The 55,098-nt window shown below is 52.0% G+C and carries 54 protein-coding genes and 1 tRNA gene; 15 read left to right on the forward strand and 40 right to left on the reverse strand.

Going from position 1 to position 55,098, the window contains the following annotated elements; translation table 11 throughout:
- Both NT140_06655 and NT140_06660 read left to right on the forward strand, forming a co-directional pair.
- Nucleotides 1–1,003 (forward strand): hypothetical protein (locus tag NT140_06655; GenBank protein ID MCX5831551.1); only part of this gene is annotated, 1,003 nt, incomplete at its 5' end.
- A gap of 140 nt (nt 1,004–1,143) precedes the next feature.
- A complete protein-coding gene (locus NT140_06660; GenBank protein ID MCX5831552.1) occupies nt 1,144–1,266 on the forward strand; it encodes a hypothetical protein in 123 nt (40 codons plus the stop codon).
- A 32-nt stretch (nt 1,267–1,298) separates the two neighbouring features.
- Here NT140_06660 and NT140_06665 read toward each other — a convergent pair whose 3' ends face one another.
- Nucleotides 1,299–1,901: a flavin reductase family protein gene (locus tag NT140_06665; GenBank protein MCX5831553.1), complete on the reverse strand. Its 603-nt coding sequence runs from the start codon at nt 1,899–1,901 to the stop codon at nt 1,299–1,301.
- A gap of 196 nt (nt 1,902–2,097) precedes the next feature.
- Complete coding sequence (locus NT140_06670) at nt 2,098–2,376, reverse strand: integration host factor subunit beta (protein ID MCX5831554.1); 279 nt, start codon at nt 2,374–2,376, stop codon at nt 2,098–2,100.
- A 425-nt stretch (nt 2,377–2,801) separates the two neighbouring features.
- Between NT140_06670 and NT140_06675 the strand changes: the two genes are divergently transcribed.
- From NT140_06675 to NT140_06685, 3 genes are all read left to right on the forward strand, one after another.
- Complete coding sequence (locus NT140_06675) at nt 2,802–3,119, forward strand: EthD family reductase (protein ID MCX5831555.1); 318 nt, start codon at nt 2,802–2,804, stop codon at nt 3,117–3,119.
- A 206-nt stretch (nt 3,120–3,325) separates the two neighbouring features.
- Nucleotides 3,326–3,883, forward strand: coding sequence for an isoprenylcysteine carboxylmethyltransferase family protein (locus NT140_06680; protein MCX5831556.1), 558 nt, complete (start codon nt 3,326–3,328; stop codon nt 3,881–3,883).
- A gap of 160 nt (nt 3,884–4,043) precedes the next feature.
- Nucleotides 4,044–4,811 (forward strand): hypothetical protein, encoded by a 768-nt coding sequence (locus NT140_06685; GenBank protein ID MCX5831557.1) that lies wholly within the window; start codon nt 4,044–4,046, stop codon nt 4,809–4,811.
- A 378-nt stretch (nt 4,812–5,189) separates the two neighbouring features.
- Here the strand turns inward: NT140_06685 and NT140_06690 are convergent, their stop codons facing one another.
- Entirely contained in the window at nt 5,190–5,501 is a 312-nt protein-coding gene (locus tag NT140_06690) for a hypothetical protein (GenBank protein MCX5831558.1), read from the reverse strand.
- Between the two features lie 316 nt (nt 5,502–5,817).
- Between NT140_06690 and NT140_06695 the strand changes: the two genes are divergently transcribed.
- Entirely contained in the window at nt 5,818–6,231 is a 414-nt protein-coding gene (locus tag NT140_06695; protein ID MCX5831559.1) for a bacteriohemerythrin, read from the forward strand.
- A gap of 388 nt (nt 6,232–6,619) precedes the next feature.
- Here NT140_06695 and NT140_06700 read toward each other — a convergent pair.
- The 28 genes from NT140_06700 to typA all read right to left on the reverse strand — a co-directional run bounded on the left by NT140_06700 (nt 6,620) and on the right by typA (nt 34,600).
- A tRNA-Met gene (locus NT140_06700) sits at nt 6,620–6,696 on the reverse strand.
- A 75-nt stretch (nt 6,697–6,771) separates the two neighbouring features.
- Nucleotides 6,772–7,767, reverse strand: coding sequence for a response regulator (locus tag NT140_06705; protein MCX5831560.1), 996 nt, complete (start codon nt 7,765–7,767; stop codon nt 6,772–6,774).
- Nucleotides 7,764–9,971, reverse strand: coding sequence for an ATP-binding protein (locus NT140_06710; protein ID MCX5831561.1), 2,208 nt, complete (start codon nt 9,969–9,971; stop codon nt 7,764–7,766). Before NT140_06710 ends, NT140_06705 begins: the two co-directional genes overlap by 4 nt.
- Before the next feature lie 102 nt (nt 9,972–10,073).
- Nucleotides 10,074–10,601, reverse strand: a complete 528-nt coding sequence (locus tag NT140_06715) for an arginine decarboxylase, pyruvoyl-dependent (GenBank protein ID MCX5831562.1) — start codon at nt 10,599–10,601, stop codon at nt 10,074–10,076.
- Between the two features lie 35 nt (nt 10,602–10,636).
- Nucleotides 10,637–11,497: an agmatinase gene (speB, locus tag NT140_06720; GenBank protein MCX5831563.1), complete on the reverse strand. Its 861-nt coding sequence runs from the start codon at nt 11,495–11,497 to the stop codon at nt 10,637–10,639.
- A 45-nt stretch (nt 11,498–11,542) separates the two neighbouring features.
- Nucleotides 11,543–12,349 (reverse strand): UDP-2,3-diacylglucosamine diphosphatase, encoded by an 807-nt coding sequence (locus NT140_06725; GenBank protein ID MCX5831564.1) that lies wholly within the window; start codon nt 12,347–12,349, stop codon nt 11,543–11,545.
- Nucleotides 12,350–12,492: 143 nt separating this feature from the next.
- Nucleotides 12,493–14,190 (reverse strand): hypothetical protein, encoded by a 1,698-nt coding sequence (locus NT140_06730; GenBank protein MCX5831565.1) that lies wholly within the window; start codon nt 14,188–14,190, stop codon nt 12,493–12,495.
- Nucleotides 14,187–14,921 carry an ABC transporter ATP-binding protein gene (locus NT140_06735; GenBank protein ID MCX5831566.1) on the reverse strand — a complete coding sequence of 245 codons (735 nt, stop codon included), beginning with the start codon at nt 14,919–14,921 and terminating at the stop codon, nt 14,187–14,189. Before NT140_06735 ends, NT140_06730 begins: the two co-directional genes overlap by 4 nt.
- On the reverse strand, nt 14,918–16,447 hold the full coding sequence (locus tag NT140_06740) for a transglutaminase-like domain-containing protein (protein ID MCX5831567.1): 1,530 nt from the start codon (nt 16,445–16,447) through the stop codon (nt 14,918–14,920). Before NT140_06740 ends, NT140_06735 begins: the two co-directional genes overlap by 4 nt.
- 80 nt (nt 16,448–16,527) lie before the next feature.
- A complete protein-coding gene (alaS, locus tag NT140_06745; GenBank protein ID MCX5831568.1) occupies nt 16,528–19,164 on the reverse strand; it encodes an alanine--tRNA ligase in 2,637 nt (878 codons plus the stop codon).
- Complete coding sequence (locus tag NT140_06750; protein ID MCX5831569.1) at nt 19,151–19,642, reverse strand: regulatory protein RecX; 492 nt, start codon at nt 19,640–19,642, stop codon at nt 19,151–19,153. The genes alaS and NT140_06750 overlap by 14 nt, the downstream gene beginning before the upstream one ends.
- Before the next feature lie 51 nt (nt 19,643–19,693).
- On the reverse strand, nt 19,694–20,713 hold the full coding sequence (gene recA, locus NT140_06755; GenBank protein ID MCX5831570.1) for a recombinase RecA: 1,020 nt from the start codon (nt 20,711–20,713) through the stop codon (nt 19,694–19,696).
- A gap of 27 nt (nt 20,714–20,740) precedes the next feature.
- On the reverse strand, nt 20,741–21,340 hold the full coding sequence (gene thpR, locus NT140_06760) for an RNA 2',3'-cyclic phosphodiesterase (protein MCX5831571.1): 600 nt from the start codon (nt 21,338–21,340) through the stop codon (nt 20,741–20,743).
- Complete coding sequence (locus tag NT140_06765; protein MCX5831572.1) at nt 21,330–22,586, reverse strand: competence/damage-inducible protein A; 1,257 nt, start codon at nt 22,584–22,586, stop codon at nt 21,330–21,332. The genes thpR and NT140_06765 overlap by 11 nt, the downstream gene beginning before the upstream one ends.
- Before the next feature lie 9 nt (nt 22,587–22,595).
- Nucleotides 22,596–23,054, reverse strand: coding sequence for a phosphatidylglycerophosphatase A (locus NT140_06770; GenBank protein MCX5831573.1), 459 nt, complete (start codon nt 23,052–23,054; stop codon nt 22,596–22,598).
- Between the two features lie 118 nt (nt 23,055–23,172).
- Nucleotides 23,173–23,958 (reverse strand): ADP-ribosylglycohydrolase family protein, encoded by a 786-nt coding sequence (locus tag NT140_06775; protein MCX5831574.1) that lies wholly within the window; start codon nt 23,956–23,958, stop codon nt 23,173–23,175.
- A gap of 128 nt (nt 23,959–24,086) precedes the next feature.
- Nucleotides 24,087–24,362, reverse strand: a complete 276-nt coding sequence (locus tag NT140_06780) for a hypothetical protein (protein MCX5831575.1) — start codon at nt 24,360–24,362, stop codon at nt 24,087–24,089.
- Between the two features lie 77 nt (nt 24,363–24,439).
- Nucleotides 24,440–25,348, reverse strand: coding sequence for a site-specific DNA-methyltransferase (locus NT140_06785; protein ID MCX5831576.1), 909 nt, complete (start codon nt 25,346–25,348; stop codon nt 24,440–24,442).
- Nucleotides 25,349–25,352: 4 nt separating this feature from the next.
- The gene (locus NT140_06790) at nt 25,353–26,066 is read right to left on the reverse strand and encodes a PaeR7I family type II restriction endonuclease (protein ID MCX5831577.1); all 714 of its coding nucleotides are present in this window, start codon (nt 26,064–26,066) and stop codon (nt 25,353–25,355) included.
- Between the two features lie 132 nt (nt 26,067–26,198).
- Nucleotides 26,199–26,570, reverse strand: coding sequence for a hypothetical protein (locus tag NT140_06795; protein ID MCX5831578.1), 372 nt, complete (start codon nt 26,568–26,570; stop codon nt 26,199–26,201).
- Between the two features lie 109 nt (nt 26,571–26,679).
- Nucleotides 26,680–27,228: a hypothetical protein gene (locus NT140_06800; protein MCX5831579.1), complete on the reverse strand. Its 549-nt coding sequence runs from the start codon at nt 27,226–27,228 to the stop codon at nt 26,680–26,682.
- 231 nt (nt 27,229–27,459) lie between these two features.
- The gene (locus NT140_06805) at nt 27,460–28,368 is read right to left on the reverse strand and encodes a hypothetical protein (protein ID MCX5831580.1); all 909 of its coding nucleotides are present in this window, start codon (nt 28,366–28,368) and stop codon (nt 27,460–27,462) included.
- Between the two features lie 82 nt (nt 28,369–28,450).
- Nucleotides 28,451–29,113 (reverse strand): hypothetical protein, encoded by a 663-nt coding sequence (locus NT140_06810; GenBank protein ID MCX5831581.1) that lies wholly within the window; start codon nt 29,111–29,113, stop codon nt 28,451–28,453.
- Nucleotides 29,114–29,341: 228 nt separating this feature from the next.
- Nucleotides 29,342–29,752: a hypothetical protein gene (locus NT140_06815; GenBank protein MCX5831582.1), complete on the reverse strand. Its 411-nt coding sequence runs from the start codon at nt 29,750–29,752 to the stop codon at nt 29,342–29,344.
- A gap of 254 nt (nt 29,753–30,006) precedes the next feature.
- On the reverse strand, nt 30,007–31,122 hold the full coding sequence (locus NT140_06820) for a hypothetical protein (protein ID MCX5831583.1): 1,116 nt from the start codon (nt 31,120–31,122) through the stop codon (nt 30,007–30,009).
- A gap of 276 nt (nt 31,123–31,398) precedes the next feature.
- Nucleotides 31,399–31,947, reverse strand: a complete 549-nt coding sequence (locus tag NT140_06825) for a ferritin (GenBank protein ID MCX5831584.1) — start codon at nt 31,945–31,947, stop codon at nt 31,399–31,401.
- Nucleotides 31,948–32,016: 69 nt separating this feature from the next.
- Nucleotides 32,017–32,589, reverse strand: coding sequence for a rubrerythrin family protein (locus NT140_06830; GenBank protein MCX5831585.1), 573 nt, complete (start codon nt 32,587–32,589; stop codon nt 32,017–32,019).
- A 187-nt stretch (nt 32,590–32,776) separates the two neighbouring features.
- Nucleotides 32,777–34,600, reverse strand: a complete 1,824-nt coding sequence (gene typA / locus NT140_06835; GenBank protein MCX5831586.1) for a translational GTPase TypA — start codon at nt 34,598–34,600, stop codon at nt 32,777–32,779.
- A gap of 684 nt (nt 34,601–35,284) precedes the next feature.
- Between typA and mscL the strand changes: the two genes are divergently transcribed.
- Nucleotides 35,285–35,722 carry a large conductance mechanosensitive channel protein MscL gene (mscL, locus tag NT140_06840; protein ID MCX5831587.1) on the forward strand — a complete coding sequence of 146 codons (438 nt, stop codon included), beginning with the start codon at nt 35,285–35,287 and terminating at the stop codon, nt 35,720–35,722.
- 87 nt (nt 35,723–35,809) lie between these two features.
- On the opposite strand, the gene NT140_06845 is transcribed toward mscL, so the two are convergent.
- The 6 genes from NT140_06845 to NT140_06870 all read right to left on the reverse strand — a co-directional run bounded on the left by NT140_06845 (nt 35,810) and on the right by NT140_06870 (nt 41,502).
- Nucleotides 35,810–37,078 (reverse strand): CoA transferase, encoded by a 1,269-nt coding sequence (locus NT140_06845; GenBank protein ID MCX5831588.1) that lies wholly within the window; start codon nt 37,076–37,078, stop codon nt 35,810–35,812.
- Nucleotides 37,079–37,101: 23 nt separating this feature from the next.
- Complete coding sequence (locus NT140_06850) at nt 37,102–37,311, reverse strand: hypothetical protein (GenBank protein ID MCX5831589.1); 210 nt, start codon at nt 37,309–37,311, stop codon at nt 37,102–37,104.
- 34 nt (nt 37,312–37,345) lie between these two features.
- Entirely contained in the window at nt 37,346–37,516 is a 171-nt protein-coding gene (locus NT140_06855; protein MCX5831590.1) for a hypothetical protein, read from the reverse strand.
- A gap of 97 nt (nt 37,517–37,613) precedes the next feature.
- Nucleotides 37,614–39,611, reverse strand: coding sequence for a TRAP transporter large permease subunit (locus tag NT140_06860; GenBank protein MCX5831591.1), 1,998 nt, complete (start codon nt 39,609–39,611; stop codon nt 37,614–37,616).
- The gene (locus NT140_06865; protein ID MCX5831592.1) at nt 39,608–40,234 is read right to left on the reverse strand and encodes a TRAP transporter small permease subunit; all 627 of its coding nucleotides are present in this window, start codon (nt 40,232–40,234) and stop codon (nt 39,608–39,610) included. Before NT140_06865 ends, NT140_06860 begins: the two co-directional genes overlap by 4 nt.
- Before the next feature lie 80 nt (nt 40,235–40,314).
- Nucleotides 40,315–41,502, reverse strand: coding sequence for a twin-arginine translocation signal domain-containing protein (locus NT140_06870; protein MCX5831593.1), 1,188 nt, complete (start codon nt 41,500–41,502; stop codon nt 40,315–40,317).
- A gap of 231 nt (nt 41,503–41,733) precedes the next feature.
- Between NT140_06870 and NT140_06875 the strand changes: the two genes are divergently transcribed.
- The 6 genes from NT140_06875 to NT140_06900 all read left to right on the forward strand — a co-directional run bounded on the left by NT140_06875 (nt 41,734) and on the right by NT140_06900 (nt 50,276).
- Nucleotides 41,734–43,059, forward strand: a complete 1,326-nt coding sequence (locus tag NT140_06875) for an amidase (protein ID MCX5831594.1) — start codon at nt 41,734–41,736, stop codon at nt 43,057–43,059.
- Complete coding sequence (locus NT140_06880; GenBank protein MCX5831595.1) at nt 43,056–43,352, forward strand: hypothetical protein; 297 nt, start codon at nt 43,056–43,058, stop codon at nt 43,350–43,352. The genes NT140_06875 and NT140_06880 overlap by 4 nt, the downstream gene beginning before the upstream one ends.
- Before the next feature lie 34 nt (nt 43,353–43,386).
- Nucleotides 43,387–44,604, forward strand: a complete 1,218-nt coding sequence (locus tag NT140_06885) for an MFS transporter (protein ID MCX5831596.1) — start codon at nt 43,387–43,389, stop codon at nt 44,602–44,604.
- Nucleotides 44,605–44,693: 89 nt separating this feature from the next.
- A complete protein-coding gene (locus NT140_06890) occupies nt 44,694–46,874 on the forward strand; it encodes a hypothetical protein (protein ID MCX5831597.1) in 2,181 nt (726 codons plus the stop codon).
- A gap of 84 nt (nt 46,875–46,958) precedes the next feature.
- The gene (locus tag NT140_06895; protein MCX5831598.1) at nt 46,959–48,713 is read left to right on the forward strand and encodes a DUF362 domain-containing protein; all 1,755 of its coding nucleotides are present in this window, start codon (nt 46,959–46,961) and stop codon (nt 48,711–48,713) included.
- 126 nt (nt 48,714–48,839) lie between these two features.
- A complete protein-coding gene (locus NT140_06900) occupies nt 48,840–50,276 on the forward strand; it encodes a hypothetical protein (GenBank protein ID MCX5831599.1) in 1,437 nt (478 codons plus the stop codon).
- A gap of 144 nt (nt 50,277–50,420) precedes the next feature.
- Here the strand turns inward: NT140_06900 and NT140_06905 are convergent, their stop codons facing one another.
- The 3 genes from NT140_06905 to NT140_06915 form a co-directional block, all read right to left on the reverse strand.
- The gene (locus NT140_06905) at nt 50,421–50,774 is read right to left on the reverse strand and encodes a hypothetical protein (GenBank protein ID MCX5831600.1); all 354 of its coding nucleotides are present in this window, start codon (nt 50,772–50,774) and stop codon (nt 50,421–50,423) included.
- Between the two features lie 197 nt (nt 50,775–50,971).
- The gene (locus NT140_06910) at nt 50,972–51,916 is read right to left on the reverse strand and encodes a diacylglycerol kinase family lipid kinase (protein MCX5831601.1); all 945 of its coding nucleotides are present in this window, start codon (nt 51,914–51,916) and stop codon (nt 50,972–50,974) included.
- A 22-nt stretch (nt 51,917–51,938) separates the two neighbouring features.
- Nucleotides 51,939–53,000 carry a tetraprenyl-beta-curcumene synthase family protein gene (locus tag NT140_06915; GenBank protein ID MCX5831602.1) on the reverse strand — a complete coding sequence of 354 codons (1,062 nt, stop codon included), beginning with the start codon at nt 52,998–53,000 and terminating at the stop codon, nt 51,939–51,941.
- 274 nt (nt 53,001–53,274) lie between these two features.
- On the opposite strand from NT140_06915, the gene NT140_06920 reads away from it, so the two are divergent.
- On the forward strand, nt 53,275–54,636 hold the full coding sequence (locus tag NT140_06920) for an NAD(P)/FAD-dependent oxidoreductase (protein ID MCX5831603.1): 1,362 nt from the start codon (nt 53,275–53,277) through the stop codon (nt 54,634–54,636).
- A 47-nt stretch (nt 54,637–54,683) separates the two neighbouring features.
- A complete protein-coding gene (locus NT140_06925; GenBank protein ID MCX5831604.1) occupies nt 54,684–55,031 on the forward strand; it encodes a hypothetical protein in 348 nt (115 codons plus the stop codon).
- Nucleotides 55,032–55,098: the final 67 nt, after the last annotated feature.

Here is a 55,098-nt window from a genome sequence, read left to right on the forward strand (position 1 = left end):
AGCTTACAAGGCTCACCTGCACTCACGCTTGGCGAATCGAATTTGTCGGGTTTTAAAAGAAATCCCCGCGCAATCCCCGACCATCATCTTCGACAAGGCGAAGAAAATTCGATTTCATGAGCTCTTTTCTGACAGACAGGCAATCAGCATCAACGTGGCCGCATCCAACGACGGGGGCAAGATTCCTAATCATTTGATTGGCAGTAAACTGCGCGAGGCAATCAACGATAGTTTTCAACATCACCTGAAAATCACACCTAACCAAAGTTCCTGGGGCGCCGCCATCGGGATCACCGGCTACTTCCACAACAAACGCCTGCTGGTCAGTGTCGATACTACCTTTGAGAGCCTTCACAAGCGAGGATATCACGTTGATGGCCATCCGGCTCCTTTGAGTGAAACGCTCGCCGCCGCACTACTTGCGGTCTGCGAATACGACGGGACCACGAGTTTCCTGGATCCCATGTGTGGCAGTGGCACGATCGTGGTCGAAGCCGCCCAGATTGCGACCAACCGGGCCTCTCTGATACACAGAAAGAAAGGCGGGTTTGGGTTTGAGTATCTGCATGATTTTGATGCAAGGCTTTGGCAGAACATTCGGGACCAGGCGCGTGCGGCTGAGCGACCCGCGAAAGTACAAATATTTGCTTCTGACATCGAGCCTCAATTTGTGGAGATCGCTCAAAAAACCATCACGAAAGCTCAGTTGGAAACCGCTGTTCAGCTTGAGACAAAAGACTTCTTCAGGACAGATAAACCGGCTGAGCGCGGGCTCCTGATTGCCAATATCCCTTATGGCCTTAGAATGACGGGGCAAGACGTCAGCGCGGAATTTTTGCGATCCATCGGTGACCACCTCAAAAATCACTTTAAAGGGTGGCGCTGTGGGATTCTCGCTCCCGCTTCATCGCCGCTAAAGGAAATCGGACTTAAGCCTAAAAAGCAGGCGCCGTTTACGAATGGCGCCTTCCCCGTCAAACTTGTCATCTTTGATATCTATTGATCTTGATTGGCGCCCTGGGGACTTAAGGATCAGCCACTGAAGAGGTACAAGCAAAGTTCTGCTTGAAAGGCGCAGGGGCTATTGGCTCATCTTCAGGCATTAGAAAGCGATAAATAAATAATCTGACGAAAACTGAAATTATGGAAAAGCTGCTGAAGCTATTGCAGTCGGACAGGGAAGTGAATTTCTTGCTGTCACTGGAAGAGAAAGACCTGACGACGCTGCTGATAGCCATCAGAGAAAGAATCGAGCCGATAAAGTAGGTGTCGGCGGCGAACTTGCTTCCACTTTCGGCTTACAATCTTTTCATCTTGAAAATATCCGTGGTTCGGCAGTAAATGTCATTATCGCCCATTCTTGCGATTATCTTTGCCTTCAGAGGATCAATTTTTCCTTGGGTCAGGACATTATCCTTAACGTGCACCATAAGCACTTCGCCGAGAATGATCGTGCTCCTTGTAGGTTTGTGGCCAAGTTCCAAGATCTGTACTAACCTGCACTCCAAGCTGATTGGTGCTTCAGCTATACGAGGCGATTTAACCATCTCGCTTTTCAGGGCAGTAAGTCCTACTTCCTTAATTTCATCGATCCCGGGAGCATAAGCTGCCGCAGCCTGATTCATTGCCTCTGCCAGATTCTCATCAACCATATTAACTACAAAATCGCCTACCGCTTCTATATTTAGAATGGTATCCTTTTTCTTGTTTCCACGTCGGCCAGCTCCAAAGGCAACTATCGGCGGATTTAGCGTTAAATAGTTGAAGGCACTAAAGGGAGCAGCATTATATCGCCCTTCAGCATCAACTGTCGAAATGAATGCTATTGGTCTGGGGGCGACAATGCTAGAAAAAAAATTGTGCAGCTCTTTTCCATGAAGCGCCAAAGTTTCTATCTTCATATTTTCCCCCTGCAAAAAATACCATCATGAAACGACCATTGTCTAAATGGTCGTCACCGGCAAGATTCTATAGCGATACTTTTTCAAACAATCGGAAGGTCAGTCTTTGGTATAAAACATTCGTCAAATATGACACTAGAATTGTTGACATATCAGGGACTGATCTTCCGTTGATATATTCTGTCCTTTACGCCAGCTATTTCCTATCAACCAAATCCTTCAGCTCTTTCCCCACCTTAAAGAACGGCAGCTTCTTTGGCCGCACCTTAACATCTTTCCCTGTCCTGGGATTCCTTCCTGTATATGCCTTGTATTCCCTCACCGTAAAGCTTCCAAAGCCTCTGACCTCAATACGACCTCCCTTTTTCAGAGTGTCGGCAAATCCGCTGAAGATCAGATTAATTGTGTCTATTGCATTTTTATCGGTCAGTTGTTCTTTTGCGGCCAGAGCTGCGATAAGGTCTGATTTTGTCATTACGGTAGTCTCCCTGAAATATTTAATTATCTTGATTTATTGTGAATGATATGACTATGTTGACCTATAAGTCAATAGAAATTGAGCTTAAATGTTCCATACCGTGTAGCATAGATTATTCATGGGTATCCATAAAAGTTCTGTTTGTCAGGGGGGGAAAGGGGCAAGAATGCGTTACAGATTGCTTGTGCTTCTTTTAGCCGTATGTTCCTGTCTTTTCAGCCCAGGATGCACATATCGAGCATGGTATGAAGGATTTCAGGAAAGACAGCGCATGGAATGTAACGAAAATCGTAGCCAGAGTGAAATTCAGAAATGCGTGGATAGAGTGAATGGCACGACCTATGACGAATATGTGAAAAGCCGGGAGGCGGGTAAGAAACAGTCCCGGTGACGTGAAAAACAATACCCGAAGGGAGATTGGCATGTACAAAGTGAGCGTGATGTATCCGAACCAGAAAGATTGCCATTTCGATCTGGAATACTACCGCACGAAGCATATGGCTCTTGCGGAAAAGCATTTGAAGCCCTTCGGCCTCCTGCGGACAGAAGTTCTGCGGGGCATCTCAGGTGGTGGCGGTCAGCCAGCGCCGTACGTTTGCATCGGCAACCTCTATTTCGACTCGGCCGACGGCTATGAGAGAGGCGGCGCAGCCTCTGGGGGTGTTTTGCGCGCAGATATTCCCAATTTCACCGATGTGGCACCCATTCGCCAGATTAGTGAAATTCTAACCGTTGGTTGACGACGGCAGCAGATAACCGCTCTTAATTCCTTCAAATACAAAGACGCGGGGCGGCTGATCGAGCCACGCCATTGAATGCCGTTTGCAAGGTTGATTGTAAAAACATGACAGCCCATTGTAAATTTTGAGATCATGGGATCGTCTTTTTCAGTGGTAGTGACCTTCACCGAATGAAAGGATCCCTGTGTGGGGAAGAAAGTGAATTTATGGCTCGCTTGTGTGACAGAATAATCAACTTTATCTACCAAAAAGCAACCATGCGGGGAGAACATCACGGTCTCTTGACCGTTTTGGGAGGTCTCTTTTTTTCCGGTGCGATCCTTTTCATTATCTTTCTGGCATTGTTATCCGACAAACTGCTGGGCTTGCACGCATGGCCATCCTCGCCGTCAAACCTAATTCTGTCCATTCCCTTGCTTGCGGCCGGAATCTGGCTTTGGCTATGGTCCGTGCTGATATTTATCAAATCGAAAGGCACGCCGGTGCCTCTCAGCCCGCCCCCGAAGCTTGTTGACACCGGACCTTATCGCCACTCGAGAAACCCCATGTTATCCGGTGTATTCCTTATGCTTTTCGGCGTCGGCTTTCTGTTTCAATTGCTCTCGTTGGTCATCATATACACGCCGCTGTTTATAGTGCTTATCTTTCTTGAATTCAAGATGATTGAAGAGCCGGAACTCGAAAAGCGGCTAGGCGCAGCCTATGTGGAATACAGGCAAAAGGTCCCCATGTTCTTCCCGTATCCAGGCCACGGCAAACATTGATGCTCTTGAAAGGACGCTAGCAAATACAAAGCGAGAGTTTGGGAGGTTGGCCTGGATCAATGATAACGGTTTGAAAGGAGGCGTGCGGTTCCCCGTTAATTTTGGCTTCAGATTGTGATACGATAAAGGGAAATAAAAAAAGACCATAGAGAAGGGAAAAGTGTTAAAGGGTAGCTTATACATAAAGTATTTTATTTCATACTCGGCAATGATTCTTGCCGTCGTAATCGGTGGAGGATCACTTCTTCTTTTCGGAGTATTTCTCCTCATCGGACCCATTCCCGTCATTCGCTTTGACTTTTCGGAAAACCAGATTCTGCTTTGGAACGCATCCCTCTCTATCCTGTTCTTCATTCAGCACAGCGGAATGGTACGCACGTCGTTCCGGACTAGGCTCGTTCATATCATACCGCCCCATTACCATCCGGCCATCTATTCCATTGCATCCGGCATTGCACTGTCAATCGCGGTTCTGCTTTGGCAACCGTCGCAAACGGTTATAATTCATACCGAAGGCCTCCTCCGCTTGGTAGCTCAGGCTATCTCGGTCCTTGCCATTATTGGCTTTTCATGGGGGGTGCAGGCGCTCGGAAGCTTTGACACATTCGGACTGGTCCCCATCAAGGTTCATCTGCGCAGCAAGCAACTCCGACCCCCAGTCTTTGCCCTTCGCGGTCCATATCTCTGGGTCCGCCATCCTCTCTACTTTTTCATGATTGTCCTCATTTGGTCGGCCCCTGACGTAGGTTCGGACCGCTTGCTTTTCAACATCCTTTGGACTTTGTGGATCGTCGTCGGCTCATTCCTTGAGGAAAGAGACCTTATCGCCGAATTCGGGGAAAAGTATCACCAGTACCAAAAGACCGTCCCAATGCTTTTCCCGCGGCGGTTTCCTCTGCCCTGGGGAGGGGATAAATGGCTGCCATAGAATCATCTAAGTTTATCATCAATAATATTATACAAATACAAGTCGTTAGTTTCAACCATGATCTTCGTTTATTCAATACGGCTTAAAACGCGCAGGTTCTGAAAATTTATTCCATTGCACAGGTGCAAAATTTAAGGCTTTTTAAATATGATTTAAGAAAATGTATGAAATGATAATAATAGCGTATATTATCTACATGTTAGAAAGCGCATTGCATCTAATAGTAGTGTAGCCGGATTGGAATTGCGGTGAGGAATACCATTTATAAGCAGTTATTAGGAGGTTTCACATTTCCACGATAGAGAAGATACCGAAGGATAATCTTCGGGACGCTGAAGATGAAGGCCGGTGGGGGATTCCGTGAGAGGCAGCAGGCCTTTAAGAGGATCGTGGGGCTTGCTGAAGTTTTTCGATTAGATCACGAATGGCTCGAGCGTCGTTTTTGAGATGCCCATGGCTCACAATGGGGTTGCTTCCTCCCACTGAATCAATCCGGATTTCGGACCATATCAAACCTGTTTGGATATTGACCGAAGCCACTTTGGAGATCGCAATGCTCTCTTCGTTGGAACCGAAGAGTCGTGGCTTAATCCGTGAAACCCGGTTTTGATTTATTTCAATACGTACTGGGAAAAGCAGGTTGCCTGAACTCAACCGGCTGGCGGTGAATACATGGTTATCGTCAACCATCGCTTCCTCCTTTGGTTCGATAATTAAATTGATAAGGCATCGTTTTTCACGGTGAGAGTATATGGGGAAGGACATCGTGTGTCAAGATGAGTTTGACCGCAAATCTGGGATGCGGTATCGGTGATCATCTTCCGGAATAAAAAGACGGATGGTAGGATCTTACCATCCATTTTCCATTTCCCCAAAAAGCGAACTGGGGGGCACGCTTCTTATCTGGCGATGTGTTACCGTTTGAAAGTAAATTACCTTGACAGGAACCATAAATATTTATAGCTTTTCAAGCGGGAAAAGATAATTTCCCCCGCAAGGATTTATTATGAGGAAGTTTAAGCATATCCACTGGGAGTCAAAGTTTTCAGTTCATGTTGACGAGATTGATGCGCAGCATCAGAAGCTGTACGATATCACCAATCGGATGGTGGATATCTACAATAACAATCCTGAAGACTGTTTAAATATCATCCACGAACTCGTTGAATACGCCGTCATTCACTTTCGTACCGAGGAGAGAATCCTGATCAAATGTGAATATTCTGCTTATGAAGAACAGTTTCGTGCCCATGAGAAATTTTATGATAAAGTGGATGTATTACTGCGGGACTTTAAAAGACAAAAAAAAGGATTATCGCTGGATATTGTTACTTTCTTGATTGACTGGATATATACGCACACAACTTCTATGGATTTGAAAATAGGCGAATATATCCTAACATGTGGATATCAGAAATAAATCAAGCGATCTCATTCCGCAAATTTATGACTCAGGTAATTCCTCAGAGGACAACGACACAGAAATTGCTTCCCGTTCAAAGATGAATCCCGAAATTCGCATGACAACCATTCTTCCTGACACTGAATAAATTCGCCATTCACAACATCTTGAACCTTGCAAATGTTTTCAAATCGAAGGGATGATATTTTTCCGGGTGGGGGTGGCACTGGGAAATTGTCTTTAGAAAATATTCAATAATTTTAAATATTGAAGGGATTTTTTGACGTGCCTTCCCCCCATTTTTCCCCCAATTTCTCACCCAGGGGTAGATATAGGATATAAATTCCGTAAATAATCACAAAAAAAGGGTTAACCATTTCATTGGATAACCCCTTGTTTTAATAATTGGTAGCGGGGGTAGGATTCGAACCTACGACCTTTGGGTTATGAGCCCAACGAGCTACCGGACTGCTCCACCCCGCGTCATCCTTTGTTTTCTGCGCTGACCTATAGAGAGAAGACGCTCATTTGTCAAGGATTTATTTCAGGTATGGTCTGCTAAATTGCTTCCAGAACGCTGTAAACATCAAGCCGGCGTTCAATTCCCTTTATGGGAGGCAGGGCAACTATCTCCGCTCGGACGCGCTGTTGAACAAGGCGATAAGTGTCTTCACAGATCAGGATTTGATTCACTTTCGCCAGGCCCTCCAAACGGGAGGCCAGGTTTACGGGCGGACCAAAAACGGTATATTCCTTCTTTCTCGACGAGCCAAAGATCCCGGCCATCGCCACCCCCGTACTGATCCCGATACCGATTCCGATTTGGCGGCCCGACCCGCCCGCCTTCTCGTTCATAATTTCCATCGTTTCTCTCATTTGCAGGGCGCTCATAACGGCCCTGATCGCATCATCTTCATAGGCTACGGGGGCTCCAAAAACGCCCATGATGTTGTCGCCGATATGCTTGTCCAGCGTGCCGTTAAACTCGAAAATGATGTTGTCGAGGGGCGAGAAATAGCGATGGTTCAACATGTCGCCCAAGTCTTCAGGTTCCATTGTTTCCGCCATGGCAGAGAAGCCGCGGATATCAGAAAAGATGACGCTCACCATTTGCCGGCGGGGCCGGATATTATTTCCTTCCCGCTGCAACTCCGTGATGATCTGATCGGAGACAAATTGCTTGAGGCGCTTCTTGAGATTATACTCCCGCACCTTGGCCTTTAATTCGCTATTTTCAAAGGGTTTCGTAAGAAACCCGTCAATCCCGGCATTGACCGCCTCAATCGCGCTTTCCATCGTCGCGTAGCCGGTCAACATGATCCGGGTAATTTCAGGGTTCAGATGGCCGATAGCCGTGAGTGTTTCCAGCCCATTCAAGCCGGGCATCTTATAATCAGAGATTACCGTTTCAATCGCCCGTCCATTGTTACCGACGATATTGATGGCCTGTTCGCCGTTTTCGGCCAGGAGGACATTGTACCCGTCTTTTTCCAAGACCTTGCGCAGAGATCGCCTTACGCCTTCTTCGTCGTCAACAACTATCAGGTCAATCATGCCTCTCTCCTGTGGCAGGGTAGTTCGATGATCATTGCTGTTCCCCTGCCCTCTTCGCTCGTCACATCAATGCTGCCGCCATGCAGTTTAATAATCTCGTGGGAAATATAAAGGCCAAGTCCGGTGCCCTCGCCCACCCCTTTGGTCGTAAAAAAAGGTTTGAAAATATCCTTCTGCTGTGCCGTCGGGATGCCCTTGCCCGTATCCTGGCAGGTGATGACGACGCCATCCCTTTCCTGACAATAACTTGTCGTGAGGGTGATCCTGCCGTGGCCGTTCGGCAGGGACTGGATGGCATTTTTAATCACGTTGATAAACACCTGCCCGAGATTGGCAAAATTTCCTTCTATTACCGGCAGGTTTTCATCATAGTTTTTTTCGATCTCCACGCGGAGATATTTATACTGGCTGTATAGAATCCTCAAGGCGTCATCTATCGCCAGATTTACCAGCACCGGTTCGACGTACACCTGCGTCTGGCGGGAAAGGTCAAGCAAACTCCGGACTATATCCCCCATGCGTTTCAGTTCTTTCAAGGAAAATTTAAGATCATCCACTACTTCAGCATCCGATAACTCCGCCTTCGAGATGGTTTCCAGGCTGCTCTGAATAAGGCTGGAGGCACTGGACAGAGGATTATTCAGTTCGTGAGCGGCGCCGGCTACCAATTGTCCGATAGCGGCCAGACTTTCCGACTGAACTAACTGTTTTTGCGTTCTTTCCTTTTCCTCCAGAGTTTTACGCAGCGACGCTGTTCTTTGCACCACCTTCCGCTCCAGATCAACATTCAATTGCTCGATCTCTTCATAAGCATGGGCATTTTCTATGGCCGTCACGCTTTGATTGGCAATGGTAGTCAAAAGTTCCATATCTTCATGAACAAAGAGTTCCCCTGATTTTTTTTCACCCAGCGCAATCATCCCGACCAACCGCCGGCCGGAAAGCATCGGGATGACCATGGTTGCCTGAAGAAGATTGAAGAATTGAAGGTGCTGCTCCCGGAGTTTATGATCCGGCGTCATCCGCTCCACGGCAATTTTGCTTAAGGGCGCGGCCGTTTCTTCAAGAAAGTTAACTAAGGGATGGTTGCGGTCGAAAGTAATCCCTCCCAGGACATCCTCCCCTGTTTCTTCTTCGCTGTAAGGAATAAAGCGCGCCGTGCCGCTATCATAAAGAAACAGAAAAATGCTGCTTGTCTGCAGGGTTGAGGAAATGGAATGCAGCAAAAGTTCCCTGATCTGGTATAATTTTAAAAGGGTGGCCATTTCACCGCTGATTTTTTTGAGCAATTGCTGGTAATCGTAGCGTCCCCGAAAAAACATATTGTCAATGACCCGCCGCACCTGCTGTTTGATGGGATCAAAGAGGAGCACCATGAGCAAGGCCAGAAAAAAGGGAAGAAAAATGCTGTTTCCCCCGGCGAGCGGCAGGTAACTGTTGATAACATAAATAATGGCAACGTAAAATAACGTCAGCAAGACCGTCAGAATAAAATAGATCGTACCACGACGGATCGCGGCGCCGATATCGAGGAGATCATACTTCAAGACGCCCAGAGCCAGAAAAATCCCCGGAATAAAACTGAAATTGCCGGCCGGATAAATAGCAAAACCCAGGACGGGTAGAATATTTAGAATAAGAAGCACAATACTGAGTCCAATGCCTCCCAGGATGTACTTAATCCTGTTTTTCAGCTCGTTATTCCGGGCCTTCCTGATGGCAAAAAATAAAGTAATAAAACAATAACCTACGGTAAGACCGGCAGCAACCGCAAAGGCGCGATAGATTGGCCCGGCCTGCGCAATGCTGCCAAAACTGTATGTATTTAAACCACTGATAAACAGGGAGGAGGGGGTAAAAAAGAGGAAAACCAAACTGCAGAAATAGGCCAGATACTCCAGCCACTCTCGTCTTTTAATGCCGATAAAGGCATGCACAAACTGGATAAAGACGGGCAGACTGAAGACGAAAAAAAAATAGGTGCCCCTGTCCACTTTAAGGGCCACGCTCTTGTCAACGATCAGGGAAACTAAAGCCACGTCGGCATTTATAAGGGCTCCAAAAAAACATAAGCCCGCAAACAAGGTGTTGGCGGGATTTTTTCTGCCCCGCATCAGCGAGATCAGCGACAGGAAAAAGAATACTAAGCAACCAAGTATGGGAGGAATCGCGTAAGCATACGAAGTGGACAGGTAATGCGGCATGTGCCCGACCCTTCTCCTTCTAACACGCTAACCCCGATAAACGGGGTAAGAAAGCTCACGAAATTATTTCCTGCCAAAAACGCAGAAAATAATTCCTAACTTTCAAAATACAAATACGGCCAAGGCAATGACGGTCGTATATCCCTGATTCTTAACGATGCTGGACTGTGTTATATTGCGCGTGCTGACGATCTTGCCGCTTATTTTAAATATCTCCTTTTTTTCATCCCAACTCTCATCAATATTGAAATCAATACCTAGCGTGGAGGCCAGCATGGCCGCCGCCAGATCTTCCGCATAATCGCCTGCCTGTCTTTCCGTCTGACCGAAGGAATGGTGCTCGCTGATGTAACCGTAGGCATTCTTGTCGGTCGGAATGGCGCATCCCACCGAGGCGGCCAGCAGCCTGCGCGGCTCATTGCTGCAACAGCGGCTGAGCACGCAGTAGGTGATTGCGCCCGGCTGCAATGATTCCAGACCTCGCGCCTTGGATATCACCTTGCAGTGCGGCGGCTGGATGCTGGAAACCTGCACAAGGTTACACTTTTCAATGCCGGCGTCCCGCAGTGCCAGTTCAAAAGAATGGAGTTCCTCCTTGTGGGTGCCCACGCCTTTGGTAAAAAACATCATTCTGGGAACAAATACGCTCAATTTCCCCCATCTCCTTATATGTTAACTGTATCCGGCGTCAAATAGCCCATCAGACGATAGACCAGCTTGGCCGCCAGAAAATCGGGGGCCACCAGGCCGGGCACAGGCGCCAATTCGACCACATCAAAACCCCTGATCCGGCGCCGCCGTGATAACTCCCTCAACAGGCTTATAACATCCCTCCAGGCCAGCCCGTCCGGCTCCGGCGTTCCTGTAGACGGCATGATAGCCGGATCGAAAACATCCAGATCTATAGTTACATACACATCACCGGATAAATATTCAAGAACCTTTTCCTGCCAGCTCTTATCAGCGCGAATAGCATCAACAGTCAAGGTCCGCACCGTGCCGGCAGCCATAAAAACGGCCTCTTCGACACTCATACTCCTGATGCCAACCTGCACCAGCGGGCATATTTCGACAATCCGGCGGGCCACAGCAGCGTGACTGTAAGGACTGCCCTGATAGGAATCCCGGAGATCTGCATGGGCGTCTAATTGCAGGACCGATAGCGCCGGATATTTTTCCTGCATAGCCTGCACCGCACCAAGAGATATACTGTGCTCGCCTCCCAGCATGACGGGAATTTTACCATGCACAAGGACGCGGGTTATCTGCTCGCGTACCGAGGCAACCATTTCCTCGGGACCACGGGCATCCGCCGCCAGGGGGACAAGGGTATGGATGCCGGCCAGATAGGTTTCTTGTCTCAACTCCTCATCATAGAGCTCCATATTCGCCGAGGCGTCCAGTATAGCGCCCGGACCACGTCGGGAACCGGACTGATAGGTAGACGTCAGGTCATAAGGAACGGGGACGACCACGAATTTTGCGTCTGCCAGGGATGAATGGGAATCTATGCCGCCGTAATTCATATTTATCTCACTAACATACTCACGTCTATCTGTCCAGTTCTACGCTCAAAAGCGCTTCTGCGGCAGCCGGAAAGTAGAGAGGGTAAAATTGCCGTCCTCATAGCAGAGATAAGAGTAGTGCCGCACCCAATCGCCCAGAAGTACCAGTGTCCTTGGGGCGCCGTTTACCGTAGATGTTTCCAATAGATGCCGATGGCTGTGTCCCAGGATGACGGCATCAAAACCTTCCCTGAATTTCCTTTTGGAAAATCTGCGCATTTTCTTCGCCAGGGCATGGGTAGTTTCTGCCGTCAACTCTTTACTCGCCCGGGAACTCACCTGGGCAATTCTCCAGAGTAATGCGATGGGCGTGGCCCGTTGCAGTTTGTATAAAAAACTGCTCCGGAGAAATTTTCTCAGCAGCAAATACCTCCGGTTGCGTTCGTCAACCGTGTCACCGTGAGAAATTAGAACACGACGACCTTCCAGATTGATAGTAGCCCAATCCGTTATCACCTCCACCCCCAACTGGCGCGCAAAATAATCGGCCAGAAAGAAATCATGATTTCCTTCGCACAGGTGGAGCCTGATGCCGCGCTCTTTCAGCTCCGCCAGCATTTCCACGATGTCCCGGAATTCCGGGTAAATGAAGCCTCCGGCGGAAAACCAGAAATCAAAAAAGTCCCCCAGGATATAAAGGTCATCAACGTCGGCTATGTTTCCCTGCCGGCCTTTAATATCACCCTGTCCGAGACTTGCTTTACCGTTCCCGTTAGTCTTTCCACGCAGGGAGCCCAGAAATTTCACGAGGTTCTGGTAACCATTCGTCTGTCGCGTGCGGAGATGGGCATCGGATATAAACAATATCTTCATGTTACAGGCAACCTGCTGAATTAGTAGATTTTTACCGAGATGCGTAAAACATCATCCAAGGTCGGCATCACATAGCATAAAAAGGCCGGCATCAAAAGACAAAAATAAAGCGATTGACCAAATACATAGCAATAACAAGGGAATCATCGCTTACTTAAGTTATTGATGCCCAAGCGCATGGGAACCATTACCGTAAGCAGGCAGAGCAATAAAACCAGCGCAAAGGAACCGATGAGCCACAGCCATTGCATAAAACTCATGGCATGGCCCCGGACTCCGGCCATGAAGAAGGTATAGACGGGACCGGCCTCCAGGACAATGACAAGACCGATAAAACCGGCGCTGAAAAGCATAAAAAGCAGCCCCCCGAAACTTGTTACGGCCTGAGCGGGGTTTTCCGACCTGAAATCAGGATACATAGCGCCCAATCCCACCCCCAGGGCGACAATCCCCGGCACCATAAGCATGATGGTCGCCGTGGAGAGCCACATCATGAATACCGTCACATGCAGCAGGATATTGGTGGCCACGATGAGAATCTCGGCCAGCACCAGAAGAGGGACATAATATACAAAAAATTTTATCCAGAGGAAGGAGCGGATGGAAATCGGCGCGGCTCTCACAATCCAGAAGGATTCACCTTCAAGGCTTACGGCCGGAAAAACAAACCGCGCCGCCACTGCCGTCAGGACAAAGGCCGCCAGGCCCATATTCAAAAAGGCAATAACGTTCTGCAGGTAAATGGTCTTGAGTGGAGATTTATCGAGAGGCAGGACGGAAAAATTGTACACATAGATCACAATCAGCGCCGCCAGCAGTAGAAGCTGCGGCCACTGGGTCTGATCCCGAAAAAAGGTCTTTATCTCCTTGATGATGAAGGCCCGGGGCGCTTGGGGCAGCATTTTGACGAGGGTGGACAAGACTCCCGCTTTACGTCCCGAATGGACTTTAATGAGCTTCTCCGGGGCTGTCTGGGCCTTGGAAAAGCCGGTAAAGTAACATCTTTGGGCCGTCCAGTAGGCGATGAAAATCAAGGTTATGGCAAAACTCCACGCCAGAGAAAGGTGAAAAATACCGGCCTTCATATTTCCCACCAGAGCGGCGTGCAGACCGTCGTAAACCCAGGTGGTGGGCAGAAATGGCGAGGCGGGCGTGGAAAGGGAGCGGAAATACAGCAAGACGGAGGCAAAGGCCTCCGGGTCCACAAACTGCTCGGGCCTCATCAAACGAAAGGCCACAATGAGAATCAGGAATAAAATCAAGCCGAGAAAAATCAAAAGTGATCTTATCCTGCCAGCCGGCAAAAGCAGTCCGGCAATCATAACGCACCAGGAACTCAGGGCGGAGGCAATCAGGCAGAGTGGTAGCAGCGCCAAAATAACGGTGGCATAAAATGAAATACCCCCCTCATAAACGATTCCGTACGACAGGAACACCGGCAGACTGTAAACGATGACCATCCAGGAACTGTCAATAGTGCTTTCCACAAAGCGGGCCAGAAATATCTTGGCCGACGGCAAAGGCAGGGAATGCACGAGGATCAGGTCGCGACTTATGTATAATTTGGCCAAAGAGGTGATAATACCGCTGAAGATCAGGAGGGCAAAGAAGGTCATCAGGATCATGGCCAGGAGTTTATAGGCCAGAATATCGCCGAACTCTTCCACGCCTTGAAAATATTTGAGGATACGGTAAAAAACGAGAAAGGCGCCGGCCCAGAAAGCCAGACCAATGGTACCCATCAGCAACCATTGCGCATGGCGATTGCGGGATGATTTCCCGGACCGGCCTTTCTGGAAGGCCCAGTAACGTGGCTTGAGCAGGACGATCAATTCTCTCATGCCGGAATTTGTTCCTCCGTAAGCTTCAGAAAGACCGCCTCCAAATCCGCATCCTCAAAGCCGGCCGTCTTCTGGAGATCGTTTGTTGTTCCCATTGCAATTACAGCGCCGCGATTAATAATGCCGATGCGGTCGCAGATGTCTTCGGCAACCCCCAGACTGTGCGTGGACATGAAGATCGTTTTGCCTTCCCGGGCCTTGCTTAGCAGCAGGTCCTTCACCATTCTGATGCCCGTGGGGTCCAGGCCAACCATCGGCTCATCAACGATAATCACGCTGGGGTCATGCAGCAGGGCCGCGGCAATGATCAGGCGTTGCTTCATGCCGTGGGAATAGCTTTCTATCAGCCCATCCGCCCAGTCCCGCAGGGAAAACATCTGTAAAAGTTCCATCGCCTCGGCGCGGATTCTATCGTCTTGCATACCGTACAGATCAGCAGAAAACCTCATGAACTCCCAACCCGTCAATTTTTCGTAGAGAAAGGGCCGGTCGGGGATAAAGCCGATCCTTATCTTTGCTTTTTCCGGCTCCCTGGCCATATCAATCCCGTCAATCAGGACCGTTCCTGCCGTCGGCGCCAGAACCCCTCCCATGATGCGGATAGTCGTTGTTTTGCCGGCGCCGTTGGGACCGATAAAACCGAATATCTCCCCGGCAGCGACAGAGAGGTTGATGCCGTCCACGGCCCAGAAACGGCCATACTGCTTTTTGAGATTTGCCAATGTTATCATCTTGTTACTCCGCTATCGGCATTATTTTTCGAGGTGTGATAGGAAAGGTTCACAATTTTCAGATTCAACCGGCCGACCAGTCCCAGGAGGTCCATCTGTCGCTCGGCCGGGCCACGGACAAATCTGATGTGCGTAACATCGGCGGGCATCTGCCCGAATACGGCATCGGCTGTCACCCAGCCATCCCCCAGATACAAGGCGTTCCAGGCATGGTAGTAAAACCTCCCGCGCAGATAAACGAGTCCCGCCTCCACCTCGGCCGGAATGCCGGCGGCGCGCGCCAAAGCCGCCAGCAGCACGGCATGCTCGTTACAGTCGCCCACCAGATTCTTCAGGGTCGAAAGGGCATCCGGAACGGACAGTACGGGCCTTTTCTTGACATTCCGGTACACCCAGTTCACCAGCTTTTTTGCCTTTTGAGCATCGCTGTCGTCGGCAGAAACAATTTCTTTTACCTTGGCTACTATCAAGGGGTGGTCGCTCTGAATTAGCGGGCTGGTCTGAAGCGACGCATGCAGCGCCGTCTGACCCGGCCTGATTGTTCCCTTGCCGCTGACGACAGGCAGTGATTCCCGGCGTATTATCAGGATGTCTTTTTGCAGGGACTGCCGGTCGCCAGTAAGAAAAAAATCCCCTTCACCCAAATTACCCAGCCGCACCTGTAATTCCTGCACTGACGCGGGATCGGCAATTGATTTATTGGCCGGGATAGAGGCCAGCGCCGTTAAGTCGGCGCTTCCCGCGCGATCAATTCCCGCCAGGGCCTCCTGCCGGCTGGCCTTTTCCAGGGTAATGCCCAGGATGCCCTTTTCCCGGATAACGACGCCATCCTCATCCAACCAGGCAAATTGCCTGGCGCCCATGAAGTCAAGTTTGAATTTCCGGGTCCGCTTTTTCTGGCCCTGATGCAGGATGGTCTCGTCAATATCAGCTCGCGTTACCACCACCGGCCGATTGCCCATCGTTACAGGGTCAAAGACTTGAAAAACTCGCTTGGCGCCGGGTTTCAGATCAGTCATACGCGAAGTTTCATACAGACCAGCCGCCAGACGCAGCGGTTCCTGAAGAACGATTTGGAGTTTCTTTTCTTCCCCCGGTGCACCGGCCTGCAAGGTAAGAATATTGCCCTGGACAGAGCCCCGGGCGACAAAGCGAAACAGGCTGGAATCAAGACCAAAATTGAAGGATGTCAAGTCCATGCGGTGATCGAGGTCTCCCCCGGTGTAGAAATGCAAGGCCTGCGCTACACCCATCGTATTGATGTGCAGCAGGACTTTCTCGCTCAAACGATAACCTGTCGCCGTAGGCTGAAGGTTGCGATGCGCATAGCCAATTTTCCTGCCGGCCTGGGAAATGATCAACCAGGTTTCCCGGGCAGGAAGGGCATTAACTTTCTTGACAACTTGGCTTTCCACGGCGGGAGTTCCATCAAAGAAACCAAGGCGAAAAGTTAGCAGCACGCAAAATAATAAAGCAATCGCTCCTCCGACAATCGGATACCCATTTTCTTTAAGGTTAATCTTCATCTTCGTCTTTATTATGCCCAAGAATAGCAACAGAATCTCACACGAGACGGGAAGCTTATTTTCGACTTTTTACAAAGCCATCAAATAATTTCTCTGACCCTGGCTACGGCCTGGGCCAGATTTCCCGGATTGGGTCCGCCCGCTTGTGCTAGGTCGGAACGTCCGCCGCCGCTGCCACCTACCAGCGGGGCCAGTTCCTTGATGATTTTTCCGGCCTGGTAACGCCCCGTCAAATCGCTCGTGACCAAGCACAGCAGCATGGCCTTGCCGTTGCTTTGGCTGCCCAAAAGGATGATGCCCGAACCAAGCTGATCACGCAGCTTGTCGCCCAAATCGCGCAGCGCCTTGGGATCAGGCGCTTCTACCACGGCCGCCAGCACACGGACACCGTTGATATCCATTGCCTGGTCGAGCAGGTCGGTCGAGTCCTGGGCGGCCATTTTCCCCTTGAGCGCGGCTATCTCCTTCTCCAGATCACGTTGGCGCTGGAGCGTTTTTTCAAGCCGGTCGGCTACCTCAAAGGCGCCGGACTTCAACAGATTGGCGGCACTCTTTAATTCGTCCGTCAGCTTGCCGACGTACTCGATGGCCGCCCGGCCCGTCACCGCTTCAATGCGCCGCACGCCAGCGGCAATGGAGGATTCGTGAGTAATTTTGATGAACCCGATATCGCCTGTCCGGGAGGCATGGGTGCCGCCGCAGAGTTCCTTGCTGATCTCGCCCATGGCAACCACCCGGACCACGTCGCCGTATTTTTCGTCGAACACGGCCGTCGCCCCCGTCTGGACAGCCTCCGCAATCGGCAGGACGCATGTGCTGACCGGGAAGTTCCCCCGGATAAAATCGTTGGCCAGTGTTTCGATGCGCCTTAAGTCTGCTTCCTCGATGCGCGAAAAATGGGTAAAGTCGAAGCGTAGCCGTTCGGCATTGACGAGCGATCCTGATTGCTTGACATGATCGCCCAGGACGGTCTTGATGGCGGCCTGGAGGATGTGGGTAGCAGAGTGATTGGCCTCGATGGCCCGCCTGTTTTCCACATCCACCTTGAGCAGCGCTCCATTGCCTACCTGCACGGTTCCTGATTGCACGGTGCCGATATGGGTTATAACGTCCTCCAGGGGGCGCTTCGTGTCGCTGACGGCAAAGATAAAAGCGCCGCCATCTCCTGCGATGACACCCCGATCCCCCACCTGTCCGCCCTTTTCTCCGTAAAAAGGCGTCTCGCCGGTAATGATCTCGCCTGCTTCTCCGGCATTCAACGCCTGTACTGGCTGACCTTTCTTCAGGATGGCCAGCACCCGCGCTGAGGCCTCCGTGACCCCTTCATATCCCACAAAGGCGGCGCCGATCCCCTGTCCCGAGAGTAGCTGATAATTTTCCGCCACCGTCTCTTCGCCGCTGCCTTTCCAGGATTCCCTGGCCCTGACGCGCTGAGCCTCCATCGCCAGTTCGAAGCCCTCCATATCAATGGCAAAGCCATCCTTCCGGACGATGTCGGCAGTCAGATCCGTGGGGAATCCGTGGGTGTCGTAGAGCTTAAAGACGATCTCGCCCGGGATGATGTTTTTTCCCGCGCGGCGCAGGATATCAACTTCCTCGGCGAGAATTTTCAAGCCGCTGTCCAAGGTTTCAATGAACCTCTGTTCCTCGTTCAGCACTACTTTTCTGATGTAAGCTTCCTTGTCGGCCAAGTCGGGATAGGCGACCTTCATCACTGCGATAACCGCCTGACACACCTCATTCAAAAACGGTTTATTGAGCCCCAGAATCTTTCCGTGCCGCGCCGCCCGCCGCAAAATCCGTCTCAGGACGTATCCCCGGCCCTCGTTGCTGGGCAGGATGCCGTCGCCGATGAGAAAGGTGACGGCCCGGACGTGGTCGGCAATAACGCGCATGGAGATGTCCGCTTCCTCGTCCTGCTTATACGAACGGCCGCTGAGGCGACTGATGAAACCGATGATATCCTGGAAGACGTCGGAGTCGTAATTGCTTTTCCGGTCCTGCACGACGGCAGCCAGTCGTTCGAGCCCCATCCCGGTGTCAATATTCGGTTTCGGAAGCGGTATCAGTTGTCCCGCACTGTCCCGGTTAAATTGCATGAACACAATATTCCAGATTTCGAGGTAACGGTCGCAATCGCATTCGATGTTGCAGCTATCCAGTCCGCAGCCTGTTCCTTTCCCCTGGTCGTAAATGATTTCGGAGCAGGGGCCGCAGGGACCCGTGTCGCCCATCATCCAGAAATTGCTGGCCTCTCCCATCCGCACGATGCGCTCCACCGGCAGACCGATTTTATCATGCCAGATTTGAAATGCTTCCTCATCGTCCCGGTAAATCGTAATCCATAATCTTTCCTTATCCAGACCGATCACTTCCGTCAGGTATTCCCAAGCCCAGGCAATGGCCTCATCCTTGAAGTAATCGCCGAAAGAGAAGTTGCCTAACATCTCGAAAAAGGTGTGATGCCGCGCCGTTACGCCCACATTTTCCAGGTCGTTGTGCTTGCCGCCGGCCCGGACGCACTTTTGCGACGTGACCGCCCGCCGGTAACCGCGGTCTTCCAGGCCCAGAAAAGAGTTTTTGAACTGCACCATGCCGGCATTCGTGAAAAGGAGCGAGGGATCATCCTTCGGAATCAGCGCTGAACTGCTGACCCGCGTGTGGCCCTTGCCTTCAAAATATCTTAAGAAACTCTCCCTGATTTCACTCCCCGTCATCTACCGTCTCCTCCCCGCTTATGGCCAGCACCTCAAAAATCAAGCCTGGCGGGAAACCTTTACCCATCAGGCTCTGTAATAGTCTTTTCTTTTCCAGGTTGTTTTCAGGAACGTATGTACGCCCCTTGCCTTTCTTCCCGAGCAGTTGCATGACTGCTGCTCGCTCTGTCAATTCTTCCCGTGCCAGGGCAAGGGCAGACTCGATGAGTTCCCGGGAAATACCCTTGGTCTTCAAACTGATCGTTATCCGCCGGTCCCCCCAGAGCCTGCTGACGGCAAGTGATCTGGCCAACTGCCCGGCAATGACTGCGTCGTTTAAATAACCCAGCTCCTGGAACCGGTGCGTGACGGCCTCCACCACGGACCCGTCGTACCCCTTCCGCCGGAGCTTCAACCGGAACTCCTTTTCGCTCAGCGGCCGGGCCGCCAGGATGCGATAGGCATAGCGCGTGGCTTTCTCCGTGGTAAGCTCGTCCATCAATTTATATCCCCGATAGAAGCACTCGGGGATGACGACAATTCGCTAAAGTCATCCGGGTTGCTCTGCCTGTTTGGGTTTCAAGGACAATTTTTCCCGCACCGCTTCCTCGATACCCTTCAGAATATCCTTGTTTTCCTTGAGGGCGATCTTGGCATTATCCCTGCCCTGCCCAAGTCTTTCGCCTTTATAGGAATACCAGGAGCCGCTTTTTTCCACGATGCCGTTATCGGCGGCGAGATCGAGGAGGTCGCCTTCTTTTGAGATGCCCTCGCCGAAGATGATATCAAACTCCGTTTCCCGGAAGGGCGGCGCGACCTTGTTCTTGACCACCTTGACGCGGGTGCGGAAACCGATCACGTCCTGTCCCTGTTTAAGGGCGCTCACTTTTCTGATATCGAGGCGCATGGTGGAATAGAATTTCAAGGCATTGCCGCCGGTAGTCGTCTCCGGGTTCCCGAACATCACCCCGATTTTCATGCGCAACTGATTGATAAAGATCACCGTAGTCTTCGATTTGCTGATGCTGCCCGTCAGCTTGCGCAGCGCCTGGGACATGAGGCGGGCCTGCAGGCCCATCTGGGCATCGCCCATATCGCCTTCCAGTTCGGCTTTCGGCACCAGAGCGGCCACGGAATCCACCACGAGCACATCGAGCGCTCCGCTCCGGACCAGTGTCTCGGTAATTTCCAGGGCCTGCTCCCCCGTGTCGGGCTGCGAGATGAGCAGATCGTCGGTGCTGACGCCGATCTTGCGCGCATAAGTGACGTCGAGGGCGTGTTCCGCATCAATGTAAGCCGCCAGACCGTTCATTTTCTGCGCCTCCGCCACGATGTGCAAGGCGAGGGTGGTCTTGCCGCCCGACTCGGGACCGTAGATCTCGATAATCCGCCCCCGCGGCACGCCGCCCGTACCCAGGGCAATATCCAGGCTGAGGGCGCCCGTCGGTATGACCGGGATATCGGAAATCTGTTCGCCCCCGCCCAGCCGCATGATCGCCCCCTTGCCGAACTGCCGCTCGATCTGGGTAATGGCCAATTCTATCGACTTTTCTCTATCATCTATTGCCATGCCTTACCTCCCTGAAACCGTTAATTGTTACATGTTAAGATTTAAGCTCTCACCAAAAGGGAACCTTGCCAGTTCAGTATAAACAGCCCCCTGCGGTGTCAAATCACTTTGGAAAAGTACCAGGCCGTCGGCGCGGAAGCTTCCGGCCGACCAATCGCCTGCCAGCGCCATGAACTTGACCGGGTCTCCGTCCAGGCGGGATGATTTAATCCTGCCGATGGTCAAATGGGGCCGGAATGGCCTGTCTTCCTTGGCAAAACCGCAATTCGCCCACCCCTGCTCCAGGTTCTTATGGAAGGTTACCAACGGTGCCGTCTCGCCTGAAAGGCCGATCCATAAAACCCGAGGGCGTTGCAGCGAAGGGAAAACGCCCAACTTTTTAACGGCCAACTGCAAGGGGGCCAGAACTGCGCTGTGTTGCTCGGCCACCCGGGAAAGGGCGATAATATCATCTCCCGAAACATTGCCGAAGAATTTCAAGGTCAAGTGGATGCTTTCCGGCTTTAACCAGCGGATATCAAAGGGACAGGAGCGCTTCAACTTGTTTTGGATATCAGCTATTGTCTGCCGGATTTCCGCCGGAAGTTCTATGGCCAGAAAGGTCCTTAGGGCTTTGTCATTGCTCATGATCCAATCCGTCTGTCAAATAATTTTTTAGCATCATAAGCGCCCACTGGGAAGAAATGACCTTGTTGCGCCGCCTGTCCCAGCGGAAAGAAAAGTTACGGCAAACAGTCTTTTTTGCATCGGCCAACGCGATGAAAACCGTGCCGACGGGTTTGGCTTCCGTGCCGCCGTCCGGCCCGGCGATACCCGTGATGGCTATTCCCAGATCGGTGCGCGCCATTTTTCGGACCCCTTCCGCCATCAGCACCGCCGTCTCTTCGCTTACGGCGCCGTGCTGCTCGATAACCTCCGGCGGCACCAGGAGCAGCTCTTCTTTGGAGGCATTGCTGTAAGTGACGAGGCCCCGTTCAAAGAACGCCGAACTCCCCGGCACATTGGTCAGCCGGTCGGCCAGCAAGCCCCCGGTACAGGATTCTGCCAGAGCCAAGGTCAATCTCTGCCGACCGAGCAAGGCCGCCACCACCCCTTCCAGAGTCTCCTGATCATAGGCAAAAATGCGGTCGGAAAATCGCTGGACCACCTCGGCCTCGGCCAGTGAGATGGCTTCCGCAGCCTTGATCCGGTCCTGATGCCGTGCCGTAAGCACCACCTCAAGTTGTGGAAATCTTGGATAAAATCCCACCGTGACGCCCATTTCCGCGAAGGGCACATGTGAGAGCTCCTCATCCACGGCTGATTCCGACATACCTGATAGCTTGATGATCCGTGTCACCACCTGGACATCATCGGCAGCTTTGCGCCGGAAATGCGGGATGACGCCATCCAGCAGCATCTTTTCCGCCTCCGAGGGAACGCCCGGCATGACGGCGATGATCTTGCCGTTTTCTTCCAGCGCAAATCCCCAGGCCGTTCCCACCCGGTTTTCAATTGTTGCCGCGCCTTCCGGAAAAAGGGCCTGCTTCGCGTTATTCTCCGTCCACTTCAGGCCGCGGCCGGTCATGCGGGCCTTGACATGCTGCAAGACCGCCTCATCCATGATCAGTTGCCGCCCGAAGGCCCGGGCAATGGCGGCCGTGGTAATATCATCGGCGGTCGGTCCGAGGCCGCCCGTCACGATCAGGCCGTCGGCCGGACCCAGCAGATAATCAATACCGCTCTTGATGGCATCGTCGTCGTCGCCAACCGACAGCATCGCCGTGATCTGCCAACCCAGCCGGTAAAGGTGACGGGCAATGAAGTTCGTATTCGTATCCTGGGTCTTGCCACTGGTCAGTTCGTTGCCTATGGTCAGTATGCCGATTCTCATTCATCACCTTTATATTACAGAAAATTTTGTCAATACTTGGAGCATTAAATTACTATAGATGCCGGCCATGACATCATCCCCCACCACGCCGTACCCGCCGGGCAGTTTATCCTCCAGGAGACGCACGGGAAAGGGCTTCAATATATCGAAAAATCGGAATAAAATAAAACCAATAATAACGGCGGGGATTGTGGCCGGCACATAAAGCATGGTCCACAGCAAGCCCGCCACTTCATCAATCACGATGCACGGGGCGTCCTTCTGACCGAAGATAAATTCCGCCTCCCCGGCCACATAAACAGCGACTGCCGTGAAAACCAGCAGGAAAACAGGGTATGCCGGCCCAGGAAGGAAAGCCAGCAGAAAATACAGCAGGATGCCCGCCATGGTCCCCGCTGTTCCAGGCGCCACAGGCGCGTAACCGCTTCCACAGCCGGTAGCCAGTAACTTGATGAATTTCTTTTTCAGAATGTTTCCCCCTGGATAAATTAATAGAAATCATCCATCTATATATAAAAATAGCGGGGCAGCCACCAATTGCCATGCAGCTCATCCATTATTAGTGGCTGTCCCTGATTAGCCAGATTCACCGGTATCTTCTTCCTTCACAGTATTTCTCCATAAACTCCGTCGTAATTCTACCCAATTGTTCATCGAGAATGCCATACACCTTGCTCACAATTGGCGCCGGGACGTCACCATAAAATGCCTGGGCGATGCCGCCCGTAATGCACGCCAGGGTATCGGTATCTCCGCCCAGCGACACTGCCGTTCGGATGGCATCCTCAAAATCGGTTGAATCAATAACTGCGCGGATTGCCTGGGGAACTGTCCCCTGCGACGATACATCAAACGTATAAATCGGGCGGATATCATCCACGTGCCTGCTCAAGTCATATTGAAATCTTGTTTCGATAAACTCCCTGATCTCAATTTTGGACTTTCCCGTCCGGGCGAGAAATATCGCTGCCGCAGTTGCCTGTCCTCCCTTGATTCCTTCCGGATGACTGTGAGTGATTGCGGTGAACTCTGCCGCCCTCTGCAAGACGGTATCGAGATCGTTGTAAGCATATCCGGCAGGACTGATGCGCATGGCCGCACCATTCCCCCAACTGTTATATGGCCCTGCCTCTTCGCTCTGCGCCCATCTGCGGAAACTGCCCCCATATCCGCCATTAGGATACAAATAGTAGAATTTCTTCAGATTATCAACATAGCTGGCCCCCGTCAGAATCGAGTCTGCCAAGGCGATGGTCAGAATAGAATCGTCCGTGAAATGGCAACGGGGCGAGAACAAGTCAAACTGCTTGGTCTTGATATTATCCCATTCATAGACTGAACCGATGATATCGCCGGCTATCGCGCCAATCATGTCATATTCCTTTCGGGGAAGCGTCCCATTCCTGAGACGGTTTTCATATGCCCCCTCCTCCTTGCACCGATTGAATCACCCATAATTCAGATTCCCCATTGGGCAACAATCGGGGACGGGTTCACATTTTACTTTTCTTCATCATTTGTGGTGATTAGCGCTGCTGCCGACCAATCCCTTGTTTTTTCAAGAAAGATATCTGCCATTCCCGCAGTGTAGGGTACGGGATCAATCACAGCACCTATCGAGCTATCTTCAAGAAGAGGCTGGAGATCTTCGGGATCATCAGGGATAATATTGTCAGAGACTATTCTGTATATGTTTTCATAATACATCGCCATCGCCTTTAGCCAGGTACTATCGTTGAAAGCGATATACGGATAATACAATGCATTATTCAACATCTTGCCCTCTCATCTCTATGGATCCAACGACAAAATCAGCGGTGAGCGTAGCGCGTCCGCTGGATTGTAATGTTGGCCTATGTCAGTTTCTTCTTTGTGGGTTTGACTTCATACAGCGATTGATCTTCCCTAACCACACAAGCCTGTTCAGCAGTGACCTTTTCGAAGAGGAGCTTGGCGTTTGAAAAAAAATCAGATGTTTCTGCTTTCAGATATCTCGCCGCCATCCTACAATATTGTGGATCAATTTCAACACCGATACTGTTGCGGTCTGTTCTCAGGGCCGCAACCATCGTCGTCCCTGAACCAGAGAATGGATCAAGCACTGTGTCTCCAGTGAAGGAAAACATCCGTACCAAGCGTGTAGCCAGCTCTAAAGGAAACGGTGCAGGATGTTGCTTGGTCGAAGCTCCGGTCATATTCCAGATTTGCTGAAACCAGCGGCCAAACTCCTCTTTGCTTATTTTGCTTGCTCCACGCTGTGACTCCGTCGGTTTTCGATATCCACCAGGCTTCCTCTGCATGAGGATAAATTCCATATCATTCTTGATAATTGCATTCGGTTCGTAGGGTTTACCAAGGAACTTGGAGCCGTTTAAAACTTCGTAAGAAGCATTGGCAATCTTGTGCCACACAATAGGATTGAGATTATCAAAACCAATACGCCGGCAAATAACGCAGATGTCGGCATGAAGCGGAAAGACGAGGTGCCGCCCGAAATTACGACGAGCCACACAGACATCTCCGACAACACAAACCAAACGACCACCCGGAACGAGTACACGGAATATGTGACGCCAAACTTTTTCCAACTCTGTGAGGAATGCTTCGTAGTCTTGAACATGGCCGAGTTGATCAGGGTTCTCATTATAACGCTTGAGGTTCCAATAAGGGGGAGATGTGACAACGAGATGCACCGATTCATCTTCCAAGAAAGATAAGTCCCTTGCATCACCGTTAATCAGTCTGTGGAATGTGGGCTGCATGAGTTCACAGGAAAGTCGCCACATGGGCAACAAGAATTCTTGCAAAACGGTCGACAGACAAGTCATCCGCAGGCGTCTTAAATATACCATTGAGACCGTCTTGAATGGATGAAGAAATGAAAGCAGAGGAAGTGTAGTGACGTTCTAAAACAAGTTTTCTACAAAAAAACTCGTACCTTCGCATGTACGATGCACCAATGAACTCAGGAAATACCTTGAAGTGCGGCTCTTTGACACTGACAGGACGGTTGGATGCCTCACAATCTTCAAGCATAAAAAAATAGCCGAGAAACGGATGTGGACTATCAAGAAATGCTCTCTCGCGGAAAGCCGTCCAAAGGTCAAGGGCACTACCCATTGCTTCTTCCGTTCTGTTGTTGAAGTTGTTGCCAAAAGACGGCCCCACTTGGGATTTAGCTTCAATGGCGGCAATCAATGTTTGATCGCGGATGACTAACAGGTCCCATTCTTTGGTTGGGCGGAAAAAGCCGGGCAGCTCAACAGTCTTCTTCTGAAATACATAGCGGAGGGGGATTCCGGCTTGTGTGATGAGTTCGGTGAATAAGTCAATAAAGCCATCCATCTGAGCACCACCGGTGACGGCACTACGGAGACCCTGATCGGCCTTTCCGCCCGTCTCCTGTTTTTGCCTTTGGGTCGCCCTTGTCTTCCAGTAGTGGGCTACCGCTTTTGCGGTTCGATTGTCTATTTGGGTCATACTTATGTGAGAATTCATTATCATTAATGTTTATCAAGTTTCACAATGATATACCAGCTTATTATTTAGGCTAACGCAATGCATCAGCGGCGCGGGCAACAGCCTGCGTCCGCCTGGATGCGCTGGTTATATTCATGGATCTGTTTTCTCAATATAATCTTCCCCAACCCCGACGGCATCAAACAGGCTTTGAATCGTGTACGAGGCGTCATGTTCATACCTGTTTACAGCGTCTAGAAGGGTACGCCATGCCATTTTGTAAGCCTTGGCTCTACGAGAAGGCATTAGGAAAGTTAATAGTGCTATACATAAGGCTGACAGCCATGCCAGACTATCGATAGCGTATGGGACTGTTTGTAATATCTTGGGATTCGATGCGACAGAAATCGCAGACATTGTTCCGCCTACACCGAGCAAGTAATGAACAACCCACCATTTGTGAAAATATCCATACCAAGCCTTAACCAGCTTTGACACTTCTTCTGGAACTTCTCGCTTATCCATGTTTTCCTCTTTTTGAATATAACGGGGCGCTCACCGGCTGGCGGAAGCGAAGCTGAAGCCAGTCCGCTGTGCAGCGCTATGTTGGGTGCCTCTTCTCAGTGCCAGCGAGTCACGCCGGGCACCTCCCTATAAAGTCTCTGACGCCCATATGCATTAGATTTACCTGCTCCTTGGTGCAGCTCGCGTATTGGCCATGCGCAGCTTTATTCCTCAAATCGAGCCATGCGGTAACATTCTTCTGGTCGAGCTTGCCATACACGCCAGCCGCGCACAGGTCACTATTCATTTGTTCTGCCTTCTTGGGCCTTTCGACAGCGCCAGAACGAATAGTTGCGTCAATACCGCTCTTAGTGCAAAGATTCCTTAAGTGAGACTCAAGGGCGCTACCAGCGACTACTGCTGACGGGTCTTTGTAGCCCTCATCAAGAAGGTGGTCAGCCATTTCGATGAAGTCGTCAAATATCTCGCCATGAATCAGCTCGCTGACGTTCTGCAGATAACCTGAAGCGATGCTAACGCGGAGGGATTCCACTACACCAAGGAGACGTTCGAGTGCATACTCTTCGGCATAGGATCCCGAAAGAATTTGTTCTGCTATTCTGGCATGAGTTGAGTCTATAGGATCAATCCGAGAGATAACGGCTTGGCACATTGCCATAAGTTGCTGCATGCGGCGCGGAGACAGGCTCGGTTCCATTTCGTTAAATCCAAGTTCCTCTGCGGCTTTGAGCACAGCGTCAATTTGCCCCAACAGACTCTTAGTGTAGGACGGGTTCATTCCACCTCCATTAGCACACCTGATTGGCTGTTTCTATGCACCCAACGAAAAGCTAAGCCGGAGCAGCTCCGCGGGCTGCGATCGGCTTGAGCAGCTTGTTGTGCGATTCTTTCACCAGTACCTTGCTTTCAAATATGCCAGCCATGATTTCGTATCTGGGATGTTGCGGGCATCCTTCAGCATTTCGCATGGGTCGCATGAAATGTACTTCGCCGGCGTCTTCAGTATTTTCTGCCATGCGTCGTGAATGTTCCGACCGCTGAGACCTGGTGTTGTGATGGTCTCTTTGAGGTCCTTATTTTGTTTGGGTATGATATGAACATTCACACACCGACTACAGTCCAGTTCTCTGTGCTTCTCAAATTGCCAGGCAAGAAGGGTCTGCCTCATCATCTGGTAAAAGGGCTCAAAGTAGAGTGATCGAGGGTCCAAGTTAGGAACAAATGGTCCCTCCGTGCTTGTAATCAGTGGATCGTAGACACCAGCTCGCCGGAGAATGTAAAGGTCTTCTATTGCATAATACTCAGTGTATTTCCATTCCAACAGAAAGAGCACTCGTTTCTTGTCAGCGGTTGATCCAAGCATAACCGCATCAACAGATGTACAGTTGGCGCCTCTGGTGAATGCTCTTTCCTTTAGGTATTGACGCGTTCCGATATACTCAAACTCAACATATCCGGTATCGACAGGCATCGCTTCTTGAATTGTTGGGTCAATCGCTTTTAGTACTGTCGTTGCGATGTCTTTTCTTTGTCGCAGGAAATACAAATGGTTGAGACATGCGACTTGAGAGGAAAGCAGGTGACCAGTGGGATCAGAGCCTGTTCCCTTCCACCAGGGGATACGGTTGGTTGAAAAGTAATGCTTCGCGTCATCCCTTATACCAGCCCAGAGATTCAGCGATGGGTCCTTGAGCACAAAATCGCGTTGTTTGCCGAAGAATAAACCAGTTCCGGGATCTTTGAACAAGGTATCTCTGATCTCAACCGCGCGTTGTCGCTGTTCCTCTCTATAGTTCATGTCTATTCACCTTTCCGATCTTCATGCACAACGTGCTGCTCAGGGGTGCGCGGCTTTTGGCGCGTCCCTTGCGGCGGCGAGGTTAGGTGGTGCCCCGCAGCCACCGGATAAACTCTGGCACCATCCGGTAGATTGGTGCGTTCCCGACTGTAATATCAATAAGTAGACCCATCTCATCAAGCCAGTCTATTTTTAGTTGAAGGTTTTCATGCTCCTTCTCGACGTAGAAAAACCGTGGCTTCTCGGAGTTGAAGATCACGCTTCTACTTGGTTGGATAACCAATTCGCGAATAAGCTCCGAACCGTCCCCACGAACATCTTCTCGCATCTCAGCGATGAGTTCTGGCATGAGTCGCTCTGCCTCAAGAAACACTCCCTCGGACTCAGTGTATGGCGAGCGTCTCTTTTCAAGAGCTCGCTCTGCTGCCTTTTCAGCGTCTTGCTTCCACTCAATTAACTTACCCTGCGTGTACTTGGAAAGATCGCTGTCGATTAGCTTCGCGCACGATTGGCAAAGCCAAATACCATTCGACGCGGATTGCCGCTCTGTGCTTGTGAGCATATCGTCGAATCGTGGACCACCAGGAGAAGCCGCAGTGATGTGAGCAGCTACACCAATGTTGACGCTCCCAGAAGGCTCGCTCTTCGGCCCGCTTGTCGGTTGCCGACAACCGGGATTTGAGCAAAGAAAACCAACTCGCTTCGCCAACTCTTCCTTGATTGTTGTCGGAAATTCGTCCCTCATATTGTTCTCCGGTAATTTAGCGTTGCTTTCCACCTAAAGAGCCTGTAGGAAAAGTCTGATTTGACTATTTTGTGAAAAATCCCGCTTAATAAAATCAGATACTTATAAGCCGGGGAAATGCCCAAATAACAAGTTTTACCCCTTTTCCTACAGGCTCAACGGAAACATCAGCCGGAGCTGGGCAGCGCCCAGCGATCGGCTGCATGTGCTTGTTATTTAGTAGTATTTTCACTCATAGTACACTACCCTAAAACTTGGAGTTTCTGAGTCTATGTCGCAGTCTGTCGGGAATTTTAGAAACACGTTTAAGTCTGGTTCTATAGCGTTCTCGTCTCTGAATGCAACGCTTGCAAGCAAATCTTTCATAGGCTGTTGCTTGCCTGTGCCCGCTTCCCAAACACCTTCCTGCCAATCGTGTAAGAAGTGTCGCACTTTCTTGGACGGATCGTCCAGGAAAGTGATGGATATAGTCCCTTCAGAATGATCTGAGGCCCGTGCGATAATTGCATAGGATACACGTACCCCTTCCGCAATGGGCCATCTGTGATTCACGTGTACACACGCGGGAAAGATTTTGAAATAGAGCTTCCATTGTGGAAAGCGCGGTAATTGGCGAATATCATCGGTCGATATTTTCATTCTGCCTCCTTTTATCCGTTGAAGATAACGGCGGAGCTAAGCTGCGGGAACTGGAAGTTCCCGCAGCTTAGCTCCGCATAACCGGCTGGCAATGGAGCGCAGCGGAATTGCCAGTCCGAGTTGATGCGGTTGTTATGCCTTCAGAATTCGGGGGACACCTCACTTAATTCAGAGTCTTTGATCTCATTCACAATAATTAAGTATGGTGTCCCCTATTTCCATCCGGAGCGTAGCGATCGGCTGTATTGCTTTTGTTAGCCATTTATTGAATCACCCAAGTCATCTTTCATGAACTCGATCAAATCACGGGCAATTTCTTCTCTACCTTCGTCATCAAAATCTTCATCATTGCCGATCTTGAACTTCTCCAAGTAGCTGACAATCTTCGCCATGCTCTGAGAGGCTCCAGCCAGAAGATGGCAAAGATAGAAGAAGGATATCCCTTCAGAAATAGTACCCCTTTCAATTGCTGGTTTCTCATCTGGCGCCCAATGCTCGCTAAGACGAATAATTTTATGCTGATGCTGCGCGAGGAGTGATTTGAGGTCTTCAATTGTCTGGAGTCCGAAATAATGTAATTTTTCGACGTTCCCTGCAATCGAATCTTCGTTAAGCTGTACCGAGTGACCAAGATTCGCCGCTATTGCCGAGTCCAAGCTACGAACTAGAGAATCCGCTCTAGCAAAATCAATGAGGGATATTCGATCAAGGGATACATCTTTGGGCTGTTGGACTATTTTGACGGAAACTTCACGACTATATGCGTCGAGGTCACTGCGTATCTTAACGAACTCGTCATCGGCGAGTTCCAGAAGCCCTGCTAACCTCGCGAACTGTCGTCTTGCTGTCCGCGGAACTTCTCCTGAGGTCTTGTACCCCAAATCGTGTTCGATCTCTGCCCAAGCGTGTTGAAGAATAGACCTTATCTGGATTTCGGCCTTCAATCCAGTAAAAACGGTGTACTCAGAAAATGCGCATCGTGCTGCTGACAATGATATAACATAGTGTAGTGATAGATAACCAAAGCGGTCCGGGTCCAATATCGCGCGTTTATCGATAGAATTTTTGGGGTCAAGGTCAAACTCGTCTTTGATCATTCTGGCAATTTCATCAACTTGGTCGGAGAAATAGGCGATAACTCTTATACCGGCAATGTCGGTCACATCGCCGATGGTGCTATATGAAGCGCCCTTTTTCGCTACCTTTTTGATACAGCTTTCTCTCGTCTTCATCCTTGCCGTTATTGAATGAACCGAAATGGCCCTACTTTTTAGTAACTGTTCGAGCAACACATGGACGCGCTCGCAGAAGTCACTATAAAGCGTATGCTGGGCGTCATATTGTTTCATAATTGAAAGTTCGTGCGCCATTAACTCCTCCAAAAAGATGTAATGTTGCTTAGGCTAACAATAAGTATCCTCCGGCAGAGCCGGAGGTATTACGATTGCTGGCCCCTCAAAGGGGCCTGACCGCAATCGTTTAAAAGCCAGGCACCCGTATTTCGGATAGTTGATATATTCTGAAAGGTATTCTTCATGACGATGGCACTCTATCTGAACGGTCGAAGTAAGTTTAAAAACATATTCCCGGAACTGTCAAACTCCGGGAGTCCCCCGGCAGAGCCGGGGGTTTACCGATTTTAATAATTAAATACCAGCGCCTTTCATTGCCGCCTCTACACCTTTGCTGAATTCCGTGGGAACGGTTGTTATTCTGGCCGCGAGGTCCTTGTCCAGAAGCATGAGGCCCTGGGCATCGGCGCCGATAAGCTTTAATTGGGCGAGAATTTCCTGATCATTGCTTTCTTCTTCCACCTGTTCGGTGACGTACCATTGCAGGAAAATCTGCGTGGCATGGTCCTTCTCGGCTATCGCCTGATCCATCCAGTCATTGATGGATTTGGTGATGTACTGCTCATGCTCCAGGGTTTTCTGGAACATCTCGAGGGGCGATGCAAAGGTTGCCGGGGGCTGGGATATCGTCTTTAAAGCTACGCTGCCGCCGCGGTGATTAATGAATTCGTAGAACCGCATGGCATGCAGCATCTCTTCATGATACTGAACCATAAACCAGTTGGCGAAGCCCTTGAGGCCCTCATGGGTGGCGTATGCCGACATGGACATGTAAAGATAGGCCGAGTACATTTCACGATTTATTTGCTCATTCAAACTGTCTTCCATGGTCTTGCTTAGCATTGTCTTTTTCCTTTCCGGCATCGCGGGAGGCGGCCCTGACAGAGGCATCCTCCCGGAAATCAGCCACGATTAATAGTTTTCCGCCAGCTCTTCAAAATGTGCCTGGGGGTGTTTGCAGGCCGGACATTGCTCCGGTGCAGCTTTCCCTTCCACAACATAACCGCAATTGCGGCAGTGCCACTTTACGGACGCATCTTTTTTGAAGACTTTGCCACCCTGCACATTCTTCAGAAGCGCCGCATACCGGGCCTCATGATATTTTTCCACCTTCGCCACCTGCGTAAAAGTGTTATACGCCTGGGTAAAACCTTCCTCCTTGGCTATCTTTGCAAAACCCTTGTAAAGTGTTGACCATTCAAACTTTTCCCCGTCGGCGGCCGCCCGCAAATTGGCCGCCGTGTTCCCGATAACACCGGCCGGATAGGAAGCAAGAATTTCTACTTCTCCGCCTTCCAGCAAACTAAAGAAAAGCTTCGCGTGTTCTTTCTCATTGTCGGCTGTTTCCTGAAAGACAGCGGCAATCTGCTCATAACCCTCTTTCCTGGCTGCGCCGGCAGCATAGGTGTAACGATTTCTGGCCTGTGATTCACCGGCAAAAGCGGCCAAAAGATTTTTCTCCGTCTTGCTTCCCTTGAATTTCATTTTTTCTCTCCTTTCGTTGTCTGGGGGTAAATCTCATTTTTGGTCGTTCATCTGGCTCCCTCTAATTTGATAAATGGCGCCGGTTGGAAAGCGATATGGGTGGTATCTGCTAAGAGACTCATTAACTTTGTTGGAGATTACCGGATACCCGTTGAGATGTCAAATTGAATATCGGGGCCAGCAGAGCTTATGCGTACTTTCCTTCCCGGTAGGTGGCCATGCGGACATTGGCGTCCAGATCCTTCTTGCGCAGGCGGAGGCTGCCCGGGGTTACCTCGACGAGTTCGTCCTCGGCGATGAATTCTATGTACTGGTCCAGGGACAGGACCCGGTGTGGACGGAGAATCACCGTGGCATCGGAGGTGGAAGCCCGCATATTAGTTAGTTTTTTCTCCTTGACGATATTGACGTTCAGATCAGTGGAGCGGTTACGTTCTCCGACGACCATGCCGCCGTAAACTTCCGTTCCGGGCGCCACCATGAGCTCCCCGCGGTCCGCCATCGCATGGCTGGCATAGGCGGTAACCTTGCCGTTCCGATCCGCCACCAAGGCGCCTGTGACCCGCTGCGGAATCGGGCCGAACCATGGCTCGTAGCCCTCGAACAGTGTATTCATCACCCCGGCGCCTTTCGTGTCCGTCAGGAAGTGGCTCCGAAAGCCGATGAGGCCGCGCGCCGGGATGATAAAGTCCATATTGATCCGGCCGCTTCCCTTGTTGATCAGGTTAGCCATCCGCCCTTTGCGCACGGCGAGTTTTTCTGTGAGAATCCCCACGTACGCCTCCGGTATATCCAGAAAGAGACGTTCCACCGGCTCCATGACCTTGTCGCCCTCTTCCTTCGTGATCACCCGGGGCCGGGAGACCAGGAATTCATAGCCCTCCCGGCGCATCGTTTCGATAAGGATCGCCATCTGCAGCTCCCCGCGTCCGCAGACCTCAAAGGCATCGGCCCGGTCGGTCGGTTTCACCCGGAGGGCCACGTTCCGCAGGATTTCCCGCTCCAGCCGTTCCCGAATATGGCGGGAGGTGAGGTACTTGCCTTCCCGGCCGGCAAAGGGGCCGTTGTTGACGTAGAAGATCATCGAGACCGTCGGTTCGTCAACCTTGATCCGCGGCAGGGGCTGGGGATCAAGAAGGTCGGAGATCGTATCACCAATGTTCAGGTTGCTCAGCCCGGCAAAGGCGACGATATCTCCCGCCTCGACCTTCTCCACAGCAACCTTCTTGAGCCCTACAAAGGTGTAGAGGGCCGAAAACCTCACCCCCGTTGTGACGGTCTTTTCGCCGCAGAGGCTGTAAGATTTGTTCATTTCCAGGATGCCGTTCATCAGGCGGCCGATGGCGATCTGACCCACATAGGAATCGTAATCGAGGTTCGTGACGAGAAACTGCGGCAGGGCGTCGTCGGCGCCTTCCGCGCCAGGAATCTCCGTAAGAATGGTGTCGAAGAGCGGCCGCAGATCAGTGGAATCATCGCCCTGCGTCCGGTGGGCCACACCCAGCTTGGCATTCGTGTAGAGGATGGGGAATTCGATCTGCTGCTCAGTGGCGTCGAGATCAATGAAGAGATCGTAAACCTCGTTGATCACCTCCTCGATCCGGGCATCGCCGCGGTCAATCTTGTTAATGACGAGGATGACGGGCATCTTCCTGGCCAGAGCCTTTTTGAGGACGAAACGCGTCTGCGGCAGGGGGCCTTCGCTGGCATCAACGAGCAGGATCGCTCCGTCCACCATATTCAGGCTGCGTTCCACTTCCCCGCCAAAATCGGCGTGGCCCGGCGTGTCTACGATATTGATTTTAATATCTCCGTAGCGGATGGCCGTATTCTTGGCCATGATCGTAATGCCGCGCTCTTTTTCCAGATCCATCGAATCCATGACGCGGTCCTCTATCACCTGATGGTCGTTGAAGGTACCGGTCTGTCTAAGCATGCCGTCCACGAGCGTTGTCTTGCCGTGGTCAACGTGTGAAATAATGGCGATATTCCTGATCTTTTCCTTACGCATGTGCTTTCTGCCTGCCTTTCAAATAAAATCCCCTCCCCCCTATAGTTAGTAAAGGGCGGAGGGGGGATCGTCATTACCAGTTCCGTTTATCGGGGTGAGGTTGAATATTATGACCATCTGAGTCGTTTGTCCTTATCACAAATATCAGTCGCGGTCAACCAACGTTTACGACCGATTTCTTATCCGGATTTTCCCGGCTCCTTCGTGTCCGTCAATAATCTCTCTATTTTTTGGATGTTACTGAGTTTTACTGAACCAGGACAACCCCGGTAATGCGGACAAATTCAGATTTTTTGCAGGAAGTTGTCCTTGCCCCCGATCCTCCCCCAAGAATGCCACCTTCTCCCTCAAAACGTCAACCTTGAAGAAAATGCTTGCTTCAATCGGAAATAGTGGATATTGCTTTCTCCATGCTCATTATGATACCGCGGCAGGCAGTGTGAGGTGCCGGGGCCATCGGATATATGGACGAAATATTTGATTGTTTCATGATGGGTGGCATGTGATAAAATCACATATAAAATTATTGTCGGGCGGCCATTCAAAAAAAGCAGGTGAATTCCTATTAACACCCATGTTCGGTGCAGGCACAACGAAACATGAAAATCCCCCCTTAACCCCCCTTTGATAAAGGGGGGGATGGGGGGATTTTCATATAAAAAATCACAGAAAAGGAGGTGGCGTATGATTAAGGAATTTAAAGAGTTTGTCATGAAGGGAAATGTGCTTGACATGGCAGTGGGCATCATCATTGGTGCAGCCTTTGGTAAGGTGGTCACATCGTTTGTTAGTGATGTACTTATGCCCCCCATTGGCCTCCTGCTCGGTAAGGTAGATTTTAGCAATCTTTTCATCAACATGTCTGGTAAAACGTTCGAGTCACTGGCAGAAGCCAAAAAGGCAGGTGCGGCAACCTTGAACTACGGTCTTTTTCTTAACACGACGATTGATTTCCTGATAGTTGGCTTTGCCGTGTTTCTCATGGTCAAGCAGGTAAACCGCCTGCAGCGTCAGCCGCCGCCTCCTGCCCCCAACACACGCGAGTGTCCCTTCTGCTTGACCACTATCGCTCTCAAGGCCACCCGCTGCCCACACTGCACGTCAGAACTTCTTCCCCGGTAAGTCTGCCTGCGGTGGAATGAGTGCGGTGCCTTAACGTTCGCCTCGGTGATTTTCTGATTCTTTGCCAATCGGCGAGACGATCAGGCATCAGATGGTTGCTTCCGACTTGAATTTTGCGATTTGCTCGGCTGAATACCCCAGAATATCTCGATAGATGACTTCATTGGCCGACCCGTGGGGAAGACCGGGGAAGCGTATTTTTCCGGGACGGCCCAGCATGCGGAAGGTGACATCGGGCATTTTGAGCATGATACCGGTGGCGGGATCTTCCATCTCAATGATGGTCTTTCTTTCCCGGTAATGCTCGTCTTTGGCAATGTCTTCCATATTCGGAATCGGGCCGGCCGTAATGCCCTCGCGACGGCAGATTGTCAGAGCTTCTTCATTGGTCATGGTCAGATACCACTGCTGGATAATGGTATTGAGTTGGAGGCGATTTTCAGGTTTGATCCGGTCCACATTCGTCTTGAAACGCGGGTCGCTGATCAGCTCCGCCCGCCCCATCGCCTTGGCCAGCGTTTCCCAGGGTTTTTGGGCGGAACAGGACATGGCAATCCATTTGCCTTCTTTGGTCTGGTAATTGTTTCTCGGCGCAGCGGCCCTCAGCTCATTGCCGATCGGCCCGGGAATCGCACCGGTCAGGGTATAACTCAGGAACTCGGGGCCCAGGTAGCCGAACAGGGATTCATACAGGGACACATCAATGACCTGCCCACCCCGCTCGCCTCTTTTGGCCGCGATAAGCGCCAGCGAAACGGCAAATGCCAGGTGGACGCCCGTCGTAAAGTCCGCCAGCGCCATCGGAGGGCTGGTGGGACTGCCGCCCGGGTAGCCGTTCAGATACGAAAATCCGCTGAAGGCCTCGGCCAGCGTGCCGAAACCGGGCTGGGTGGCATGCGGTCCCGTCATGCCGTAACCGGAAACCTTGCCAATAACGAGGCCGGGGTTTTCCTGCAGGAGCATTTCATGGCCGAGGCCCAGCCGATCCATGACCCCCACGCGCATGTTCTCGATGAGGACATCGGATTTGCGAACCAGCTCCCGGAACAGCTTTTTCCCGTCGGCACTTTTCAGGTTGATGGTTACGGGGAACTTATTGCGGCCGATAACCGAATAGTACGGCTCGATCCCGCTTGCTTCAATAAAGCCCCAAGTACGCAAGGCATCCGGGTCGTCGGGGTTCTCAATCTTGATGACCTCAGCACCCGCATCACCCAGGAGCGCCGCCGTATAGGGCGCAGCGATTACCGTCGAAAAATCGAGAACCCTTTTCCCTTCCAGCGGCAACCCTTCATACTGGCAAGGTTTTCTCTGCCCCTCGATAAATTTGATCAGTTCATCTTTTGATCTGACCACGGTATTTTCCTTTGCTTTGGGCTCTAACCGGCCTTGGGGGCCTTCTTGACCTTGAAGTCTTTTGTCAAGATCTGCCCTTCCGAGAAGAGAAACACAACACCGATCAGACAGACAATGCTGCCGGCAAACGCACAGATAATCTGGACGAATGTCGGTGGCTCAAAAATACTGATCAGGCATAACGCCGCAACTGCAACAACTATGGTAACCAGCCCACCCAGTTTTTCCAACATAGTTAACCCCTCATTACGACTAACTTTAAGTTGACTAATTGTTGTCCGGTACTTGCCCGGAGCGCACAATGACGTAGAGCATGAGACAGCCCACGGCAACCACGAGACCAAAAATAATAATTACATGAACGGGCAGCACGGTTACCAACGCCCACAGAATGAAATTACCGGCAACAGCGCCGACCACCGTCAAAAAATGTCGCATCTTTTTTCCTCCAGACACAGGCTACAATCGCAGGGGCGACGCATACGTCGCCCTTACATTCACCTCACTACGAAATCCCGACATGAAGCCGGCATCATCATTTGTACACCAGAGACGGCACCCACAGACCGATCTGCGGGAAAAGGTAGAGCAATAATATGGCTAAACACTGGATTACCATGAACGGCAGCATCCCGATGAAGATCTGGTTCAGCGTCACGTGCGGCGGCGCCACTCCCTTCAGGTAAAATGCAGCCATTGCCACCGGCGGCGAGAGGAAGGCCGTCTGGAGGTTCAGGGCCACAAGCAAACCGAAAAAAAGCGGATCAATGTTGAAGTGCGCCAAAAGCGGGATGAAGATCGGCATGAAGATGACGATGATCTCGGTCCACTCCAGCGGCCATCCCAGGAGAAAGATGATCACCTGCGCCAGCAGCATGAACTGGGTCGGCGTCATTTCCATGGATTTCACCCAGTTGTTGATGATCTCCTGCCCGCCTAAGAGCGCGAAGGCCGCCGCGAAGATGCTCGAACCGATGAAGAGCCAGCAGACCATGGCCGAGGTCTTCGCGGTGAGGTAAACCGACTCCTTAACGACGGTGAAATTGAGCTGCTTGTAGGCCGCCGCCAGAACGAAACCGCCGAAGGATCCCATCGCCGCCGCTTCGGTCGGGGTGGCGAGCCCCACGACGATCGTTCCGAGGACCCCGAGAATGATCAGGGCCAGCGGGAAGAACGATCCGAGAAGCATCTTGAAGATCTCGAGCCGGGCAAAGGTGAAGATCACATAGAAGATCACCGTCCCGGCCCCGATAATGCCGAAAGTAATCCAGAACACCAATGGCGGGGGATTGCGAGGCGGGGCAACCTGTACCGCCGGCTGCGCCGCCGGTGCCGCAGGTTTTACCTCAACAGCTGGTTTCGGAGTCTCCGCCGGGACAACAGCCTGTACTGCCTGGTTGGACTCTACCGGTGGTTCCTGCAGTCCGCCCTCCGTTGGGGGTTCTTGCAGGCCGCCTTCGGCCGGAGGTTCCTGTAGGCTACTGGCTTGCGGCTGCTGGAGGTTGCCCGTATCGGCAGACTGTTCCATAGCTGATAGCGTCTCCCCTCCCATCTCCTGGAGACCTGCTGTATCAACCAGCGAAGGAGCCGTCGTCCAAAGGTAGACTACCAGAATGATCAACACTGCGGCGAGCGCCGGAAGGATCGCGATAATCATATGATTAATAAGCGTCTTCATCGGAACGTCGGCGTTGCGCTTCCCCTTGATTGCACTGATAAGCCCCACCAGAACGTTGTTGCTCTTCGTCGTGCAGATCACCTCTGCGAACTTGGGCAGGAACACGCACGCGTCCTCCTCGGAGAGAGGCGGGGCGATGCTTGGTTTGAGCTTGGCGGAGATAATGATGTAGCCGAGATAGAGACCCGTCAGCATGAAGCCGGGCAAAAACGCCCCGGCGTAAAGCTGGACGACCGATACACCTGCAGTCGCGCCGTAGAGGATCAAAAGAACCGACGGTGGGATCAGGATGCCGAGGGTTCCGCCGGCTGTTACGACGCCGGCCGAGAGACGCACGCTGTATCCGGCCTTGAGCATGGCCGGAAAGGCGAGGAGGCCCATCAGCGTCACGCAGGCCCCGATGATTCCCGTGGCGGTGGCGAAGATCGCGCAGGTGATGACCGTCGCTACGGCGAGCGATCCCGGTATCCGGGAGGTAGCCAGGTGAAGGCTCTTGAAGAGCCGGCCGATCAGGTTGGCCCGTTCGACGAGGTACCCCATGAAGACGAACAACGGAATAGAGATAAGAACGTCGTTGTTCATGACGGCGTAGGCCCGCTGCGCCACCAGATCGTACGTGTGTCCCATTGCTGTGCTCGGATTTTCGCTGTAATAGGCGAAAAAAGCAAACATTGATCCCATTCCCATGAGGGTGAAGGCGGTGGGAAAGCCGAGCATGATGGCAATTACGATCATCGCCAGCATCAGGAGGCCGAGGTGGCCGTTGGTCCACTGGGCGAACGGCGGCATGAACCAGAGCACCCCGACCAGCACCAGGGCCATGATAGCTATTCCAAACCAAGCTTCCTTTTTCATTTGCCGCCCCCTTTCTCGTGCGTCACGTACGCATCGAGCTTCGCGATATCCTCGTCGGTGACATGCACCGTTGCCTTCAGTTTCTCCACGTCCACCTCCTCCACGTCGTGGATGCGCGAGGGCCACTGGCCGGCCTTAAGGCACAAGACACAGCGGACCATCTCGACGATCCCCTGCACGAGGATAAATGCCCCGGCAACGGGGATGATCGTCTTGAAGTGGTAGAGCGGGGGACCGTCGGCGGTGATGCCCGAATGCTCGAAGATCGCCCAGGACTCGCCGGCATAGGTGTAGCCGGCCCAGCAGAGCGCCGTTATCCCCGGCAGGAAGAAGAGGATGTAGAGCGTCAGGTCGAGGGCGGCCTGCACACGCGGTGGGAAGAAACCGTAGAGGACGTCGCCGCGGACCATGCCGTTTTTCGAGAGGGTGTAGGCGCCCGCCATCATGAACAGGGTCCCGTACATCTGGAGCATCATATCGAAGGCCCAGGCATGGGGGGCGTCCATAGCGTAGCGGACGAACACCTCGTAGGTGATCAGAAAGGTGAGCGATACGATCAGCCAGGAGAACGTCTGGCCCGCAAACGTGCTGATTTTGTCAATGGTGATCAGTATTTTCTGCATAGTGAATCCTGTCCTGAAAAAGGGCCATCCGGGCGCTGTCTGCGCCGGGATGGCCGGTCACTGATGTCGTAAACCCGTTACTATTTCTTCGGTTCTGCCTTTGCGGGTGCGGCCTTTGCGGGAGCGGCTTTCTTGCCGAAGTAATGGTTATAGGCCATGCGCCGGTTGACGTTGTAATCCATATCCCAAGCTACTGTGCGCTTCGCGAACGCAAACTGCGATGCGAGGATCTCCTTGAACATGGGGTTATCAACCGACTTCTTCGCCGTGACCTTATCGTAGGCGATGAGCTGCGCTTGCAGGATAGCGTCGGGGGTCTTGTAGAACTTGACCTTGTCCTGGGTCTGCATACCGATGTAATCCTTCGAGTAGCGGTCTATGGACTTCCATCTCATGTCGGCCGAGGACGCCTCGACGGCGCCCTCGATGAGCGCCCTCATCTTGGCCGGCAGCCCATCGAACTTGGTCTTGTTGAACAGAATCTCGAAATCCTCCGCGTTCTGGTGGTAGCTCTGGAGCATGCAGACCTTGGAGACGTCGGGAAAGCCGAGCAGGCGGTCGGAGGAGGCATTGTTGAACTCCGCCCCTTCCAGCAGGCCGCGGTCCATCGCCGGCACGATCTCGCCGCCGGGCAGCGCGTTCACCGATGCACCCATGCCGTTGAACACGTCAACGGAAAGCCCTACGGTGCGGTACTTCATGCCCTTCAGGTCCTCAACCTTGGTGATGGGTTTCTTGAACCATCCGAGCGGCTGCGTAAACATCGGCCCGTAGGGAAACGATACCACGTTCGCGCCGATGGACGCGTAGAGCTTCGCCAGCAGTTCCTTGCCGCCACCGTACTTGTGCCAGGCCAGCAGCATGTCGGCGTCCATGCCGAAGCCGGGACCCGAGCCCCACAAGGCCAGTGCATTCTGTTTGCCGTAATGGTAAACCATCACGCCGTGGCCGCCATCTAACGTCCCCTTGGACACGGCATCGAGTAGGCCGAAGGCCGGCACCACGGAGCCTGCGGGCAGCACCTCGATCTTGAGATCACCACCCGTCATGTCGTTGACCTTCTTGGCGAAGTCCAGAGCGTACTCGTGAAAGATGTCCTTGGTTGGCCAGGTACTCTGCCAGCGCATCGTAATCGGCCCCTCCGCTTTGAGAATCGCCGGGAAACCCAGCGTTGCGGCCCCGGCCGTTGCCACGGCGGCCCCGGTCAGGAATTTGCGGCGTGATACGCCTGTCTTCTTGGTGTCCGTGCTCGTTTCTTTCGTTGTCATAATTGCCCTCCCATGTGTGATTGAAAAAAATGACTGTCCGAATCCAATAAACCTTAACCGTTAATGCCAACATCAAATAATAATAAATTTGCTGTCCTGTGAATCTTAAACGCCCCCCATAAAAATGTTCCTGAGACTACCAGCCATGAAATAACTTTGTCAAGGAATATTTCCGCAATAAAATACCGGTAATTATTGCAAAAGTATTGGATATGATGTAATGGACACGCCATGGACAAATCACAGCCTGTCTTAAGCCTGATGGAAGCCTTGGGGGGGATCAAGAGCCGGCAATTTACTTCCGAGGAGTACACCCAGTCGCTCCTGCACCGGATCGCCCTGCTGGATGGAAAAATCCAGGCCTGGACCTGGCTTAAGCCGGAGGAGGCGCTCCAGGCCGCCCGCCGTTCCGACAGTTATCTGCACGCCGGTGGCGCACCCGGCTCCCTCCAGGGCCTGCCCATAGGCGTAAAAGACATCTTCGCCACCGCCGGCGTGCCTACGGAAATGGGTTCTCCCGCCTTTGCGGGCCACGTTCCCAAAGGATCGGCCAGAGTGATTGAAAGGCTTGAGACACAGGGAGCCTTCGTTATGGGCAAGACCGTAACCACCGAATGCGCCTTCTTTTTCCCAGGAAAAACCCGTAATCCCTGGAATCCACTGCACACGCCGGGCGGGTCATCGAGCGGCTCCGCCGCCGCCGTCGCGGCTGGTTTTGTCCCGGCCGCCCTGGGTACGCAAACCAACGGTTCCGTCATCCGGCCCGCCGCCTTTTGCGGGGTTGTCGGCTTTAAACCGACCCAGGGCGCCATTCCCATCGAGGGCGCCCTGACCTTCAGCCACACCCTGGATCAGGCAGGCATCTTCACCCGTCAGGTGGAGGATGCTGCCTGGCTGTCGGCCTCCCTGGCCGGTGAAAGCGCGGGATTATTGCCGGCAATTTGCGCCCGCTCCACGCCTCCCCGCCTGGCGGCAGTGAAAACCCCGGTATGGGAACAGGCAGAGGATTATGCCCGGCAGCATTTCATGGATAATATCGCTACATTAAGAAAGGGCGGCGCCCAGGTGGACGAAGTGGAATTACCCGAGATATTCAGCCTCGCCCAACAGACGATCAGAACCATCATGGCGGCCGAGGCGGCCTTTAACCTGGGAGAACTGCAGCTCAAGCAGGCACCTCTTCTCAGCCCAGTCTTGACGGATTTTCTTGCCGAAGGAAGGAACGTAGGGGCGGCGGTCTATTTGCAGGCCCTGAAGATACGCCAAAACCTGCAAAACGAACTGGAGCGCTTCCTGGCCAAATACGATGCCGCTATCACGCCGGCCGCCACTGGCGAGGCGCCGGCAACGCTCGAACAGACGGGCAATCCCGCATTCTGCTCCATCTGGAGCCTCTGCGGCGTCCCGGCCATTACCATCCCGGCAGGTTTTGGTCCGCGTGGATTGCCCCTGGGATTGCAGATCGTGGGCCCGCAGGGGAAGGATGACCAGGTCTTGTCTGCGGCCCATTGGTGTGAAGGGTTGCTTTCCTTTCCTTCCTGGGAGGAAAAACAATGAAACCGGAGGAATTTGCTGAGGCAATTATAAAATCACGCGAACTGGTGGAGTCGGGCAAGTACACCGCCTGCCCTTGTGTGCAGACACGATGCGAGTGGCATGGCAAATGTTTTGAGTGCGTGATGATCCACCGGACAAAGAAGCATCATTTGCCGGAGTGCCTCCATCCTCTTTTTAAGGAGAAGATCAGGGGACTTGCCAAGATGGTTGAAGCGGGGATTACGGGAGAAGGTCCGACAGATGCTCACTGGGACTATCTGCACCGGATCGCACCACCCAAAAAGAAAGCTTGACGGCCAGTCAGATTGAAGAAGAAACGGAGGATATATGAAAAAGTTGCATTATGCGTGGGTTATTGCCTTTACCGGGACACTTGTGACAATCCTCGCCCATGGCTTCGGGAGGATGTCATACTCTGTAATATTGCCATCTATGAAGGATGGTCTGGCGCTGAGTTATACACAGTTAGGCTCGATTGCCACGGGTAACTTCATAGGGTATCTCTGCCTCGCCATCATCGGAGGTTTTCTTGCCGCCCGTTTCGGGGTAAGGAGAGTTGTCTTCATATCTCTTTTGGTCATAGGTGTAAGCCTTTTTCTGACCGGGTTTGCCGATTCTTTCCTTTACGCATTTTTTATGAGACTCATCACCGGAACAGGAAATGGGGGGAGTTATGTTCCCATTATGGCGCTCCCTGCCGCCTGGTTTGTTATGGAAAAAAGAGGCCTAGCAACCGGCATAGTATCCGGCGGCATTGGAGCCGGACTCTTTTTTTCCGGGATCGTTCTCCCGCCTGTCATAGCGGCCTTCGGGCAGGAAGGATGGAGATATGCGTGGTTTTTGCTGGGAATTACCGTATTTATTCTTGCCTTCGTCTGTTATGCGTTTTTAAGAAATAACCCGGCAGAAAAAGGCCTGTCTATTTACGGCGGAGAAGAGGCGCAGAAAGGCGGACCAAAGGTTACCCTGTTTTCGGCATTCAAAGATGTAGTTGTAGAACCGGAGATATGGAAGCTGGGGTGTGTTTATTTCATGTACGGGTTTTCCTATGTCATTTACCTCACATTTTTTGTCGCCTACCTGACGAAAGAAATGGGCGTAGCTCCTGTTGCCGCGGGCAGGATATTTGCCGTACTCGGCGTCTTGAGTATTTTCTGCGGTGTCATTTATGGCTGGATATCAGATGTCATCGGGAGGAGATACGGTTCCATGGTCGCCTATCTCACCCTCATGCTCGCTTACCTCATCTTGGCCTTCTGGAAGGACTATACGGGTTTTTATGTGTCTGCCGTAATATTCGGTATCGCTGCTTTCTCAATACCCACAATTATGGCCGCGGCCTCCGGCGATGCGGTAGGCGGCAGACTGGCGCCGGCCGGCCTCGGCTTTATCACCCTCTTTTTTGGGATAGGCCAGGCGTTAGGGCCGGCAATAGGCGGATATATGAAGGATGCAACGGGTACTTTCACCAATGCCTTTATCCTTTCTGCAATAGTCTCCCTTGCAGGCGCACTGGGCTCTCTGATTCTGAAGAAAAAGACATAGACTTTCTCAACAATAAAGGTCAATTGACAGGTACCGTATAATACCTTATCCTGACCCCGTAAAAAATAACTGACAAAGGAACCTGGCACGTGAAATACACAAAATCAACGCTTGTACATGGATATAACAACAGGATACTTACGATAGACTTGGGAACGGAAACCTTGCTTACTCCCGGGCTTGATCCCCGGACCAGAGATTATTTTATCGGCGGCCGGGGCCTTGGTTTATACCTCCTGCATGAGAGAATTAATTTAACAACATCTCCCCATGATCCGGAAAATCCGTTGATACTATCGCCTGGCCCCCTGGGCGGAATTCCGCAATTTCCCGGGACCAGCAAATGCATGGCTATTTCCCTGTCGCCGCTTACAGGTATTCCGGGAGTTTCAAATTTCGGAGGACATTTTGGCGCGTACCTGAAGTACGCCGGTTTTGATGCCCTGGTATTAACCGGAAAATCCAGAAATGATGTTATGATCGTTATTGACGCTATGCGGGGCGATATCTCCATCATGGCCGCGCCCACCATAGATTTTGTCTTCGACCTGGAAAAAGAAATCGCCGACACGTTTAGCCACCAGGGATACGACCGGAAGAACATCGTTTTCCTGACGACGGGCATCGGCGCAACCAAGACAACTTATGGCTGTATCAACAGCCATTATTATGATCCCACCAAATCCATGGACGAAATCAGAGGATTCTACCGGGTAAAACAGGCAGGCAGGACTGGTCTCGGCACCGTCATGATTGATAAGAAAGTCAAGGCCGTCGTCATCATTGCCGAATTTCCCAAAGGTGAAAACCCTTATGGGGCGGCTGATTGGGACAAGGTGAAAAAATCGGGTCTGAGGCTCAGTAAGGTCGTCAGGGAAGAAGACCCGAAATCATTGCAAATGTCCAGCAAAGGGAGCGCCGGACTGATAGATTTCATGAACAGGGAAGAATACCAGTCTCTGCCGGTAAATAACTACCAGTTGGGATCTGATTCGCGAGCCGAAAAAATCAGCGGCAAATATTACGCGGAATCTCTCTTCGATCACCGGGGCATGGACGGTTGTTTCCCGGGGTGCAATCTGAGATGCACCAAAGGGGGGTGCGTGACCTTGACAACGGGCAGAGACAAAGACCGCCGGGTCTGGGTGGATGGCCCCGAATATGAAACGGCCGCCGGTTTCGGTTCCAATCTGGGGATGTGGAATCCCAATTTCATTATGGAAGCCAACTGGCATTGCGATAACTACGGGATAGATACCATTACGACCGCGGTTATTATCGCCTTCTTGATGGAGTGCTGCCAGAGAGGCTATCTGACCAAAGCGGATACTGATGGATTGGAACTTGAATGGGGCAACGAACAGGCGGTATTGACCCTCATTCATCGGATTGCGCTTTCGGAAACAGAATTAGCCAAAGAAGCCGGCAGGGGAATGTTGCCTCTGCTGGACTGGATTTCAGCCAAATATAAAGGCAGAACTGGCGTATCTCCCCGGGAAGAGCTTGAGAAGTTTGCCATGCAGACCAAGGGTCTCCCGTTCTCCCTTTACCGGACTCACCGATCATTATCCATGCAGGGTTCCTATGCCGCCGCCAGCGATATCGGCGCCCACCATTCCGCCGCCTGGTTGATCAAAATAGATCTCATCGGTGGATTCCCCACCTTGCGGGACAAGGCCAGGGCATTGATCTCCTATCCGCGAGTCCGGCTCGGCAATGATAATCTGGGGCTGTGCAAACTTCCCTGGGTGGATGTGTTCAATCCCGATTCGGGGAAGATGAAGAATACGGATATTTATATTAATCCAGCCTCTCAGGAAATTTACGCTGATTTCTACAACGGCATGCTGGGCACAAATATGACTTGGCAAGACATTTTCGCGCAGACAGATCATGACATAAATTTACAACGGGTTATGAATGCCATGACCTACGGAACAGACACGGGAAAATACGACTGGATCCCGGATCGGGCGATCGGGCCAATTGACGATGATCTGTATGATATTGAAAAAGCTTATCATGACGAGGAGATCGGCAAAATTCTCGGGAAGTCCATAGCCGAAGTGCAGGGCATGGAGACAGGGGCAAAACGAGCAATCCTGATGAATCATCGTAAAGAGCAATTGACTGAATTGATCCGGATTTATTACGATGAAAGAGGCTGGAGCAGTTCCGGATTACCGACAATTGCTACCCTGAAACGCATCGGCCTGTGGGAATTCCTCACCGAGGAAACAAGAAACAGAATTTCTGAAATATCCGGTTGATATTCTACCTCGATCTTCAGCATTGTTACGTATAGTACCTACCTATACGTAACCGCGGATGTTTTTTAATAAGGAGACAGACATATGTCAAAGATAGCGCTCAGGAAGAGCCGGCTGTCGTCCGCCTTGTGGAGCATATTTCGCGATTATTACGTAAACATACCCGGTGTTGATCCGTCTTATACGCATGCCCGATGGCAGCAATGGAAAGAAAGCGCGGGCGTCATCACGTATCTCGCCGGAAGCAACGGCAAGGTTGTGGGATGGATCGTTTATAACCCGGCTACGAGCACCGTCGAGGAGATCCTCGTAAACGGCGAGGAGCAACAGGCGAAAATCCTTTTCCGGATGATTGACGAGCTCATCGCCGTGCAAAACCTTGTGTCCGCCGAGGTACTGGCGTCAGACCAGCAGAGATACCGGTGGTTGGTGGAATACGGCTTTCGTCCTACCCGATCCTTTACCGCGAACGACGCTTCTTTCCTCAAAATGGATCTGAGTACGGCGGTGCTTTTTAAAAGGCTTAAAGGACGGAAACCGGCAAAGGACTGCCGGAAAAAGGAAAAGGTAGCTATTGAGAAAGTCCCTGCATCCCAGACCTATGCAGAGATCAAAGAAAGCATTGAAAATCTCGTCAACAAACTGGGCGGCGTGCGCAAGTTTGTTAAAGCGGGCCAGACGGTCGTGATCAAACCGAATCTGGTGGCCGACCACGGGATGGTGAATGGTGTGTACCGAGGGGGTGTGGTCACTGATATACGGATCGTGCGAGCTCTCGTTGAGCTCCTGCTGCCTATCGCCGGGAAAGTCATCATCGCGGAAGGCTCCTCAATCAACCGTAGCGCAACTATGAAGATGTTTCTCCTGTACGGTTATGACAAGCTGATTGATCTCGATCCCCACAAGGTGAGCCTCGTTGACTTGAACGCGGACGCACTGATCGAAAAGACGGTGCCGGGCGCGAAACGGATGACGTCGAGAAAGGTTCCGGTCACCCTCAACAGGGCCGATGTGATCATCAACGTGCCAGTCATGAAAAACCATTTTGCGGCCATCACCTCGCTCGCGATTAAGAGTCTCCAGGGAGCGATGCCGCCTCTTGAGAAATATATGAGTCATTTCTTTGGGCTCTGGCAGAACCTGGTCAACATTCACCTTCTCGTCAAACCAAAGCTGCACATTATTGATGGCCTCGTCGGGCAGGAAGATTTCGGCCCGGTCTCAGGCACACCAAAGCCAATGAACCTGTTGATCGGAGGGGTGAACCCGGTAGCGGTGGATGCGGTGACCATGAGGATCATGGGGCTCGATCCGCTAACGTCGCCTCCCGTGCGGCTGGCCTATATGCAGGGCCTGGGACCGATTGACCCGGAGAAAATAAACATCATTGGGCCAGCGATCGCGGCAGTGGCGAGCCCGTTCAAGCAGCCGGAAATCAATTTGACGAGCGGCAGGGACATTACCATTCACGCTGAAAATGCCTGTCCCGGCTGCGCGGGATACCTCCACTTCGCCGTGGCTAAACTGCGACGGCCTGATCCGAAAGACCCATCGAGGCTTCTCATAGACCGGCCCTTTGATCGCAAGGTGCATATCTTTCTCGGTCCCACCATTGACCGCGACATCAATCCGGGCGAAACGAACATCTTCCTGGGTATCTGTCAGCAACACCATGCGGAAACGGGCGCCCATCTGCCGGGCTGTCCTCCTCATGCAGGGGTGCTGCTCAAGGGCATGTACCAATTATTTCCTGATGTCGAACGGCCCAAATACGCAGACGAGGCCGAGGAGATAAAGCTGGAAAGAATGCTCAAGGAAACCCAGGCTTCTCTTCATTGAGGGATCCTCTAAACTGCTATCAGCGCCAGCTCTCGCCGGTGCAAAACGTTGCCCTTACATAAAATAAAGTATTCCAATGCGTTATCAATTATATTGTTTTCATATAAACTATGATACGAGTGAGCCATGTACGAGGGGGGCGTTGCCAACGGACAGACAGTTTTTCATCACATAAATTATGATTCATACGGTAAAAAAACCATGATTCTGATTACCCACCATACCGGCGAGGCCCATGGCATCCTGGGCGTTCAGGCGGCAGGCACGCATCTGACGACGAATTTGCATATACCTTCGCTGGTGGTCGGCATTGAAAGACAGTTTTCCCAGGAACTGCTGTTAAGATTTCTTGACGATTATTATGCAGGCCAGGAAAAAATTATCGGATTCTCCCACCTATGCGGCCGTAAAGACCTCATGGAATTAATCGGCGCTGTCCATGAAAGGGGGTTTTTCACGATCCTCGGCGGCCCGCAGGCTGAAAAAGATTATTACGGAGAGGGCGATTCAGAGCGCTACCCAATGCGATTCAAGGGTTTGCACAAAGCAATAGACCTGGCAATTCAGGGGCCTGTTGACCGCCTGAAGCGGGAGCAGCTATCTTCAAAAGCAGGTTGCCTCAATTTCCCCTGGGGCAAAGATATCGTTCTCAATGTTGACTGGACAAACATTTATACCTTTGCGGATACACTGAAAAGGCTGGCAATAAGAACGGCGCAGGTACTGAATTCCATCGGTTGTCCCTATGCCAACAAGAAAAACACGGTCAGATTACCCCTGCCCGACACTATCAAAGGGAAATCATTAGATATTGACGTTGAATCATACGGCTGTATCTTTTGTGATGTCTCAAGAGATAAAGGCTTTCACGGACATATAGACAAAAGCGTAGTACTCTCGCAAATCAGGGCCTTACCGGAAGAAAACGAAAGAAAGATTCCCTTTGAGCTGATAGACGAGTATCCGATCAGCTCTTTGCAATGGATCATTGACGACGCTGCCCAGGCAGGCATCAAGTTATCCCGGATTGATCTGGTATGCCGGATTGATGATATAAATACTCATCCTGAACTTCTCGAGGCGGTTTTGAAAGCTGCCCAAGAAAAGCAGATAGCGATCAAGTTCGCATCAATCGGGTTTGAATCTTTCAGCGACAGGATTCTCCGGCTTCTCAATAAGGGGATAACGGTCAATGATATTGTGCGGTGCGTGGGGATCCTGCGGCAATTTAAAGAGAGATTCGGCCACACTATCCTGTACAGAAGTGATGAAGGCGCAAATCACGGGTTTATCCATCCGACCCCCTGGGACGACAGCGAAACAATATCTGAAAACAACAGGAACATAGCCATCCATCGCTTTTTTGATGATATATTGCCACCGCACAGCGTTCCGTTGATAATCCACCATGCTTCTTATCTCGGGGATTGGATAAGACAGGTTGAATCCGAGCTGCAGGTGGGATTTAAAAGAGAGGGCACATGGATCGAGTGGTGGAGCCCGCCGGAAAATAATCAAACAATCTATTTGCCGGAACATACCGGGAGCACCAGGGAGTTGTAGTGAGTAGGGTGTCAAGAAAAATAATGAACTCAAGCCGCCCCTGATCAAATATCTCCCAAGGTATGATAAAAAAGCGTTTTACAAAGAAAGGGGCACGAAGTTGCCTCCGTGCCCTTCCAATGTAAGAGATGTACGAGGTTGCAGTTATTTAGCTGCTGGCGCTGCTGGCGCTGGTGCTGCCGGTGCTGCCTTCTTGTCTGCCGCTGCCTTCTTGTCGGCTGCCTTCTTTTCGGCTTTTGCCTTCTTTTCGGCTTTTGCCTTCTTGTCGGCTGCCTTCTTTTCTGCCGCTGCCTTCTTGTCTGCTGCCTTCTTTTCGGCCGTTGCTTTCACATCCGCCGCCTTCTCTGCTGCCGGAGCCTTCTCTACTGCCGCTGCCGGAGCCTTCTCCGCTGCCGCTGCCGGAGCCTTCTTTTCTGCCTTGGGAGCCGTATCCGCTGCAAAAGCCACTGTCGAGAACATGAAAACCAAAGCCACTGCCAATACCATAAAACGTTTCATATCGTACTACCTCCTTCAGAATTTTGTTATTCTTCATACAGCAAGCTGCATACCAAAGCACAAATATCCCCGAAATAACCGCGTGTGATTTATAAAACGTTGATAGTAAAGGACTTTTTATTAAACAATTATTCCCCGGGGGGCCTTAAAATGGAGAATTACTCCCCAGGCATTGGGGAATTATGTATCAAAGGCCGCTATGTTGGGAACATCTTCCGGTCAACAATCACAGGCAGCGCGTGGGGCAGGATATCAATGACTACCGGCAACCAGCCCGGCTGCTCGCCATCCGCATCAATACGAATATCCTGCGTTGAGGTGGCTTCAATGTGCCTGGCGGTCAATGTTATTACCTTTCTTATCTCCTTGATACGACCATTGTAAAATTTGGCAATATTAAGGAGCATTTCCGGCAGTGACAAATCGCCGATTACCGTCACGTGCAGGAGACCATCGTCAGCCAGCGCCTCGGGAGCCACGCACATGCCGCCGCCATGGTAGCGTCCATTAGCCACGACAATGTTCCGGACGACGAATTCCTCCGCCTGACCATCACAGTGCAGGCAAATGCGCCTCGCACCGTGACGCAGGAGGCAGACCAAAGTTGAACGCAGAAAAGACAGGAAGGCGCCACCGGCTTTGCTGTGGGAGTTGACATGGAAGGCTACCTCGCCGCCGGTCCCAAAACTGACGACATTATGAAAGTAATGGACTTCAGGAGCGCCTTCGTGATTGGAAAATTGAACCCGCCCCAGATCGAGGGAGCGCGTGTATCCCTCTTGTATAATCTGCAGCGCCCTGCGGGGAGAGGGTGATTTGAGGATTATCCTCGCAAAATCACATCCCGTGCCGAAGGGCACAACTCCGAGGCGGGCTTCACGGCAGACCGTAGGGGGTATCTCCATAAAACCATTAATGATCTCATTTAACGTACCGTCCCCGCCCACGCCGATAATCAAACCGGCGCCGGCGGCTAAATGCTCGCGGGTAAGCAGGGTGGCGTCGCCTGCCCGTTCGGTGAAGCAGGCCGTAAATGAGCCTAACTGTTCTTCCACCAGCCTGCTCATGGCACGCCATTTCGCCGCCGCCGCACCGTTGCCGGCCCGGGGATTGACAATAAAGACTGTTTTTTGACTCGGCAAAATCTGTGCCTCTCAACACTATTTAAGCAGTCCGGCGGGCCGATTGCGGATCACTGGCCGCCATCCGCCGGTACAACCAGCAGATAAGATAGAAAAACACGCCCACGCTGCCTCCCAGAAAAACCAGAGTTCTGGCGGCCATTCTGACTTCCTTCTGCCGGTAAACTTTTTTATCGGCGCAATAGATCCCCAGCATTCCCTGGTTGATGAGACAATGGAAGCGGGCGTAGGGCAAGGCGGCGATGCTCAAGTTGGCCTGCTGATAGAAATGGGACAGGCGGGTCACCATTTCCCGATAATCCCGATAATAGGAGCAAAAATTCAGGTCGCCGCCGAGGCGGTCTTCATCCTGGTCTATAAAGTAATCCAAAAGGATGTGCAACCCCTGCACCCAGGGGAAGCAGGCATCTCTAATATTGCGCACCAGCAAGGCGGTACAATCCTCATGACAGGCATGGGCCACGAGACAGAATATTCCGACGGTGGAACCGGAACAGGCGGCAAATTCATACCAGGCCATGGGCGGCAAAGCCTGCTTTTGTTCGTCAAACCAGGCCTGCATCAGGGGCACGCGCTCCTCACGGCGGACATGCTTGTACACCTGTAAAGCGCAGTAGTAGTCTGCCAGTTCGTGGAGATGAGGAGCGATCAGTTTATAGCCCGGCAAAGCGGCCAGCACTTCCTGACAGGTCAGGACGAGGGCAGCCAGATATCCGCCATCATCCTGTTCAGCCCGACAGCGATAATAATCGTCCAATCTTGCTCCCGGCGTCAGGGCGTGCTTCATGGAGGTATGCAAAATGCGGAAGTCATTGGGGTCCAGAGAGGTGCTGCGATCGCACAGGTTATCCAGATAATCGCTGATGGTTTGATAGGCGACGATAAACCGGATGGCCTCCCGATAGCGATCACCGGCCAGGAGACCGTAAATGCTGCCGCCCTCGCAGTGAAAGGTCTTGCCGGCGATGCTGGCCAGGGCCTGTTTTTGCAGCTCCGGATCGGGAATAATCCGGGCCTGATCAATCCAGTGCTGCAAATGCTCATGCACCTGGGGACGCACCTGCAAAAATATCTTCGGCGTCATGGTAAAGATGTTGGTCGGAGGCGGCACCCTGATTCTCCTTTGCCCGGGGAAAAATCGCGTTTTTTCATTATCATAAGCCGTCGTATTGCACAACCTTTAAGTCCCCTCACCCCCTGGCGGGGGAGGGTTAGGGGGGGGGGGAGGTTACCATGAAGTCAGCATGTTGCAATTTCACCCACCCCCTACCCCCCTCCCGTCAAGGGAGGGTGATTTTCATATTAACTGCTTGCCCGCGGCTGCCCGTTGTGATAGGCCCCCACAGGGGTCTGATGATATGAACAGCAATAACAAGGATGATGGCCACAGAATAATCGTTGTCGGAGCGGGGGCCGGCGGCATGATGGCCGCCGGCCGGGCGGCCGAGCTGGGGGGCGCCGTGCTGCTTCTCGAGAAGACGGATCAACCCGGCAAGAAGCTGCTCATCAGTGGCAAATCCCGCTGCAATCTCACCAACGCCAAAGAACTGGAACCATTTCTCGCCATGTATGGGGCGAACGGCCCCTTCCTGCGCCAGGTCTTTCATCGCTATTTTCGTGAAGAATTGCTTGCTTTTCTGCGGCAATACGGCGTGGAAACCAAGGTCGAACGGGGCGGAAGGATTTTCCCGGTATCCGATGATGCCCGGGATGTGGTGACGGCGCTGACGCGCTGCCTCTCCACCCGCGGCGTAAAAATCAGCCACCATACCCGGGTCAAAGGCCTCATCAGCGATGGTGGCCGGGTGACCGGCGTACAGACAGAGCAAGAAATTATTCCCGCGGCGGCGGTCATCCTGGCCACCGGCGGGGCGACCTACCCGCGAACCGGTTCCAGCGGCGATGGCTTTCAACTGGCAGCGGCCCTGGGACATCAGATAACCAGGCTGCGTCCGGCATTGGTGCCCCTGATCGTGGACAACCAGGGGCTGGCCAAATCCATGCAGGGGGTAAGTCTCCGGAATGTCCGCCTGACAGCCTTCCAGTGCCCGGCGGCAGAAATTGACGCGGCCCTTACACCTGACGAAGACAGCGGACGCGGTATAGCCAGAAAGCCCCCGGCGCCGGTCATCGAAAGCCGCCTGGGAGAGATGATGTTGACCCATTTCGGCCTGGGAGGCCCCATTACCCTTCTCATGAGTCTGTCCATCGTGGCTGCCCTGGAACGCGGCCCCGTCAGTGTGGCCATTGATCTCAAACCCGCCCTGAATCGCGAGCAACTGCGTTTGAGATTACAGCGGGATTTCGACCAGTTCAGCAAACGCGGCTACCGCCGCCTCCTCGCCGGCCTGCTGCCCGCCAAAATGGTTGACCCCTTTGTGGCCCTGACCGGGATTGCTCCCGACAAGCCGGCCCACCAGATAACGGCGGCGGAACGGGAAGGGCTCCTGAATCACCTGAAGGCCCTCCGCTTCAATATCCTCCGTCCGCTGCCCATGGCGGCTGCCATTGTCACAGCGGGCGGCGTATCACTCAATGAAGTTGATCCCCGCACGATGGCCTCACGATTGCTTTCCGGGCTCTATTTCTGCGGCGAGGTGCTAAATATAGATGCCGACACGGGCGGTTACAATCTGCAAGCGGCCTTCTCCACCGGCCATGTAGCCGGCGAACAGGCTGTCGCCTTCGTAAAAGAACGGATGGAAACTCAATTGCGTTGACATCCCCTGTTCTGCTGATTATACTAAAAATAAAGAGGAGGAACAAAATGAGACGAACGAAATGGCTGTGCTTGATAGTGATTTTTTTGTTGGTTGCGGTTGCGGCCTGTACCAAATACGAAAGACAAGTGGTTCCTTTCCAACTTCCGGCCGCCTATCCGAATGCCACGGAAGCCGCTGAGGCCACCATCGCCGCCAAGGCCTACGACGGCAAAGATGAGGCTGGTAATGCTTTCGGCTTTGACATCCGCGGCGCCGGCATCCTGCCCGTCCAGGTCATATTTGACAACAAGGGCGCTCATTCTCTGGAAATTGTCCCGGCCAAACCTTCCTGGTGGATGAGGCCAATAACCTCTGGCCTATTCTCGATGCGAGCCTTGCCTACGACCGGATAAACAAAAAGACGGAGCTGGGCAACGTCGTGCCGGAGGGCGCCAAATCCGGTATGCTGGCTGGCGCCGC

The sequence above is a fragment of the Deltaproteobacteria bacterium genome (genome assembly GCA_026388415.1).
Taxonomy (GTDB): domain Bacteria; phylum Desulfobacterota; class Syntrophia; order Syntrophales; family JACQWR01; genus JAPLJV01.

Bases quoted from the DNA above. Each gene is read 5' to 3' on its own strand.
- NT140_06790 (MCX5831577.1), bottom strand. From the start codon at position 26,066: ATGACCCAAATAGACAATCGAACCGCAAAAGCGGTAGCCCACTACTGG.
- NT140_06680 (MCX5831556.1), top strand. From the start codon at position 3,326: ATGGCTCGCTTGTGTGACAGAATAATCAACTTTATCTACCAAAAAGCA.
- NT140_06830 (MCX5831585.1), bottom strand. From the start codon at position 32,589: ATGAAATTCAAGGGAAGCAAGACGGAGAAAAATCTTTTGGCCGCTTTT.
- NT140_06750 (MCX5831569.1), bottom strand. From the start codon at position 19,642: ATGGACGAGCTTACCACGGAGAAAGCCACGCGCTATGCCTATCGCATC.
- NT140_06855 (MCX5831590.1), bottom strand. From the start codon at position 37,516: ATGCGACATTTTTTGACGGTGGTCGGCGCTGTTGCCGGTAATTTCATT.
- NT140_06670 (MCX5831554.1), bottom strand. From the start codon at position 2,376: ATGACAAAATCAGACCTTATCGCAGCTCTGGCCGCAAAAGAACAACTG.
- NT140_06660 (MCX5831552.1), top strand. From the start codon at position 1,144: ATGGAAAAGCTGCTGAAGCTATTGCAGTCGGACAGGGAAGTGAATTTC.
- alaS (MCX5831568.1), bottom strand. From the start codon at position 19,164: ATGACGGGGAGTGAAATCAGGGAGAGTTTCTTAAGATATTTTGAAGGC.
- NT140_06675 (MCX5831555.1), top strand. From the start codon at position 2,802: ATGTACAAAGTGAGCGTGATGTATCCGAACCAGAAAGATTGCCATTTC.
- NT140_06850 (MCX5831589.1), bottom strand. From the start codon at position 37,311: ATGTTGGAAAAACTGGGTGGGCTGGTTACCATAGTTGTTGCAGTTGCG.
- NT140_06895 (MCX5831598.1), top strand. From the start codon at position 46,959: ATGTCAAAGATAGCGCTCAGGAAGAGCCGGCTGTCGTCCGCCTTGTGG.
- NT140_06795 (MCX5831578.1), bottom strand. From the start codon at position 26,570: ATGGATAAGCGAGAAGTTCCAGAAGAAGTGTCAAAGCTGGTTAAGGCT.
- mscL (MCX5831587.1), top strand. From the start codon at position 35,285: ATGATTAAGGAATTTAAAGAGTTTGTCATGAAGGGAAATGTGCTTGAC.
- NT140_06710 (MCX5831561.1), bottom strand. From the start codon at position 9,971: ATGCCGCATTACCTGTCCACTTCGTATGCTTACGCGATTCCTCCCATA.
- NT140_06785 (MCX5831576.1), bottom strand. From the start codon at position 25,348: ATGCAGCCCACATTCCACAGACTGATTAACGGTGATGCAAGGGACTTA.
- NT140_06815 (MCX5831582.1), bottom strand. From the start codon at position 29,752: ATGAAAATATCGACCGATGATATTCGCCAATTACCGCGCTTTCCACAA.
- NT140_06730 (MCX5831565.1), bottom strand. From the start codon at position 14,190: ATGAGAGAATTGATCGTCCTGCTCAAGCCACGTTACTGGGCCTTCCAG.
- NT140_06715 (MCX5831562.1), bottom strand. From the start codon at position 10,601: ATGATGTTTTTTACCAAAGGCGTGGGCACCCACAAGGAGGAACTCCAT.
- NT140_06765 (MCX5831572.1), bottom strand. From the start codon at position 22,586: ATGAGAATCGGCATACTGACCATAGGCAACGAACTGACCAGTGGCAAG.
- NT140_06875 (MCX5831594.1), top strand. From the start codon at position 41,734: ATGGACAAATCACAGCCTGTCTTAAGCCTGATGGAAGCCTTGGGGGGG.
- NT140_06805 (MCX5831580.1), bottom strand. From the start codon at position 28,368: ATGAACTATAGAGAGGAACAGCGACAACGCGCGGTTGAGATCAGAGAT.
- NT140_06665 (MCX5831553.1), bottom strand. From the start codon at position 1,901: ATGAAGATAGAAACTTTGGCGCTTCATGGAAAAGAGCTGCACAATTTT.
- NT140_06780 (MCX5831575.1), bottom strand. From the start codon at position 24,362: ATGTTGAATAATGCATTGTATTATCCGTATATCGCTTTCAACGATAGT.
- NT140_06775 (MCX5831574.1), bottom strand. From the start codon at position 23,958: ATGATTGGCGCGATAGCCGGCGATATCATCGGTTCAGTCTATGAATGG.
- recA (MCX5831570.1), bottom strand. From the start codon at position 20,713: ATGGCAATAGATGATAGAGAAAAGTCGATAGAATTGGCCATTACCCAG.
- NT140_06900 (MCX5831599.1), top strand. From the start codon at position 48,840: ATGTACGAGGGGGGCGTTGCCAACGGACAGACAGTTTTTCATCACATA.
- NT140_06735 (MCX5831566.1), bottom strand. From the start codon at position 14,921: ATGATAACATTGGCAAATCTCAAAAAGCAGTATGGCCGTTTCTGGGCC.
- NT140_06880 (MCX5831595.1), top strand. From the start codon at position 43,056: ATGAAACCGGAGGAATTTGCTGAGGCAATTATAAAATCACGCGAACTG.
- NT140_06800 (MCX5831579.1), bottom strand. From the start codon at position 27,228: ATGGCAATGTGCCAAGCCGTTATCTCTCGGATTGATCCTATAGACTCA.
- speB (MCX5831563.1), bottom strand. From the start codon at position 11,497: ATGAATTACGGCGGCATAGATTCCCATTCATCCCTGGCAGACGCAAAA.
- NT140_06695 (MCX5831559.1), top strand. From the start codon at position 5,818: ATGAGGAAGTTTAAGCATATCCACTGGGAGTCAAAGTTTTCAGTTCAT.
- thpR (MCX5831571.1), bottom strand. From the start codon at position 21,340: ATGAGCAATGACAAAGCCCTAAGGACCTTTCTGGCCATAGAACTTCCG.
- NT140_06915 (MCX5831602.1), bottom strand. From the start codon at position 53,000: ATGACGCCGAAGATATTTTTGCAGGTGCGTCCCCAGGTGCATGAGCAT.
- NT140_06690 (MCX5831558.1), bottom strand. From the start codon at position 5,501: ATGGTTGACGATAACCATGTATTCACCGCCAGCCGGTTGAGTTCAGGC.
- NT140_06870 (MCX5831593.1), bottom strand. From the start codon at position 41,502: ATGACAACGAAAGAAACGAGCACGGACACCAAGAAGACAGGCGTATCA.
- NT140_06905 (MCX5831600.1), bottom strand. From the start codon at position 50,774: ATGAAACGTTTTATGGTATTGGCAGTGGCTTTGGTTTTCATGTTCTCG.
- NT140_06725 (MCX5831564.1), bottom strand. From the start codon at position 12,349: ATGAAGATATTGTTTATATCCGATGCCCATCTCCGCACGCGACAGACG.
- NT140_06740 (MCX5831567.1), bottom strand. From the start codon at position 16,447: ATGAAGATTAACCTTAAAGAAAATGGGTATCCGATTGTCGGAGGAGCG.
- NT140_06810 (MCX5831581.1), bottom strand. From the start codon at position 29,113: ATGAGGGACGAATTTCCGACAACAATCAAGGAAGAGTTGGCGAAGCGA.
- NT140_06820 (MCX5831583.1), bottom strand. From the start codon at position 31,122: ATGGCGCACGAACTTTCAATTATGAAACAATATGACGCCCAGCATACG.
- typA (MCX5831586.1), bottom strand. From the start codon at position 34,600: ATGCGTAAGGAAAAGATCAGGAATATCGCCATTATTTCACACGTTGAC.
- NT140_06860 (MCX5831591.1), bottom strand. From the start codon at position 39,611: ATGAAAAAGGAAGCTTGGTTTGGAATAGCTATCATGGCCCTGGTGCTG.
- NT140_06865 (MCX5831592.1), bottom strand. From the start codon at position 40,234: ATGCAGAAAATACTGATCACCATTGACAAAATCAGCACGTTTGCGGGC.
- NT140_06825 (MCX5831584.1), bottom strand. From the start codon at position 31,947: ATGCTAAGCAAGACCATGGAAGACAGTTTGAATGAGCAAATAAATCGT.
- NT140_06885 (MCX5831596.1), top strand. From the start codon at position 43,387: ATGAAAAAGTTGCATTATGCGTGGGTTATTGCCTTTACCGGGACACTT.
- NT140_06925 (MCX5831604.1), top strand. From the start codon at position 54,684: ATGAGACGAACGAAATGGCTGTGCTTGATAGTGATTTTTTTGTTGGTT.
- NT140_06705 (MCX5831560.1), bottom strand. From the start codon at position 7,767: ATGATTGACCTGATAGTTGTTGACGACGAAGAAGGCGTAAGGCGATCT.
- NT140_06920 (MCX5831603.1), top strand. From the start codon at position 53,275: ATGAACAGCAATAACAAGGATGATGGCCACAGAATAATCGTTGTCGGA.